The sequence below is a fragment of the Pseudomonas sp. RT6P73 genome, assembly GCF_054897715.1.
Genome location: NZ_JBUBUV010000002.1, coordinates 1 through 56313, shown reverse-complemented (window position 1 = coordinate 56313; position 56313 = coordinate 1). Strand labels below are relative to the sequence as shown.

The following is a 56313-nucleotide window of genomic DNA, read 5'->3' as shown; positions in this document are numbered from 1 at the left end:
CGCCGACCTTCCTGCAACTGGACATCAAGGGTGCGCTGGACATCGGTCTGGTCAGCGTGATTTTCGCCTTCCTGTTCGTCGACCTGTTCGACAACTCCGGCACCCTGATCGGCGTCGCCAAGCGCGCCGGCCTGATGGGCAAAGACGGCCACATGCCGAAAATGGGCCGCGCCCTGATCGCTGACAGCACCGCGGCCATGGCCGGTTCGCTGCTGGGCACCTCGACCACCACCAGCTACATCGAATCCGCCGCCGGCGTGAGTGCCGGTGGCCGCACTGGCCTGACCGCCGTCGTGGTGGCGATTCTGTTCCTGCTGGCTCTGTTCTTCTCGCCATTGGCCGCCAGCGTTCCGGCGTTCGCCACCGCACCGGCGCTGCTGTTCGTCGCGGTATTGATGACATCCGGCCTGGCCGAAATAGACTGGGACGACATCACCGTTGCCGCACCGGTCGTGATCACCGCGCTGGCCATGCCGTTCACGTATTCCATCGCCAACGGCATCGCCTTCGGTTTCATCTCCTGGACCGCGATCAAACTGCTGTCCGGCCGCGGCCGTGAGCTGAACCCGGCGCTGGTGATTCTGTCGATTCTGTTTGTGATCAAGTTGGGTTGGTTCAACGCATGACTTTTGATTCCCAGGCCTACGCCGCTCAGCTCGAAGAAAAGGTCACGCGCCTGCGCGACCTGCTGGCCCCGTTCGATGCGCCAGAACCTGCGGTGTTTGACTCGCCGCTGAAAAATTTCCGCCTGCGTGCCGAATTCCGCCTGTGGCGCGAAGGCGGCGATCGTCATTACGCGATGTTTTCCCAGGAAGACAAACGCACGCCGATCCTGATCGAAGAATTCCCGATTGCCAGCCTGCGCATCAATGAGCTGATGCCGCAGCTCAAGGCCGCATGGAAAGCCAGTGCGGCGCTGAGCCACAAGCTGTTTCAGGTGGAGTTCCTGACCACCCTGGCCGGCGATGCGATGATCACCCTGTGCTATCACCGCCCGCTGGACGAACACTGGCACACAGCGGCATCGAAACTGGCCGCCGACCTGAACATCAGCGTTATCGGTCGCTCGAAAGGCAAACGCGAAGTGATTGGCCATGATTACGTGGTCGAGAAACTGGACGTCGGTGGCCGCACATTCAGCTACCGCCAGCCCGAAGGCGCATTCACTCAGCCTAACGGCACCGTGAACCAGAAGATGCTCAACTGGGCTTACGACGCCCTCGGCGATCGCCCGGACGATTTACTGGAGCTGTATTGCGGCAACGGCAACTTCACCCTGCCGCTGGCGACCCGCGTGCGCAAAGTGCTAGCCACCGAAATCAGCAAGACTTCGGTGAACGCCGCACTGAGCAACCTCAGCGAAAACGCTGTGGATAACGTCACCCTGGTGCGTTTGTCCGCCGAAGAGCTGACCGAAGCATTAAATGAAGTCCGCCCATTCCGGCGCCTGCACGGCATCGAACTGAAGAGTTACGAGTTCGGTAGCGTCTTCGTCGACCCGCCTCGCGCCGGCATGGACCCGGACACCTGCGAACTGACCCGGCGCTTCGACAACATCCTCTACATCTCCTGCAACCCGGAAACCCTGGCGGCCAACATCGCCCAGTTGCACGACACCCATCGCATCACTCAGTGCGCGATGTTCGACCAGTTTCCGTGGACGCACCACATGGAATCCGGGGTGTTGTTGACGCGTCGTTGATTGCAGCCGCCCCATACAAAACAGCCGTCAGTACGACGGCTTTTTTGTGGCTCAATCGGTGACATCTGCCTTGCGCGGACGCCCGCCTTTACGGCCATTAGCCCGCGCTGCCTCGGCTTTGGCGGCGCTGCTTTGGCGACCATTGCGTGAGGCGATGACCGAGGCAGCCATGTTCATCAAAGGCCTGCTCGCCGAAATCATCCCGGCGATGGACACGTGCAGATCCTTGCCTTCATGGCACAGGGCGGTGCCGGAAAAGCCGACTTTCAGGTCCGCGAAATCCTCGACGTCGAAATCATCAAATTCCGAATAGTTCTGCACGGGCAGCAGCACGCCACTGCCATCAATGAAACTGACCGCCAGACAAGGTTCCACAAACCTCACCGAAGTCGCCTGCAATCCGTTTTTTTGGCGCACTTGCCCGCGCTGGATGGCTTCATCCAGTACTGCCTCGGTGACAGGCCGATCGGCCAGCATTCCTGCCTGTATCGTTTTCATAGTTGAATCTCCACACCCTCAGGAACGCCGATCAGCGCCAGCAGGGTCTTGTTCGTCTCGGGTTCATAGCAAGCCGAGCCAATCATCCAGGTCGTACTCGCGATCCTTTTTACCACCACGACTTCGCTGGCCTGCCAGTCCCATTTCTGATGATCGAGACAGACCGTTTGCAGCTTGTCCCACCAAATGGCCCGGGCGCGACGCAAGTGGGCGGGTTGTCTGAGTGCGCGACGCAATCCTTCCAGCACTGCCACAGGTGGCCGATTTGAATGAGGCACCACATCCCACAGCTCGACATTGTTGTGCCAAAAGCAGAATTTGAAGCGTGCACTCCAGCTTCCGGCATCTACATGCGCGTGCGGCGGGCAGTGCTCATCGCGCAACATGATCACCATTGAAAACCCTTTGTAGCTGAATAATCGCATGCTAACCCATCCGTTAGGTTAATGAATCAAAAGACCCGACACTCCCTGTAAAATCCGACAATTGGCTCTGCGCCAAATCGTCTTTACGCCTCTGAGACTAGCGTCAAGCCTCGCGTTGGGCCGGTGGATAACTGCGCAAAACAGTAAGCAATCCTTTCCTCGCTCCCACAAAAAAAGCCGTCACGAAGACGGCTTTCCTGGCTTGTCACACAATCATTTCGGCTGATTTTTTCGGAACTCGGTAGTGGTCACGCCGGCGTACCCCCAGTTATCGGTATCGACTTCCTCGATCACGATGTGGGTCAGTTCCGGTGGCTTGCCGAGAACGCGTTTCAAGGTGTCGGTGATTTCGGCGATGACTTGGGCTTTCTGCTCCCGGGTGACGCCGTCACGGGTGATTCGCACGCTGACGAAAGGCATGATGCTGCTCCTGTCCGGTTATCGAATTAGACGCCGGCCAAGTAAAGCATTGCTTCGGCGATTTCATCTACAGTGACGCACTGTCCCTCATTTGATCCCCGGTGTAATAAATCATGCAGCGAGTATTCGACGATCTTCAGTTGGGCAGCATCGAACTGTTTTGCCTGGCGGCCGAGGCCGGCAGCTTTACGGCGGCCGCATTGGTGGCCGGCGTAACACCGGCCGCCGTGAGTCGTTCGGTGTCGCGCATGGAAGAACGTCTGGGCGTACGGCTGTTTGCGCGTACCACCCGCAGCGTCAAGCTCACCGACAGTGGCCGCCGCTATTACGAGGAATGTCGTCAGGCATTGGCGCAGTTGGTCGAGGCTCAGCGCGAGGTCATGGGCCAGCAACAGCAACCGTCCGGCACACTGCGCATCAGTATTCCAACGACGTATGCGCACCACCGGATCTTGCCGTTGTTGCCGGCGTTTCGGGCACGCTTTCCAGACGTGAAAGTCGAGTCGCACATCAGTAATCGCAACATCGATTTCGTCGGTGAGGGTTATGACATGGCGATCCGCGTGCGGGCGATTCCGGATTCCGGCCTCATCGCCCGTCACCTTGAGGACGCCGCGCTGGTGATGATTGCCAGTCCCAATTACCTGAAGCGCGCGGGTGTCCCGCAAAGCCTCGACGACCTTGCACAGCACGAATGCATTCAGTACGAACTGCCCAGCAGCGGTCGACGCATTGCCTGGCTGTTCAACGACAACGGCGCACCGCGGGAGATTCTGGCCGAGGGCAGCCTGAGTTGTTCTGACGATGTGCTCGGCGGCGTGACCTTGGCCAAAAACGGGGCGGGACTGTTTCAAACCTACCGCTTCATCGTCGAAAACGAACTGGCCGATGGCTCGTTGGTGGAAGTGCTCAAACCTTATGGCGGACGCTCCCGGCCGTTCACCCTGCTCTATCCGCAGAGCCGTCATATGCCGCTGAGGCTGCGGGCATTTATCGATTTTCTGGTCGAGCATCTGCCGCGATAAGCCTCGCGACTGTCCGATCACCGCACACAAAACCTCAATGAAACCTCTCTTCAATTGACCGAACTAACCAGCTAGTACAATTTATCTCCACAGGCTGAACCCCCAGCCCATTCCAAAAATAATATGTGGAGAGACTTTGATGTCCCCTATCGTTCTGGTGCTCAACGGCCCGAGTCTGAACCTGCTCGGCACTCGCGAACCGGCGACTTACGGTCACGAAACTTTGGCAGACATCTCGGCGCTGTGCGGACGTGCCGCCGAAGAGTTCGGCCTGGCGGTGGAGTTTCGCCAGACCAACCATGAAGGCGAATTGCTCGACTGGATTCACGCGGCCCGTGGCCGTTGCGCCGGGATCGTCATCAACCCGGCGGCCTGGACACACACTTCAGTCGCGATCCGCGATGCCTTGATCGCCAGCGAATTGCCGGTAATCGAAGTCCACTTGTCCAACGTTCACGCCCGCGAGCCTTTTCGGCATCACTCCTTCGTTTCAGCCATTGCCACTGCGGTAATGGCCGGTTTCGGCAGCCATGGTTATCGCCTGGCGCTGGATTATTTCAGCCAACGTTTGAAGGGGTAAACGCCGTGACTCAGAACAACGCGGTATTGGCCGGGCTGATCGGCGCCGGCATTCAGGCTTCCCGCACCCCGGCGCTGCACGAGCATGAAGGCGATGCCCAGGGTTTGCGTTATCTCTATCGCTTGATCGACCTCGATCAGTTGAAACTCGACAGCAGCGCCCTGCCCGATCTGTTGATGGCCGCCGAACGCATGAACTTCACCGGCCTGAACATCACCTTCCCGTGCAAGCAGGCGATCATCCCGCTGCTCGACGAATTGTCGGCGGAAGCTCGCGGCATCGGGGCGGTGAACACGGTCGTGCTGAAGGACGGCAAGCGCATCGGCCACAACACCGATTGCCTGGGTTTTGCCGAAGGTTTTCGTCGGGGATTGAAGGACGTTGCCCGCGAGCGTGTGGTCCAGATGGGCGCTGGCGGCGCAGGTGCGGCGGTGGCCCACGCGTTGCTGAGCGAAGGAGTACAGCTGCTGAGTATTTTCGACGTGGAGATCAGCCGCGCGCAGACGCTGGCGGACAATCTCAATCAACACTTCGGCGCGGGCCGGGCCGTCGCGGGGCATGATTTGCCGAGCACGTTGGGCAAGGCGGATGGATTGGTGAACACCACGCCGATGGGCATGAAGAAATTGCCGGGCATGCCGGTGCCGCTGGAGTTGCTTCGGGCTGAATTGTGGGTGGCAGAGATTGTTTATTTTCCGCTGGAAACCGAACTGCTACGCAACGCCCGCGCCCTGGGTTGCCGAACGCTGGATGGCGGCAACATGGCGGTGTTTCAGGCGGTGAAAGCGTTTGAGTTGTTTAGCGGTGTGGTGCCGGATATGCAGCGGATGTTGGAACATTTTCAGCGCATGAATGGCTGAAAAGATGAAAAGCTTCGCGGGCAAGCCTCGCTCCTACAGGAGTGTATTGAACTGTAGGAGCGAGGCTTGCCCGCGAAGGCGTCAAGCCTGCAAATATCGCAAAACCGACTCGCAGATCATCTCCCGATGACGCTGCTTGATGCTCTCGTCCGGCAAGTCGATCTGAAAAATCTCACTGAAGGTATGGCGGTTTGACACGCGATAAAAGCAGAACGAGCTGATCAGCAGATGTACATCCAGCGGCTCAAGCCCAGCGCGGAACACACCTTCTTCGGCACCGCGACGCAAAATCACGCCCAGTGAATCGAGGATGGTGTTGTTCATCGCCTTGATCGCGTCGGAGCGCTTCACGTATTCAGCGTTGTGAATGTTCTCGATGCTGACGATGCGCACGAAATCGACGTTGCGATCGTGGTGATCGAAGGTGAACTCCACCAGCCGCCGAATTGCCTCCACCGGTGCCAGTTCGGCCAGGTGCAGGTGGTTTTCCGTATTGCGGATGTCGCCGTAGAGTTTCTCCAGCACCTCGACGTAGAGCTGTTCCTTACTGCCGAAATAGTAATAGATCATGCGTTTTGAGGTGTGGATGCGCTCGGCGATCGCATCGACGCGAGCACCGGAAAGCCCCTGCTGGACGAACTCGACAATCGCCTCTTGAAGGATGTTTTCGCGGGTCTTTTCCGGGTTGTTCTTGCGACTCTTGCGCGGCACGGCAATGGGTTCGGCGGGCGCTGCGGAGAGTTCTGAAGTTATCGTCATTGCGGGCTCACGGCCATCACTGCACAGGCTGGCGATTATGGGCCGCGCCGCACAGTGAAGGAAGCCGCGCGGCAGCGGTTTGTCGCCGTGTTTACGATTTTCCTACAACTTTGCCTGACGTACGGCACCGCTTCGGGATTTGGCCATGGCCGCCAGGCGCACCGCCACGTTGGCCGCGCCGTAACCGACGTAGCCACTTTTGCGCTGGATGATTTCAAAGAAGAATCGCCCTTCAAACGGCTCGGTGTACACATGGAACAGCTCACCTCCCTGGGCGTCACGGTCATAAAGCACGTTGAAATACGCCAGCTCACTGAGGAATTCGTCGTCGAAGTCGTACCGAGCAGCGAGGTCATCGTAGTAATTGAGCGGGATGTCCAGCAGCGGCACGCCCGCCTCCTTGGCACGACTGACTTCGGCAAAGATGTCATCGCAGTCAAACGCGATGTGATGCACGCCGGAGCCGCGATAACTCGACAGCGCGTGTGAGATCGCGGTGTTGCGGTTCTCGGAAATGTTCAGCGGCAAGCGAATCGAACTGTCACGGCTGCGTAAGGCACGGCTCTTTACCAGGCCATATGGATCGGGCAACACCTCTTCATCGTCGGCTTCAAAATCCAGCAAGCTCTTATAGAACAGCACCCAACTGTCGAGGCTGTCGGCTGGCAGCGCCATCGCCATGTGATCGATGCGTTTGAGGCCGCCACTGGCCGCGGCGGCCGGTTGCAGATTGAAGTCGGTGCCGTAGACGTCGGCTTCCTGATCCACCAGGTAGATCAGACTGCCATCCGGCGCGCGTACTGCAGCGAGTTCCAGCTCGTTGGGGCCAACCAGTCCGCGATACGGCTGACCTTTATAGGCCACGGCCCGAGCCAGCGCACTGGCGCTGTCCTTGACCCGCACGGCGGTGGCGCACAGCGAAGGACCGTGAGCTTCGAAAAAACTGTGGGCAAACGAGTAAGGCTCGGAATTGAGGATCAGGTTGATATCGCCCTGACGCAACAGGCTGACGCTTTTGGAGCGATGTTGCCCGGCCTTGACGAAACCCAGTCGCTCCAGCCAATGGGAGAGCTTGGCGCCCAGGCTTTCGTCCACTGCAAATTCAAGAAACTCGATGCCGTTGTATTCGCTGGCGTTGGGCGTCTCGAACAGAATGTCGAGGTGGGTCGCCGGTGTCGCTTCCTGCGCCAGACGCTGGCGGGTTTTCTCCTCGAGGTACAGCAATGAACGCAAACCATCGGCGGCGTTGGCCCGAGGCGGTGCGGCGCGGAAACCGTCGTTGAAGATTTCCAGCGACAGCGGCCCGGTGTAACCACTCTTGATGATCGGGGCAAGGAAGCCCGGCAAATCGAATTCGCCCTGGCCCGGAAAGCAGCGGAAATGCCGACTCCACTCCAGCACGTCCATCGCCAGAACCGGCGCGTCGGCCATTTGTACGAAGAAGATCTTGTCACCGGGAATCTCGGCGATCGCGCTTGGATCACCCTTGAGCGACAGGGTGTGAAAGCTGTCCAGTAAAACGCCAAGGCTTGGGTGATCGGCCTGACGGACGATGTTCCACACCTGTTGCCAAGTGTTCACATGCCGGCCCCAGGCCAGTGCTTCGTAGCCGATGCGCAAGCCACGCGCACCCGCGTGTTCGGCCAGCAAGCGCAAGTCGTCGACTAAAATCTGTTCATCACCGATGGAGTCGGCGGACGCGTTGCTGCACACCAGCACCAGGTCGGTGCCCAGTTCCTGCATCAGGTCGAACTTGCGCTCGGCCCGTTCCAGATTGCGCGACAACCGGTCGCGACGGCAGCCTTCGAAGTCGCGGAACGGTTGAAACAGCGTGATCGCGATCCCGAGATCGGCGCACATCTGTTTGATTTCCCGCGGGCTGCCGTCGTAGTAGAGAAGGTCGTTTTCGAAAATCTCCACCCCGTCGAAACCGGCGGCGGCAATGGCTTCGAGTTTTTCCGGCAGGGTACCGCTCAAGGACACGGTGGCAATGGAACGCTGCATGTTTCGACTCCCGGGGGGTGGGGACAATCTTGTTATCGACATTGCAGGCTTTCGCTTTTATGTAGCAGCTGGCGAAGCCTGCGTTCGGCTGCGTAGCAGTCGTGAAATCAGGCAATGCGGTCGTACAGGTAAATCGCGTATTCAGGTTTACGACTGCTGCGCAGCCGAACGCAGGCTTCGCCAGCTGCTACAGGGACCGCGTTTTTCTTGGGGGGAATTATTGGCCTGACAAACTCACACAGCAATTCAAAGTGTACTACCCGGTTAGTTTTGCGTGCGATTATCGAACACAATGCCCATTGGTGAATTGACGATTTTTCGTCCACTGCCCAACATCGACGACACATTGAGTCCGGTCACACACATCGGTCTCGGTGACCAAAGACCCAGAACACCACATAAAAATAATCGGTGGCCTACATGACTCCTTCTCAAAGTTCTCCCGTGGAGCGTTCCTCCATGACTCCTGCCTCCGGCGGCATCGGCGACAAGATTCGCGGCGCCATGGCGGTCGGCAAAACCCGTTGGGGCATGTTGGCGCTGGTGTTTTTCGCCACCACGCTTAACTACATCGACCGCGCCGCACTGGGCGTCATGCAGCCCATCCTCGCCAAGGAAATGAGCTGGACGGCGATGGACTACGCCAACATCAATTTCTGGTTCCAGGTCGGCTACGCCATCGGTTTCGTGCTGCAAGGCCGTCTGATCGATCGGGTCGGCGTGAAGCGCGTGTTCTTCTGCGCGGTGTTGCTCTGGAGCCTGGCGACCGGCGCCCACGGCCTGGCCACTTCGGCGGTCGGCTTCATGGTTTGCCGATTTATCCTCGGTCTGACCGAAGCCGCCAACTACCCGGCCTGCGTGAAAACCACGCGGTTGTGGTTCCCGGCCGGCGAACGCGCCGTGGCCACCGGCATCTTCAACGCCGGCACCAACGTCGGCGCGATGTTCACGCCGATGCTGCTGCCGCTGATTCTTCACGTGTGGGGCTGGCAGGCCGCGTTCCTGTGCATGGCGTCACTGGGCGGGATCTGGTTGCTGTTCTGGGGTTTGAAGTACTACAACCCGGAAGATCATCCGAGCGTCAAACAATCGGAACTGGACTACATCCAGAAGGAAGTCGAACCGGAACAGACCCGCGTACCGTTCTCGAAAATCCTGCGCATGCGTGGCACCTGGGCCTTCGCCCTGGCCTACTCCATGACCGCGCCGGTGTTCTGGTTTTACCTGTACTGGCTGCCGCCCTTCCTCAATCAGCAATACAACCTGGGGATCAACGTGACCCAGATGGGTATCCCGCTGATCATCATCTACCTGACTGCCGACTTCGGCAGCGTCGGCGGCGGGATCCTCTCTTCGTTCATGATCGGCCGCGGCATGAACCCGATCAAGGCGCGACTGTTGTCCATGTTCCTGTTCGCCTGCTGCATCGTCGGCGTGATCATGGCAGCGGGTTCCAGCAGTCTGTGGGTAGCGGTGTTCGCCATCTCCCTGGCCATCGGCGCGCACCAGGCCTGGACCGCGAACATCTGGAGCCTGGTGATGGACTACACGCCTAAACACATGATGAGTACGGTGTTCGGCTTCGGCGGCATGTGCGCAGCCATCGGCGGGATGTTCATGACCCAATTGGTCGGCCACATCCTGACCATCACCAACAACAACTACACCGTGCTCTTCACCATGATTCCGGCGATGTACTTCATCGCGCTGATCTGGATGTACTTCATGGCGCCGCGCAAGATTCCTACCGTTACCGAGTAAAATCCCCTCCCTCGGCAGGCCTAATTCCAGGCCTGCCTTTTTGTTTTTCCTACCGACGACTCTGCTGCCACGCCGCCGCCAATCCGCTGCAGCAAATCACCGCGATCCCGATCACCGTGGTCAAGGTCGGTGTGTGGGAAAACAGCAGCCAGCCCAGCAAACCGGCGAAGACAATCTGGCAATAGCCGAACGGCGCCAACAGCGCAGGGGCGGCGTAGCGGAATGCCTGGGTCAGAAACAAGTGCGCCGTCATTCCGCACGCGCCCAGCGCCACCATCATGAAGCCATGCCCAACGCTCGGCACCTGCCAGAAGAACGGCACCAGTGCGCTCATCACCAGGGTGTTGCACAGGCCGGCAAAAAAGTTGCTGGTGGTCGGACTGTCGATGTTGCTGAGCTTGCGAGTGAGCAGCTGATAGAAGCAGAAAAACAGCGCGGAACAGAGCGGCAGCAGCACCGCAGGCGTGAACAGATCGCCACCGGGATGAACGATGATCAACACGCCGATAAATCCGCAAATCACTGCGATCCATTGGCCTCTGGTGACACGCTCACCCAGCAGCGGCACCGACAGCGCCGTCACCAAAACCGGTGCAAGAAAGTTGACCGCCGTGGCCTCGGCCAACGGGATGTACTGTAAGCCGGTGGTAAAAAACAAACTGGTGCCCAGCAGGCACAACGCCCTCACCAGCTGCAGCATCGGCCGTTTGGTCCGTAAGACGCGCAGCCCGGATTGCGGCAGAAAAATCCCGGCCATCAACAAGGTGTGAACCACATAGCGAGCCCAGACCACCATCACGATCGGATAGAACCCCGAGAGGTATTTCGAAAAGGCGTCATGACTGGAAAACAGGAAGGTGGCGACGACGATCAGCAAAATCCCTTTGAAGGGTTGGTTTACGCCGGAAAGCGGGGTGCTTGCTGTCATGGGTATCCCTTGCGAAGTGAAACGTGTCGCTGGCGGCGAATTTCAATAATTTAGAACCTGGTTCCAGATTCCAAAACAAGCATAGGCCGAAAGTGTTCGAATAACGCACGGTTTTATGGTCGACAAAAATCAAATGTGGGAGCGAGCCTGCTCGCGATAGCGGACTTTCAAACAGCTCAGATGTTGAATGTCAGCCCGTCATCGCGAGCAGGCTCGCTCCTACAATGGATCTGTGCTGGATGAGTTAACTGAACAACTCCGATGCCAGACTCGCCGCCGACAATTCCTCGGCATACCTCGACAACAGCGGCGCCAACTCATGCAACCGCGCGCCCGGCATCCGCGCACTCGGCCCGGCGATACTCAGCACACCGATCACCCGCCCCTCGCTCGGGTGCCGCACCACCGCCGCAATCGCCGAAGTGCCCACCGCCGAGCTTTCCTCGACCCAGGCGTAGCCCTGCTCCCGCGCCAGACGCAGGCGTTCCAGCAATTCGATGTTGGAACGCGGTGCATTCGGCCCAAGGTCTTTAGGCCGCTCGCCGCCCTGGCGCTCCACCAGCGACAACGCCTCGGCATCGCTCATGCACGCCAGCCACGCATGGCCCGACGCGGTATAGAACAACGGCGCATCGCGGCCCATTTCCGGGTCATAACGCAGGCCGGAACGGGCCCCCTGGGACTTGGCGATCCAGATCTGCCGCTCGCCTTCAATCACCCCAAGACGCACCAGCTCCCCGGTTTCCTGGGCCAGCCGATCCAGCACAGGCTGAACGATATCGGCGCCGCTGCCGGACAAGTAACGAAACCCCATCGCCACCAGTTTGGTGGATAAGTGATACCGCAGGTTCTCCGGATTCTGCCGCACATAGCCCAGCCGAATCAGCTCCGCGAGCAAACGGTGGGTTGCGCTTTTAGGGATGTCCAGTTGCTCCGCGAGCATCTGCATCGGCAAACCACGAGGGTCACTGGTGAGGCTTTCAAGCACGCTGAAGACACGTTCGATCTGACTGCCGGCCATGGGAGGTTCCACATACAATTTGCCTGATTCTAGAAGATGAACCGTGTAATGCGAAATCTGGAACCCGATGCTCAATTGGCCTACTCGATAAAAACCCCACCCGCTTACGGAATTCGATGGGTGATCCATGTTCCTACAGTCAGCAAGGCTCCCGGCCAGCCGAAAAAGCCGGACAGCCGGACTGGCGCCGCCCCCACACACCAGCAACACTCATCACCACGGATAATCAGAGGATTCCCACATGCTATGGAAAAAAGGCCGACGCAGCGACAACGTGGTCGACGCCCGTGGTGATGGCGGCGGTGGCGGCGGGATGCGCTTTGGTGGTGGCAAAGGCCTGAGCCTGACCGCGATCATCCTGATTGTAGGGATCGGCTGGATCACCGGCCAGGACCCGATGCAAATTCTCGGACAACTGACCGGACAAATGACCGAGCAATCGGCTCCGGCCACCAATGAGAGCCGCAAGGCACCGCCGGCCAATGATGAAGGCGCCGAATTCGTGCGCTCGATCCTCGGCGATACCGAGGACACGTGGGGCCAGATTTTCCAGCAGGCGGGTCGACAATATAAGAACCCGACGCTGGTGCTGTTCAGCAACCAGGTGAACTCGGCGTGCGGCCTGGCGACATCGGCGACCGGGCCGTTCTATTGCCCGGCCGACCAGAAGGTCTACCTGGACACGGCTTTTTTCCAAGAAATGTCGCAACGCTTTTCCGCCGCAGGCGACTTCGCTCAGGCCTACGTCATCGCGCACGAAGTCGGACACCACGTTCAGACGTTGCTCGGCGTCTCAGCGAAAATTCAGGCAGCCCGCCAGCAAGGCCGGCAGATGGAAGGTGACGGCGGATTGTTGGTGCGCCAAGAGTTGCAGGCCGATTGCCTGGCCGGTGTCTGGGCCAACAATGCGCAGCAGCGTCTGAACTGGCTGGAGCCGGGTGACATCGAAGAAGCCTTGAACGCGGCCAACGCCATTGGCGACGACCGTTTGCAACAGAAAGGTCAGGGCCGCGTGGTACCGGACTCGTTTACCCATGGCACATCGGCGCAAAGGGTGCGCTGGTTCAAAACCGGATTTGCGCAAGGCCAGGTGGGCCAGTGCGATACCTTTGCGGCGAAAACTCTGTAAATGAAAATTTGGTTGTTGATTGTGTTGTTCGCGTGCGCAAGCACCCAGGCTGCGGAGCATGGCGTCAAGGAGCTCAGCCCCGGGCGATTGTTGTTGAAAGAAGGCGAGATGGCGGTGAGCCTCGGCTCGGCGCCAGCAAAAATCGAACGAGTGCTGATCATCATCCATGGTCGTCTACGCAACGCTGAAACCTATCGCCAGAGCGCCGAGCACTCGGCGGAGCTGGCCGGGCAAAGTGCAAGCACCCTGGTGATCGCCCCGCAGTTCCTCAACGAAACCGATATCGCGCTGCATCCGGTGGCTGACACGGTGTTGCGCTGGCAGGGCAATGACTGGATGGCAGGAGGCTTATCCACCGCTCCTTTTGCGCTGAGCTCCTACGCAGCGCTCGATCAAATCATCGAGAGAATCAGCGACCGTCGGCAGTTTCCGGATGTGAAGCAAATCATCATCGCCGGGCACTCCGGTGGCGCTCAGGTGGTTCAGCGCTATGCGCTGCTGGCGCGTGAGCAACCGGCCCTGAAGGCCACCGGCGTGAAGCTTCGCTACGTCGTCGCCAACCCTTCATCCTACGCGTACTTCAATGAGCAGCGGCCGGTGGCGTTCAACCATGCGGCGTGTCCCGGTTTCAATCGCTGGAAGTACGGGCTGGCGGATTTACCCGTTTACGCCAGTGGGCAAACGGCACCGCAAATTGAAGGCAGTTACGTCAAACGGGACGTGACTTATCTGCTTGGGCAGCAAGACACCGACCCGAAGCATCCGGCACTGGACAAAGGTTGCGAGGCCGAAGCACAAGGTGCTTATCGTCTGGTTCGCGGACGCAATTATTTCAATTACCTGCTGCGTCGCAACCCCAAAGGGGTCAATCAGCGACTGGTCGAAGTGCCGGGGGTCGGGCATAACGGGGCTGAGATGTTGACGTCGCCGGAGGGGCAGAAGGTGTTGTTTGGTCAGTAAGTTTTGTATCGCCTGATCTGACGCCTTCGCGGGCAAGCCTCGCTCCTACAGTTGGGCGCGTTGCCCTTGTAGGAGCGAGGCTTGCCCGCGAAGGGGCCCTCAAGCCGAAAGCATTTCCCGCAACACCCCACAATCCGCCGCATGCCAATCCGTCAGCTCCGGCCACGGGTTATCCGGCAAATTCACCAACACCGTCCGCGCCCCCGCCGCTCGACCGCAATCCAGATCAAAGCGGTAATCCCCGACCATCACCATCTCGCTCGCCGGCACGTTCCAGGCCTCGGCCAACTTCAGCAAACCACCGGGATGCGGTTTAGGCGGCGCTTCATCACGCCCCAGCACATCCTCCACGGCAAAGCAGTCAGCCAGGCCGATCGCCTCCAGTGTGACGTGCGCCAGCTCCCGGGCATTGCGCGTGAGAATGCCCAGGCGATAACCGCGCCCGGCCAACTCACGCACCAGCTCCACCGCGCCCGGTGCCGCTTTCGAACCCAGCGCCAGGTCCCGTTCGTGCTCCAGCAGCCACGCATGTTTGGCGGCCGCTTCATCGGCCGGCAGCGCGGCGAGGTGGGTCAGGATGTCGTCTTCGGCCGGGATCGCCAACGCCACGCGGATCGCCGCGAAGTCATGCACGGCCACCGTCAGGGTGCCGTCCATGTCGAACACCCAGTGCCGCACCTCGGCCAGGCTCATGCCCAATCCTTGCGGTGGCGAATCAAGCCTTCCTGAGTCACCGAAGCCACCAGTTGCCCGGCACGATTGAACACGCTGCCGCGGGTGAACCCGCGAGAATTGCCGGCCCACGGGCTGTCCATCGCGTACAGCAACCAGTCATCGGCGCGCAGATCCGCATGGAACCACAGCGCGTGATCGAGGCTCGCGACCTGCATGTCTTTCTGCCAGACCGATTTGCCATGGGGCTGCATCGAGGTAGTCAGCAGACCAAAGTCCGAGGCGTAGGCCAGCAGGTATTTGTGCAACGCCGGAGAATCGGCCAAGGCACCGTCGGCACGAAACCAGACGTACTTGACCGGATCGGACGGTTGCGGGTTGTAGGGATCTTTCTCGGTGATCGGTCGGAACTCGATCGGTTTGGGGCACAGAAATTTTTCGCGCATGTGCTCGGGAATCAGGTGCGCACGCTGTTGCGTGAGCTCGAGTTCCGAGGGCAGGTTTTCCGGGCCGACCACGATCGGCATCTCGGCCTGGTGCTCGAAGCCTTCTTCGTCGTACTGGAACGAGGCGCTGCAGGTGAAGATCGGGTTGCCCTTCTGGATCGCCGTCACTCGACGGGTGCTGAAACTGCCGCCATCACGCACCCGGTCAACCTGATACACCACGGGCAACGCGGAATCGCCCGGACGCAGGAAATAGCCGTGCATCGAATGCACATGGCGCGCTTCTTCGACCGTCTGACTGGCCGCCGACAAGGACTGACCGATCACCTGACCGCCGAACAACTGACGAAAACCCAAGTCCTGACTGCGGCCACGGAACAGGTTTTCTTCGATCGGTTCCAGGGTCAGCAGGTCAACCAGATCATCCAACACTTGGCTCATTCAGACTCTCCTCACACAAAGCATGCCGCGCAGTCTTGGCTGCGACGGTCGATTCAGTTTATGGCCAGGGCCCATGGGTGCCATTGTAAACGTCCGTGCCTGCTTATCCATGCAAGGTTTGCAGCCATTGTTCACGGGTGATGCGATACAACACATGGTGACGCAGGGGATGATCGACCGCGAGCTTGGGATGTTCAAAATCATCGGCTGAATCATGGTGCATGCCGATTGCCTGCATGACTTTCTGCGACGGCATGTTGGTTTCGGTGGTGAAGGACACGACTTCTTTCAGCGGCATCCGGTCAAACCCGCAGCGCAGAGCGGTCCACGCCGCTTCACTGGCATAACCCAGCCCCCAATGCTCGCGCGCCAGGCGCCAGCCGATTTCTGTGGCCGGGGTAAACGGTGCATCGAAACCGACCACGCCGAGTCCGGTAAAACCGATGAATGCCCCGGTGTCCTTACGCTCCAGCGCCCAGAGGCCAAAGCCATGCTCGGCAAAATGCCCGCGGACCCGTCCGATCAGCGAAGCACTTTCGAGACGACTCAAGGGTGCCGGAAAATAGCGCATGACCTGTGGATCGGCGCACATCGCCGCAAACTCCGGCAAATCCTCATCGCGCCACTGCCGTAGCAGCAGTCGCGCGCTCTCGAGTTCCAGTATCGGCTCCATCGTGTCCTCCCCTTTCCATGCCGCAAGTCTACAACGCTGGTAGGATCCTTCACTCATTCCTGCCTGAATTCGTTATGCCGCTGCCGCTGATCTACCACGAAGACTACAGCCCCGAGTTCCCGGCGGATCACCGCTTCCCCATGGACAAGTTTCGCCTGCTGCGCGATCACCTGGTGGACAGCGGCCTGACCCGGGACGCTGACCTGCTGCGCCCGGAACTCTGCCCCCTGGAGATTCTTGCCCTCGCGCATGACGCTGCCTATATCGAACGCTACATGAGTGGCGAGTTGTCCCGCGAAGACCAGCGGCGTCTCGGCCTGCCGTGGAGCGAAGCGCTGGCCCAGCGCACGGTGCGGGCGGTCGGCGGGTCGTTACTGGCGGCGGAACAGGCGCTGGAACACGGACTGGCCTGTCATTTGGCCGGTGGCACCCATCACGCGCATTACGACTATCCGGCGGGGTTCTGCATCTTCAATGACCTGGCAGTGATCAGCCATTTCCTGCTGGAAAGCGGCCGTGTGAATCGGGTGCTGATCTTCGATTGCGACGTGCACCAGGGCGACGGGACTGCACGGATTCTGCACAACACCCCGGACGCGATAACCGTTTCCCTGCACTGCGAGAAGAATTTTCCTGCACGCAAGGCCGAAAGTGACTGGGACATCCCGTTGCCCAAAGGCATGGGCGATGCCGATTACCTGAAGGTGGTGGACGACGCGCTGAATTATTTGCTGCCGCTCTACCAACCGGACCTGGTGTTGTATGACGCCGGCGTCGATGTGCATAAGGACGACGCACTCGGTTACCTGAAACTGACAGACGAAGGCGTTGCCGCTCGCGATGAAAGCGTGATGCGTCATTGCCTGGGGCGGGATATCCCGGTGGTCGGGTTGATTGGCGGCGGCTACAGCAAAGACCGTAAGGCCTTGGCGCGCCGCCACGGCATCCTGCATCACAGCGCGCAGCGGGTCTGGCAGTCATCAGGTTGTCATTGAGGTGTGAGTCTTTACCCACAATGCCTGTGGAACTGCCTGTGGATAACCTGAGTGAAAGGCCCTGCTGCCCATACGGCGTATGGCCTACAACTCGGCGGTTGTTTTTTAACCACCTGTTTTGAAACCACGAAAATCAAATGTAGGAGTGAGCCTGCTCGCGATGAGGCCTTCACATCCAACATCGATGTCGACTGACCTGACGCCATCGCGAGCAGGCTCGCTCCTACAGGGATCTGTGCTGATAGAATGCCCGGCTTATTCCGCCATACCGCAGCGCATTCCATGACTCAGCCCTCGATATCCTCCCCTTCTCACGTCGCCATCATCGGCGGCGGCCCCGCCGGTCTGATGGCGGCCGAAGTGTTGAGCCAGGCCGGGCTAAATGTCGACCTGTACGACGGTATGCCATCAGTGGGGCGAAAATTCCTGTTGGCCGGTGTCGGCGGCATGAACATCACCCATTCCGAAGCCTACCCGGCGTTTCTCTCACGCTACGGCGAACGCGCCCCGCAGATTGCACCGCTTCTTCGCTCATTCGGCGCTGATGCGTTGTGCCAATGGATTCATGACCTGGGCATCGAAACCTTTGTCGGCAGCTCCGGCCGGGTGTTTCCGACCGACATGAAAGCCGCGCCTCTGTTGCGGGCCTGGCTCAAACGCCTGCGAGAGGCCAGCGTGGTTATCCACACCCGCCACCGTTGGCTCGGTTGGGATGACAACGGTGGATTGCGCATCGACAGCCCCGAGGGCGAAAAGATCGTCACGCCCGACGCCACCTTGCTGGCCCTCGGCGGCGGCAGTTGGTCACGCCTCGGTTCGGACGGCGCGTGGAGGCTGCCACTGGAACAGCGCGGCGTAGGACTGATGCCGCTGCAACCGAGTAATTGCGGCTTCGAGGTGCAGGCCTGGAGCGAATTGATGGTCAGCAAATTCGCCGGTGCGCCGCTGAAAAATATCGCCATCGGCCTCAATGACGACGTGCCGCGCTTGGGCGAATGTGTGATCACCGCGACCGGGATTGAAGGCAGTCTGATCTACGCCCTCTCGGCGCCGATCCGCGAAGCCATCAACCAGCACGGCTCGGCGACCATTCACCTCGACCTGCTGCCGGGCCGACCTGTGGATAAAATTCAGGCTGCGTTGAGCAAACCGCGTGGGTCGCGCTCCATGTCCAAACACCTGCACAGCCAGCTCGGGATTGATGGCGTGAAAGCCGCGTTGCTGCGCGAACTCACGCCGGCCGAATGCTTCGCTGATCCGGTGTTGCTGGCCAAGGCGATCAAGGCGTTGCCCCTGACGTTGGTGAAAGCCCGTCCGCTGGACGAGGCCATCAGCAGCGCCGGCGGCGTGATGTTCGAGTCGATGGATGAACGACTGATGCTCAAGCAAATGCCTGGCGTGTTCTGCGCGGGAGAAATGCTCGATTGGGAAGCGCCGACTGGCGGCTATCTGCTGACCGCGTGTTTCGCCAGTGGGCGTGCGGCGGGGCTGGGGATGGTGGAGTGGTTGAAACAGAAGGACTGAAGACCGAAGCGCGCCCTTCGCGGGCAGCCTCGCTCCTACGGATTGGTGGTGCTCTTGTAGGAGCGAGGCTTGCCCGCGAAGGCGTCCTGACAGACGCCGAAGCTTTTTAAGGCTTACGTTTACGCGGCCCAGTGTTAAACACTGGCACCTTGCGCACAGGCTTGATCGAAGGCTCCGGCGCCGAAGCATCCCCGCTCTCAACCCACTTGCCCAGGTTGCGTTTACCGCCACCGGACGTCTTCGGCTTCTTCGGTTTTTTCGGCTTCTTCACCACCTGACCGCTGGCATCGGTATCCGGCACCCGATGCTCAGGCTCGAAGTCATGTTCCATCTGCCGAGGCAACGTCTGTCGGGTCAACGTCTCGATGGCCGACAGCAAATTCACTTCATCGGCGCACACCAGCGAAATGGCCTGCCCGGTTGCACCCGCACGGCCGGTACGACCGATCCGGTGGATGTAGTCCTCTGCCACGATCGGCAGGTCGAAGTTGACCACCAATGGCAAATCTTCAATATCCAGACCACGGGCCGCAACATCGGTGGCGACAAGAATCTGCACTTCACTGGCCTTGAATCGGTCCAGGGCCCGCTGGCGAGTCGCCTGCGGTTTGTCGCCGTGGATGCCGTCGGCGTTGACGCCCAGGCCCTGGAGTTTTTCCACCAGCGCGTCCACGCCATTGCGGGTCTTGGCGAACACCAGCACCTGCTTCCACTTGCCCTTGCGCAGCAAATGGATGAACAGCTCCGGCTTGCGCTTCTTGTCCACCACCACAACCCATTGCTTGACGGTGCTGGCGGCGACGTTGCGCGGGCTGACCTCGATGCTCAGTGGATCGTTGAGCATTTGCCCGGCCAGCAAACGGATCGCGTCGGAGAAAGTCGCGGAGAACAACAGCGTCTGACGCTGCTTTGGCAGCACGCGGTAAATGTTCCCCAGCTCCTCGGAAAAACCGAGGTCGAGCATGCGATCAGCTTCGTCAAGAATCAGGGTTTGCAGCTGATTGAACTTGAGGGCCTTCTGGCGATACAGGTCGAGCAAACGACCCGGAGTCGCCACCAGCACGTCGACACCTTTGCGCAGCTTCATCATTTGCGGGTTGATGCTGACGCCGCCGTACACCGCATAAGTGCTCAGCGGCAGGTTCTCGGCGTACTGACGCACGGCTTCGTGAACCTGTTCGGCCAGTTCGCGAGTCGGTACCAGGATCAGTGCGCGCACCGAGTTGGAGGCAACTTTCGGCCCTTCCATGGCCAGCAACTGCAACAGCGGCAGCGCGAAACCGGCGGTCTTGCCGGTTCCGGTCTGGGCGGCGGCCATCAGGTCGCGACCGGCCAGCACCGCCGGAATGGCTTGCGCCTGAACCGGCGTCGGGGTCTGGTAGCCGAGCGTCTCAAGAGAGCGCAGCAAGGGTTCGATCAGGCCAAGGGTGGCGAAAGTCATGGGATTACCGTAGGAAAATTCAGCGCGGGTGTGCAATGGCGCGCAGTTTACCCTAATTCACGCTCGATTCTGTCTGCACCACGGCAGCCGGTCGAACCGGCGCACGTCGCCACTGCGGCAAACCGATCAGCACCACGGCGCTGATGATCACCAGCATCGCCAGCGCTTCTTCGATGCCGATGGTTTCGCCGACGAACACGATCCCCAACAACACCGCCACCGCCGGGTTGACGTAGGCATAACTGGTCGCCGCCGCTGGACGCACGTTTTTCAACAGGTACATGTAGGCGTTGAAGGCGATGATCGAACCGAAGACAGTCAGGTAGGCCAAGGCTGCCCAGCCTTCAATCGGCGGCATGCTTTGCAGATGCTCACCACTCACGGCGCTGCCGATCAACAACGCCACGCCGCCCACCAGCATTTCCACGGCACTGGCCATCGCCCCCTGGGGCAACGGCAAGTGTTTGCTCCAGACTGAACCGAAGGCCCAGGAAGCTGCCGCGAATATCAGCAATGCGGCGCCCAGCGGACTCGATTGCAGGTTGGAACCGAGGTTGAGCATGGCAATGCCGATCAGCCCGAGCATAATCCCGGCCCATTCGAGACGGGTATTACGCGCACCCCAGAAATATCCGCAGAGCAAGGTAAACAGCGGCACTGTCGCCACCGCCAACGCAGCCACACCCGAAGCGACGCCCGTGTGTTCAGCCACACTGACCGCACCGTTACCGCACGTCAGCAGCAAGATCCCGATGATCCCGGCGGCCTTCCACTGCGCCCAGGTCGGGGCCGGTGCTCCGCGCCAGCGCAGGAAGGCGTACATCAACGTCCCGGCGATCACGAAACGGATACCGGCGAGCAGCAACGGCGGCCAGTACTCCACGCCGATGCGGATCACCAAGTAGGTCGAACCCCAAATCACATACAACGCAAAAAAGGCGGCGATCAACGGTAAGGGAAAACGACGTAAGCCAGGCATGGGCAGCTCGATGACAGGACAATGTGAACAGCTATTCTAGAAAGGCCAGCGGCGTAAAATAAGTTACAAAACCTGTTTATAGCGCCGGTACACTTTTCAAAACACGGAGATCGGCGCTATAAACCGTGCTTTCGAAAGTCAGTCATTTTTCAGGAATACGACCATGGATAAATACGACCGCATGCTCCTCAGCGCCCTGCTGGAAAACGGTCGTGCGTCCTACGCCGACCTGGCGCGCAAGGTGAACCTGTCCGCCCCGGCCGTGGCCGAGCGCGTGGCCAAACTCGAGGCTTGCGGGGTAATCACTGGTTACCAGGCGAAAGTAGACATGGCCAAACTCGGGTTGCCAATCCAGTGCGTGATCGAACTGCGCCTGAACCAGCACGGCAACCAGAAGGCCTACGACGACCTGATCAAAATCCCACAACTGACGGAGTGCCACCGGGTGACGGGTGATCCGTGCGTGATCATGCAAGCGGCGGTGGGTTCGATGCCGGAGTTGGAGGAGTTGATCAATCGGATTGCCAAGTTCGGGTTCAGCAAGACCTCGATCGTGCTGTCGAGCGCCATCGAGAAGCGCGTGCCGTTGGGGCAGTTGGAAGGGAATGGTAAGTAGCGATGCGGATGACGCCTTCGCGAGCAAGCCTCGCACCTGCAGGGTTTACGCCGGCCGAATGAACACTGCAAAAACTGTAGGAGCGAGGCTTGCCCGCGAAGAGGCCCGCCAGAACACCACAAATCCTAGAACCCGCGATGGCGCTTGAGATGCTCATTGATCTTCGCCGCCGGTACTTTCTGCAAGCTGACCAGCAGATCATGGGACAACTCGCGCAGCCCGTGTTTCTGCCGCAGCTCTTGCGCCAAATGCGCCGTCAGGTTGGCCGCCATTTCGGCATCGGCCATGGCCCGGTGAGCCTTGCCGGTGTTGGGCAGGCTGGCGAAGGTGGTGAGGGTGCCGAGTTTGTGGTTCGGTGCGGCGGGCATCAGGCGGCGGGCGAGTAGCAGCGAGCAGGCGAAGTTCTGCAAGCGGGTGCGTTTGATGCGGCCGAGTTCAAAGTCCCAGAACTTCTGGTCGAACGCGGCGTTGTGCGCCAGTAACGGCGTGATGCCGACGAATTCGTTGACCTCGTTCATCACCTGCTCGGCCGACGGCGCGGTGCGCAGCATGGCGTTGCTGATGCCGGTGAGTTGTTCGATGAAGGCCGGAACGCGCACGCCGGCGTTCATCAGGCTCTGGTAACGCTCGACGATGCGCCCCTGTTCTAGGATCACCACGGCAATTTCCGTGGCCCGGCAGCTGCTGCTCGGGGAGATCCCGGTGGTTTCAAAGTCGATGACTGCTATGCGTTCCAAACCTGTTTCAACTCCGTAAAAATCAATTCTTGAGCAGCAACGCGCCTTCGATCGGCACGTAGCGGCTGGCCGCGCGGATCAGCGAGTTGGCCGTCAGGCCCGGCACGCCGTAGGCCACGGCTTGCACGCCGTGTTTGGTGATGATGCGCTCCAGCAGCATGTCGAAGTCACCGTCGCCGGAGGCCAGCACCACTTCGTCGACATGATCGGCGGCGTCCATGATATCGAGGGTGATGCCCACGTCCCAGTCGCCCTTGGCCGAGCCGTCGCTGCGCTGGATATAGGGTTTTAGCTTCACGATGAAGCCAAGGTTGCGCAGGATCTGCTGGAATTGCTGCTGCTTGCTGTCGCCGCGATCGATCGCGTAGGCATAGGCCTCGACGATCTCGCCCTGTTTGCTGATGTCAGCCCACAGCGCGGCGTAGTTGAAGTGGCAACCGTAGGCCTGACGCACGGTGTAATAGAGGTTCTGGACATCGGCGAACACTGCGATTTTTTTCACCGTGCATCCTCTTTGGCGCTGACGCGCGTAAGCTGGGTCAGGCACTAGGCCCGAAAAGTGGCCCAGTATGCCAGCCTGAAGGATTGTTCCGCGAATAATCGGCCCTGTGGCGAGGGAGCTTGCTCCCTCACCACAGGAGAATCAGACGAAGGAGTCGTCGTCGCCGCCAAAGAACGATGAACTGTCATCGCTGTAGTCGGCGTCGGTAAAGCCGCCCTGATCGTTGGCGTTGTTGTCCGCCACACGCTGGTCATCCCCCCAGCCGTTGCCGCTGTCGCCCTGATCGTTGACCTGAGCAGGCTCTTCCTTGATGACTTCCACCACTTCCGGCTGCTGATTGTGCTGGAACAGGCTGCTGATGCCCTGCGCCAGCATCACGCCACCGGCCACGCCAGCCGCGGTTTTCAGCGCACCACCGAGGAAGCCGTTGCCAACAGGTTGTTGTTGCGGCGCGTAATTCTGCTGAGGCGGCGCTGCACCAAAGTTTTGCTGTGGCGGCTGCGAGTTGAACGACGGCCGCCCCGACTCACGCCATCCGCCATTGGAGGGCGGTGCGTTTTGTGTCGGTGCAGGCTGCGGATCACGGGAACCGCCACCGAAGATGCTCGACAGGAAACCACCGCTGGCGGGTGCCGGCGCCTGAGTCTTGGCCGATTGCAACTCGGCCTGCAATTGCTGCACTTGCTGAGCGAGTGTCTTGTTCTGTTCGTCGAGGCTTTTGATGGCGGCTTCCTGGACTAGAATCGCCTGGGTCATGAAATAGCCTGCCGCGGGTTGGCGAGTCAGGTGTTCCTTGATCCGCGCCTCAGCCTGGGCGTCGCGCGGGGCTGAGTCCGATTCGGCCTGTTGCAGCCGGGAAAACAGTCCATCGATCAGGGTTTGTTCTTCGCTGTTCATGGCGACCTCGTAGATTGCCGGGAATATCGTCGTCCTCGTCCACTGCGGATGAGGTACACCTCCCTAATGGAGGTTGATGCAGGATGTTTCAATGGTCTTTACCGAACGTTTACGTTTGCGCCCCAAAGGGCTTCATCGGTTAAAGTGGGCCACTGCTTTCAACCTGCGATACCGACTGATGAATTCGTTAGATGTACTGCGTGACTCTCTGTATTTCTTCAAACGCAATCTGGGCCAGATCGTGCGGCTGTGCCTGCCGCTGGTGATTTTCGAAGCGCTGCTGCAACAAGTGGTCGATCGCTCCACCGAGCCGGACAGTTTTCCCGGTATCAGCGTGATGGTCGGCTTGCTGGTGTATCCGCTGTACACCGCCGCGCTGATTCTGTTTCTCGATGCCCGCAGCCGTGGCGAATCGCCGAGCAATCGCGAGCTGCTGTCGAGGTCGGCCTACCTGTGGCCGCGCTTCGCCCTGCTCACCGCCCTCAACACCTTGCTGATCCTGATCGGCCTGTCGCTGTATTTCCTGCCGGGCATCTGGCTGATGGTGACCCTGGCGTTTGGCGAGTACCTGCTGGTGCTGCGCGGCCTGGCCCCGTTGGCGGCGATGAAGGAAAGCCTGCGCCTGACCCGCGGCCATTTCCTGCGCATCCTGGTGTGCATCCTGTGTGTGATGGGCCCATTGTGGGTGCTCAAGGGCGCAACTCTGGCGATTTACCCGGAGCCGCAAAACCCGGTGATTTCGCTGCTGATCGACAGCGCGCACAGCTTTTTGCAACTGTTCACCAGCGTGGTGTTGTTCCGGTTGTTCATGCTGATTGCCGATGCGCCGGAAAAGATTGATCGACCTCTTTAAAGAACAACACGATCCCTTTGTAGCAGCTGGCGAAGCCTGCGTCCGGCTGCGAAGCAGTCGTAAAATCAGTGCTCGCGGTGTATCAGGTAAACCGTGTGCACCGGTTTTACGACTGCTGCGCAGCCGAACGTCCGAACGCGGCCCGAGGCTTCGCCAGCTGCTACAGGGTCATGTGGTATGGCTTATTGATGGGCATGCCGTTTATGCTCGGGCTCATCTTTTGTAACGCCATAAGCCGAGCCATGACCCGTCTACTGCGCTACACCCTGCTGGGCCTGCTGATCGCCGCAGGCCTGATTGCCTTGTTGATCTACAACCTGACCTGGCGCCCCGGAGCCAAGGAAGCATTGCCGGTCAGTTGCAGCACTCAGGCACCCACGCTGGTACCCGGTCAGGCGCTGAAAGTGATGACCTGGAACGTTCAGTACCTCGCAGGCAAACGCTACGTGTTCTGGAATGACCAGGCCGAAGGCGACGACGAAAGCCCCACCCCCGAAGACATGGCCTTCAGCCTCGATGAAGTGGCGCGGGTGATTCGCGACGAGCAACCGGACGTTGTGCTGTTGCAGGAACTGGATGACGGCGCCAAGGCCAGCGATTACCAGAACCAGTTCAAGTTGCTCCAGGAACGGCTCGCCGACCTTTATCCGTGCAACGCTCACGCCTTCGACTGGAAAGCCGATTTCGTACCGCTGCCGCACATCTTCGGCAGCGTTGGCCGGCAACTGGCCACCCTCAGCCGTTTCCAGATCGAACACGCCGAACGCCTGCAATTGCCGGTCGCGTCGGCCAACCTCATCAGCCGTCAGTTCAAACCGAAAAACGCTTTGCTGGTGACGTACCTGCCGTTGAGTGACGGTGGGCAGATCGCCGTGCTCAATACCCATCTGGACCGCGTCATCCAGCCCGACGAGACCCTGCAAGCCCAGGTGACCGCCGTGGCCAAAGTGCTCGACAAGCTTGAAAGCCGTGGCACCCCGTGGTTGATCGGTGGCGACTTCAACCTGTTGCCGCTGGGCCAGTATCGACGCCTGCCCGACGAACAACGCACGCCCTACTCCGTCGACAGCGCATTGCATGTGCTGTGGGACAAATACCCGATGATCCCGACCAACAACGAAGCCAGCGGGGTCGATCGGGCACGGTGGCTGACCCACTACCCGAATGATCCAGGCTTGAACGGCCCGGACCGGACGGTGGATTACATCTTTTACAGCCCGCGGATAAAACGGGTCGAGGCCATGGTGAGGCAGGACGATACCTTGCGGATCTCCGATCATTTGCCGGTGATTGCGCGGTTCCTGCTGCCTGCGGTGCCCTAACGGCAAATCAGCACAAAACCTGTGGGAGCGGGCTTGCCCGCGATAGCGGTGTGTCAGGCTGCATTTATATCGACTGACAGAATGCAATCGCGGGCAAGCCCGCTCCCACAGGGATTGCGGTGTACTCAATGTTCCTCCAGCTCGTCATGTAACAGCCCGAAAATCCTGCGCTTCATCTCGATAAACGAGCGCTCCATGACCATGTCCAGCGTCCGGGGTCGTTCGATCGGCACGTCCAGAATCTGCTTGATCCGTCCCGGCCGCGCACCCATCACGTAGACCCGATCCCCCAACAGAATCGCCTCGTCGATATCGTGGGTCACGAACAGCACGGTCTTCTTGCTGTTGCCCCAGACCCGCAACAGCAGCTGCTGCATTTGCAGACGCGTCTGGCTGTCGAGCGCGCCGAAGGGTTCGTCCATCAGCAGGATTTGCGGGTCATTCGCCAGTGCCCGGGCAATCGCCACACGCTGCATCATGCCGCCGGACAACTGCTTGGCGTAGTTGTCGGCGAACCCGGTGAGGCCCACTTCATTGACGTAGTAGTCGACGATTTCCTTGCGCTGTGCGGCGGCCATGCCGCGCCGCTTGAGGCCGAACTCGACGTTCTGCCTCACAGTCAGCCACGGAAAAAGCGTATAGCTCTGGAACACCATGCCGCGGTCCGCGCCCGGCCCTTGCACTTGCTGGCCGCCGACGTAGATTTCGCCTTCCGTGGGCTCATTCAGACCGGCCGTGAGGTACAGCAAACTCGACTTGCCGCAGCCCGACGGCCCGACCAGCACGGCGAATTGTTGATCCGGCACGTCGAACGACACCTGCTCGAGCGCTGTGAACATGCCGCCGTCAGGTTTCTGATAGCGCAGGCTGACCTTGTCCACTTGCAGCCGTGGCGCGGCCTGCACCGGGGCGGCCGTAGATGTGACGAAACGAGGGTTGACGGTGCTTACTGAGCCCATGCGGCGATCCTCAGACGGAGAAAACGGAACAGTTGATCGGTGGCCAGGCCCAGCAGGCCGATGATCGCGATGGCCAGGAAAATCACATCCACTTGAAAGCCGCGCATGGCTTTAAGGCTCAAGTAACCCAGGCCACTGGAAGCGGCGACCAGCTCGGCGACTACGAGGTAGGTCCAGGCCCAGCCCATGGTCACGCGCAAGGTGTCGAGCACACCCGGCAACGACGCCGGGGCGATGACATGCAGCACCGCATCGCGGCGTGTCGAACCCAAGGTGTAGGACGCGTTGATCAGGTCCTTGGAGATGCCTTTGGACACGTCCGCGATCATCACCAGTTGCTGGAAGAACACACCGAAGATGATCACCGACACCCGCTGCTCCAGACCGATGCCGATCCACAGAATGAACAACGGCACGAACGAGGTCACCGGCAGGTAGCGGATGAAATTGACCATCGGCTCAAGGAACGCCTGGACGATGCGAAAGCTGCCCATCAGCAACCCCAGCGGCACCGCCACCAACGACGAGATGATGAACCCGACCATCACCACTTCGAGACTGGCCCACACGTGCAAACCGAGGGTGCCGTCGCGGCTCAGGCGCACGGCGGCCTCGACCACCGCGCCCGGTGTCGGCAGGAACATGCCCGGCACCACGCCACCGTAAGACAACCCGGCCCACAGGCCGATCAACAACACCCAGGCCAGGCCGCTCGCGCTCCAGATCACCTGCACGGGCAGTCCGGTTTTGGGCGTGATGCAGCGGCTCAGCCATGAATTGCGCTTGAACATGCGGACCTCCTACAGTGGGCTGACGAAGCGGTTGTCGATCAGGTCGTCATTGCTGACGTTGTAGGGTTTGCCCTGCAATTCGCTGGCGGTTTCGTTGGCCAGTTTGATCAGCCGTTCGCTGTCGCCCGGTTTGCCCGGCGAGCCGAGGAGTTTTTCGCTCATGGCCTGATCGTAGAAGCGCACGCCTTGCGCGGCGGCAGCCAGTTCCTTCGGATCGGCGAGGTAACCGCCGACACCTTTGGCCATGATTTTGTAGGCCTCTTGCGGATGGTCCTTGGTGTACTGCACCGCTTTGTAGAGACCGGCGACCAACGCCTTGACGTCTTCCGGTTGCTTCTCGATAACCGTGCAGTTGAGCGCGACCACGTCGACAATCACTCCCGGCGTACTGCTGCTGTCGATCAGCACTTTGCCTTGCTGCTTGTTGCGAACCATCGACAGGTGCGGCTCCCAGGTCACGGCGGCCGGCACACGACCGGCGATGAACGCGGTGGCGGCATCGTCAGCCGTCATGTTCTGCACGGTGATGTCGCTCATGGTCATGCCGTGTTTTTTCAGCAGATAAGAGAGCCAGAACTGCGACGTCGACCCTTCGTTCACCGCCACCGCTTTACCTTTCAGCTCCTGCAGACTCTTGACGTCCTTGCCCACCAGCACGCCATCGCCACCATGGCTGTCATCGAGTGCGGCGACGGCTTTGAAGCAGAATTGCGGCCGGTACTTGAGCACTTCGTCGATGGTCGACGCCGAGCCCGACAACTCGCCCGAGGCCTGGGCGGCCATGTACATCGAGGCTTCTTCGACGACGGGCAATTCGACAGTCAGACCGTTTTCCTTGAAGTAGCCCAGATCCCGGGCCAGGTAGAGCGTGCCATATCCGACCCACGTGGTGTGGCCGATGGACAGGGTGCCGGCCTGGGCGCTGGTGGCGACCGTGGCGGCGATGGCGGTGACCGCCAGTGGATGAGCGACGCGGTTAAGCAAGGACTTGATCATGGAGCACTCCCAAAGCTGTTGATTTAGTTTTGTCATGGGCAGTACGGCCAGCGGCCTTGGAGAAGAGCTGCCACGGGTGGCCTCTGATGGACCTTTTTGTGGGCAGCGTTCGGCTGACTGGCGAAGTCGATGTTGGACCAGGGGCGGGATTAGGAAAATTAGGAAATATGTCGAGGCGAGCGATGAAAAAACTGGGTAGCGTGCGCCGTAAAAGGGCGGGGTTGCAGGGTGTGCACGGGGTGGGTGCAAAAGCCGAGAGGTGTGCTGGTTGGGCGAAAGCAATCGCGGGCAAGCCCGCTCCCACAGGTTATGTGTCGTGCCTGAATCTTGAGGTCGACACAAATCCCTGTGGGAGCGGGCTTGCCCGCGATTAAGGTCCGAAGGACCTTCTGGCAATGTCAGAGCCGGCCGTATTCCTGAGCTGTACGATCGACCGCTTTCAAGGTTTTGCCAACCAACTCATCAACCTCCTCCCGACTGGCAATCAACGCCGGAGCCATAATCATCCGCCCCAGCGTCGAGCGAATAATCACCCCTTCCTCAAACCCAATCGTGCGGCAACGCCAGGCGATGTCGTTCTCATTGGCAAAACGCTTGCGGCTGGTTCTGTCCTCCGCCAATTGCAACGCCGCCACCATGCCCACACCCTGAATATCGCCCACCAACGGGTGATTGCCGAACACCTCGCGCAAGCACTGTTGCAGGTACGGCCCGATGTCATCCTTAACCCGCGTCACCACACCTTCATCACGCAACGCCGTGAGGTTGGCGATGGCCACCGCCGCGGCCACCGGGTGCCCGGAATACGTCAGGCCGTGGGCAAATACGCCGCCCTGCTCCACCAATACCTGAGCCATTTTCTTCGACAGGATCAGCCCACCCATGGGGATGTAACCGGAGGTCAGCCCCTTGGCGATCGACAGTGTGTCCGGCTCGAATCCGAAGTGCTCGTGGGCGAACCATTCGCCGGTGCGACCGAAGCCGCCGATCACTTCGTCGGCGCACAGCAGCACATCGTACTTGCGGCAGATCCGCTGAATTTCCGGCCAGTAACTCTCTGGCGGGAAGATCATCCCGCCCGCGCCCTGGAACGGCTCGGCGATAAACCCGGCGACCTTGTCCGCGCCCAGTTCGAGAATCTTCGCTTCCAGTTGCTGCGCCGCCCGCAAACCGAATTCGGCCGGGGTCAGGTTGCCCTCGTGGGCGAAAAAGTACGGCTCATCGATGTGTTCGATGTCGGGGATCATGCCGCCCATTTCGTGCATGAACTTCATGCCACCGAGCGCCGTCGCCGCCAGGGTCGAGCCGTGGTAACCGTTCCAGCGACCGATCATGATTTTCTTCTCGGGCTTGTCGAGGATCGTCCAGTAACGCCGCACGGTGCGGATCAGCACCTCGTTGGCTTCGGAGCCGGAGTTGGTGTAGATCGCGTGGCTGTAGTGGCCCGGCAACAGGCTGAACAGCAGCTCCGAGAGCTCGATCACTTGCGGGTGAGTGGTGTGGAAAAACATGTTGTAGTACGGCAATTGCTCCAGCTGCCGGGTCGCTGCAGCGGCCAGGTCCTTGCGCCCGTAACCGAGGTTGGTGCACCACAGCCCGGACATGCCGTCGAGGTAACGCCGACCATCGTTGTCCCACAGGTGCAGGCGCTCGCCACGAACCATCACCCGGGGTCCTTCATCGTTAAGCGCTTTTTGATCGACGAATGCATGGATGTGGTGCGCAGCGTCGGCGGCCTGGTAGTCGCGGGTTTCACGTGGTGTGGTCATCGCCATTCTCCGTTTTGTTATGAGCGGCTGTTATGTGCGCAGCTGAAACCAAGTGGTCTTCAACTGGGTGTATTTATCGAATGAATGCAGCGACAGGTCGCGGCCGAAACCGGACTGCTTGCCACCGCCGAAAGGCACGGTCACGTCCAGTGCATCGACGCTGTTGACCGACACCGTGCCCGCTCGCAATTGTCGCGCCACCCGGTGGGCGCGATTGAGGTCGTCGGTCCACAGCGAGGCCGCCAATCCGTAGACGCTGTCGTTGGCCAGTTGCAAGGCGTAGGCCTCGTCGTCGAACGCTGTGACCGCCAGCACAGGCCCGAATACCTCATCGCGAAACAGCGGCATGTCCGGGCTTACGCCAGTAAAAATCGTCGGCTGAATGAAATTATCGGAACCGTTGAAAATCGACTGCCGACCACCACACACCTTGGTTGCGCCCAGTTGTTCGGCCTGCTGGATGAACTTCATGATGCGCGCGGTCTGGCGGCTGTCGACAATCGCCCCGGCGCTGCTCGACGGGTCCAGCGGATCCCCCGGTTGCCAGCGCTCGGCCTGCTCTTTGAGGCGCTCGACGAATTCATCATGGATCGAACGCTGCACCAGCAACCGTGAGTTGGCCGAGCACACTTCGCCCTGATTGAAAAAGATGCCGAACGCCGCTTTCTCGGCGGCCAGGTCCAGGTCCTGACAGTCGGCGAACACCAGATTGGCGCTCTTGCCGCCGCACTCCAGCCACACCTGTTTCAGGTTCGATTGCGCCGAATACTGCATGAAATATTTGCCGACTTCAGTTGAGCCGGTGAACACCAGACAATCGACGTCCGGGTGCAAACCAAGGGCTTTTCCGGTCTGCTCGCCGAGGCCCGGCAGCACGTTCAGCACGCCTGGCGGCAACCCGGCTTCCAGCGCCAGCTCGGCCAGACGCAACGCGGAGAAAGGTGATTGCTCGGCGGGCTTGAGGATCACCGAATTGCCGGCCGCCAACGCGGGTGCGAGTTTCCACGCGGCCATGTCCAACGGGAAATTCCACGGCACCACGGCCGCGACCACGCCCAGCGCTTCGCGGGTAATGGTCGCCAGCACGTTTTGCGCACTGGGAGCGATCTGGTCGTAGAGTTTGTCGAGGCTTTCGGCGTACCAGCGAAACACTCCGGCGGCGCCCGGCACGTCGATGTTGTAGGCGTCCATCACCGGTTTGCCCATGTTCAGCGAGTCGAGCAGCGCCAGCTCTTCGCGATGGGTCATGATCAGATCAGCCAGACGCAGCAGCACTTGCTTGCGCTCGCTCGGCGAACGCGCCGACCAAGTGCCGGCCTCGAACACTTGCCGTGCATTGCGTACCGCCGCGTCTACTTCTTCATCACCGCAAGCGGTCACGTTAGCCAGACGCTGGCCAGTGGCGGGGTTGATCGCTGTGAAGGTCTGCCCCGACTGCGCCGAACGGGGTTTGCCGTCGATCACGGCCAGATCGGGAAACCGCAGCGCGGCTGCTTTGTTTTGCCAATATGCAAGCTCGAACACGTTCAGATGCTCCATGGGCTTTTCTTGTGTTTTGGATGGTGGCCCAGGCCCGAGTCCAGTAAAAATAGTAAAAATGTCTTCGCAGACCATGAAAAAACTGGGCAGCCAATCTCCCCGGTTGTGCTGGATGTGGTTATTGTTCAAACACAACAACACCGTCGTCAGAACGGATGCAGTCGGCGCAAAAATTGCCTGGATGTCGAGTCCATCCACCCCGAGGTTTGCCGTGGCTGCCTACAACCTGCGTCAATTGAAGTACTTCATCACCACCGTCGAATGCGGCAGCGTCGCCGAGGCGTCGCGCAAGCTGTACATCGCACAACCAGCGATCTCCACGGCGATCAAAGGCCTGGAAGACAGCTTCGGCGTGCAACTGCTGATCCGTCATCACGCCCAAGGCGTGTCCCTGACGCCGAGCGGCGCGCGCTTTTATCGCAAGGCCCAGGAACTGCTGCGCATGGCCAAGGAGTTCGAACAGAACGCCCTGGCCGACAATGACGTGGTGGCCGGGCAAATCGATATCGGCTGCTTCGAAACGGTCGCGCCGCTGTACCTGCCGCAGTTGATTGCCGGGTTCTCGGCGCTGTACCCGGGGGTGAAAATCCGCATCCGCGACGGCGAGCAGCAAGAGCTGGTGCAAGGCCTGACGTCGGGCACTTTCGACCTGGCGATCCTCTATGAGCATGATCTCGATGCCACCATCGAAACCGAACCGCTGATGCCGGCGCAGCGTCCGTATGCGTTGCTGCCGGCGGATCATCGCTTCGCCCAGCTCAAGCAGGTGTCACTGCGCGATCTGTGTCTGGAGCCGATGATTCTGCTGGACGTGCAACCGAGCCGGACTTACTTCGTCAGCCTGTTCGAAGAACTGGGCCTGTCGCCAAACATTGCCTTCAGCTCACCGTCGATCGAGATGGTGCGGGGGATGGTTGGACAAGGGTTTGGCTTCTCGATTCTGGTCACGCGGCCGCATTCGGAATGCACCTACGATGGGAAGAAAGTGGTGTGTGTGGACATCATCGAAGACGTCACCGGATCCGGGTTGGTGGCGGCGTGGCTCAAGCGTGGGCAACTGACCAAGCCGGCGCAGTTGTTTGCTGATTATTGTCGGGAGCAACTCACCGCCAAGGCCCAGACAAAACCTTGATGCCGAGTGAGGTCTGCAAACCACAGCAGATCAACTGTGGGAGCTGGCTTGCCTGCGATGACTTCGGCACATAAAACATTGATGTTGCCTGACACTCCGCTATCGCAGGCAAGCCAGCTCCCACAGGGTTCTTCGTTGTTTTAGGAAGATCATTTTCGGGGTTTGATCCGCGCAGTCGCCTCAGCCACCAACGGATCATCCGGCCAGTAATGCTTTGGATACCGCCCTTTCAAATCCTTCTTCACCTCGGCATACGTGCTGCGCCAGAAGTTCGCCAGGTCCTGGGTCACCTGGACCGGCCGCCGCGCCGGTGACAGCAGATGCAACTTCACCACTTGCCGGCCCCCGGCGATACGCGGCGTTTCGGCCAGGCCGAACAGCTCCTGCAAACGTACCGCCAGAATCGGCGGCTGTTCACTGTAATCCAGACGAATCGAGGAACCCGACGGCACGTTCAGATGATGCGGCGCCAGTTCATCCAGCCGCTGCGGCAGCGGCCATGGCAGCAGGTTGTGAACGATGCTCGACAGGTCCAGATTGGCAAAATGACTCAGCCGCGAGACTTTACCCAGATACGGCATCAACCAGTGCTCGAGGCTTTTTAGCAACGCGGCGTCGCTGACATCCGGCCACTCACTTTCGCCCTTGCTGCCAAGGTCCAACTGACGCAACAACGCCACCCGCGCCTGCCACTGACGTAGCTCCGGAGTCCACGGCAACAGCTCCAGCCCCTTGCGGCGTACCAGATTGACCAGTGCCTGACTGCGAGCGGTTTCATCAAGTCCGGTCAGCGGTTCACGGCTGAGGATCAATTCACCAACCTTGCGCTGCCGCTCGGCGCGCAACACGCCTTCGCGCTCGTCCCAATCCAGTTGATCGACCACGCGAACCTGCTCGGCCAGCACCGAGTCGAACAACGCCGGATCGAAATCCGTCGCCAGGTAAATCCGTTCCTCACGCTGGCCCTGACGGCTGCCCAGATCCGCAATCACCAACCACGGTTGCTTCATCAAACTGTCCGCTTCAGCGAACAACGCCGCACGGCCGTTGGCCAGGCGATATTCAGCGCCACCCGCCCGACGTTGCTGGGCGACGCGGTCGGGATAGGCCAACGCCAACAAGGCGCCGAGCCAGCGCGGATGATCGGGATCGCTGACCGGCTCCGACGCTTTGCCGCGCAGGTAACCGCGATACTGCCGCGCCAGTTGCCGGGCGCGCTGCACGCCACCCTGAGCACCACGAGCGGCGCGTTCTTCGCCGGACAACAACACCAATCGGCTGTGCAGATCCGCTCCGGCGCCACGCAAAATATCCCGCTCGCCAAGCAATGCCGCGACATCGCAAGCCATGTCGGCCAAACCGAGCGCCTGCCCGCGCAACAACAAATGCGCGATGCGCGGATGCGCCGGCAATTCGGCCATGGCCTGGCCGTGACGGGTCAGTGCTTCGCCGTCCAATGCGCCCAAGCGATCAAGCAAGTCCTGAGCCTGTGCATAAGCGGCGGCGGGCGGCACGTCGAGCCACACCAATTGCGTCGGTGTCACGCCCCAGCGCCCAAGCTGCAAGGCCAGACCGGCGAGGTCAGCCGAGAGAATTTCCGCGCTGGCATAGGCCGCCAGTTGCTCGTGCTGATCCTGTGACCACAACCGATAACACACGCCAGGCTCCAGACGCCCGGCCCGACCCGCGCGTTGAGTGGCACTGGCTTTGGAAATTCGCTGGGTGTCGAGCCGGGTCATGCCGCTGCCGGGATCGAAACGCGGCACCCGCGCCAGCCCGGCATCGATCACCACGCGCACGCCGTTGATGGTCAGGCTGGTCTCGGCGATGTTGGTCGCCAGCACCACTTTGCGTTTGCCCGCCGGGGCCGGATCGATGGCGGCGCGTTGGGCAGACAGGTCCAGTTCACCGTGCAACGGGCAAAGCAAAACCTGTGTGCTCTCGCCCAGTGCATCCGCCAACTGCTGATGAACACGCCGGATTTCCGCCTGCCCCGGCAGGAACACCAGCACGCTGCCAGTCTCATCATTCAACGCTTCAAGAATCGTCTGCACCAGACGTGGCTCAATGAACTCACCGGGCTGGAACGGCCGCCCCCAGCGCATTGCCACCGGGTACATGCGGCCTTCACTGCGCAGGATCGGCGCGTCATCCAGCAAACCGGCCAGGCGTTCGCCTTCCAGCGTGGCCGACATCAACAGGATTTTCAGCGGTTGATCGTCGCGAAACAGCTCGCGGCCATTCAGGCTCAGGGCCAATGCCAAATCCGCGTCGAGGCTGCGCTCGTGGAATTCGTCGAAGATCAGCAGGCCAACGCCTTCAAGTGCAGGGTCATCCTGCAAGCGGCGAGTGAGAATGCCTTCGGTGACCACTTCGATACGGGTCTTGGGGCCGACTTTGCTGTCGAGACGAATGCGATAGCCGACAGTCTCACCGACCTTCTCCCCCAGCTCACTGGCCAGCCGCTCCGCCGCCGCCCGCGCCGCCAAACGGCGCGGTTCAAGCATCAGAATGGTCTGCCCGGCCAGCCACGGCTCGTTGAGCAAGGCCAGCGGAACACGGGTGGTTTTACCGGCACCGGGCGGTGCTTCGAGCACGGCTTCGTGGCGTGTCGCCAAGGCTTCACGCAGGGCGGGTAAAACTTCATCAATCGGCAAAGAAATCATGCTGGCTCCCAAACAGAGGGGCGAGTATAACGGCGAACTGCTCGGCGTTCGTCGCGGTCCTAATTCATATAGACGACGCTTCGTTTACCAGATGACCCAGGAGATTTCCTATGCGTATTCCCTTTCGCCTGATTGGCGGTGTTTTGGTCGCCACCCTGCTCACCCAGGTAACCGCTTGCGGATCGATTTTCTACCCCGATCGCCGTGGGCAGATTGACGGCAAGATTGACCCGGCCATTGCGGCGCTGGATGCCGTGGGTCTGCTGTTCTACATCATCCCCGGCCTGATCGCTTTTGCGGTCGACTTCGCCACTGGCGCGATTTACTTCGAGCCTGGCCACACGGCCCAGGTGGCCCCGGAAAAACTCAAGGAAGCGATCGGCGCCGACGGCAAGGTCGATAACCACAAGTTGCAGACCATTCTCGAAACTGAACTGGGCCGCAGCTTCCCGCTGGACGACCCGCGTCTGATCCAGCACAAGGGCAGCGCCCAGCAACTGGCCATGTTCGGCCTGCAACCCGCCGCGTAACCCGTGCACTTGAAGGAATAGCCGCACCTATGATTTCCAGCTCCGAACACGCCCGCCTGCTGCGGCTGGCGACCCGGGCCTCGGTGGCGGTGGCGTGTACGCTGATCGTCGCCAAAGCCATCGCCTGGTGGTTGAGCGGTTCGGTGAGCATGCTTGCCGGGCTGACCGACTCGGTGCTCGACGGCGTCACCTCCTTGCTCAACTTGCTGGCGGTGCATTACGCCTTGCGCCCGGCCGATGACGATCACCGTTACGGGCATGGCAAGGCCGAGTCCCTGGCGGGCATGGCTCAAGCGCTGTTCATTGGTGGCAGTGCGGTGCTGATTGCCTTGCAGGCGATCGAGCGGCTGAAACATCCGGAACCGGTGGGAGCGCCGTGGATCAGCATCGGGGTGATTGTGTTCTCGCTGGCGCTGACCCTGGCGTTGCTGATGTTGCAACATCGGGTGGTCAAGGCCACCGGCTCGAATGCGGTGCGCGCCGACTCTCTGCACTACCGCTCGGACATGCTGCTCAATGGCAGCATTCTGGTGGCGCTGGTGTTGGCCGGGTTTGGTTGGCATCAGGTCGACCCCTGGTTCGGCCTAGGCATCGCTGCGTACATTTTCTGGAGCGCGATTCAGATCGCCCGGGAAAGTTTTACGGTGCTGATGGATGAAGAGCTGCCGCCGGACGTGAGCAAGCACATGCTCGAACTCGCCTGCGGCGTACCGGGGGTTTTGGGGGCGCATGACCTGCGCACGCGGATTTCCGGCAGCCAGTGGTTCGTGCAGTTGCATCTGGAATTGCCGGGGGACCTGACCCTTTCAGTCGCTCACGGCATCAGCGATCAAGCCGCCGATGCGATTCACGCCGCTTACCCGCGAGCCGAAGTGCTGGTGCACGCCGACCCGCAGGAAGTGGTGTTGGCGGCAAGGGCTCAGAAAGAAACCTGATAACCGCGACTGCTCAGGCAATTGCCTTGGGCCTGTCGGTAAGCTTGCACCACCGAGGGGTCTGGCTGGTAGGTGGCCGTCCGAGGATTGAAGCCACTCTGCTGCACCGCATATTGATAGCACTCGTAACCGTCCTGGTTGACCTGTTCCGGCGACTGGCCGTTGGCCGGATAGGCCTCCACGTCGTAACTGTTGCTGACCGGCTGCGCTTGCACCGGCGGCTCGACCACCACGTAATCCTGCGTGTTTTCCTGATAGGCGTAATACGAGCCGGCCGCCAGGAACAGCAACGCCCCGCCGATCCAAACCTCACGCGCGTAGTCAGGCAAGTAGCTGACCCGAATCCCGCGAGGCGGTTGAACCACCACATACCGCGGGCCTTGCGGGCGGTACCAGTAGCCGCCGGAATAGAAATAATCCCGACCACCATAAGGCACGCGGTAGTCACGGTCCGGGAAGCGGTCGATCACATGACCCGGGCGATACTGCGGGCCGGGGCCCCAGCCATTACCGTGCCCGTCCGGGCGACCGGCCCAACGGCGATCATCGGGACGTGGACCGTTGTTCTGCCAGTGCTGGTTGTAATCGTTGCGTCGCGGAACGTCCTGATAATAGCCACGTTGCGGCTGCTGGGTCTGGCGCACGGTGTCGGGGCGACCCTGGATCGGCAGGTCATTGGCCGGTAGCTGCGGCGGTGGCGGCGGTGAGCGAACAGGGTTGTTGTAGTTCGGCTGCTGACGGTTCTGCCACTGGCCGTTGTTCTGATTCTGGTTGTTCTGATTCTGGCCGTTGTGCTCGAACTGGCGGCTGTTGTCGCCACGAATGATGTCGTTGTTCTGCGGGCGCGGCTGATTATTGCTGCCATGCCCCTGATTGTTGCCCTGATGGCCGTCCGATCCACGCTGCCCGTCTTCGGGGCCACGGTTTTGCTGATCATCAGCCAGCGATTGCGCAGTGACACTGACACACAGCAAACCAACACCGGCCAAACGCCAGATGCGCGACTTCATGCTTTTCCTCACTGCGGGTTAGGGCCTGTACGTAAGACTGGGAAAGTACAGGGCGGTTCTGCAACAGGTTATCAGTCGCGCAACTTATTTATTGAGGGCTAAATTGCGGGCAAAAGAAAAGGGAGACCCGTCGGCCTCCCTTTGAGAACTTCGTCCGTGCTCGACGCTTATGACGTCGGCTCACCTCACGCCGTCTTCTGGACAGTGTGTAGCTCGGGGGCCGGCACATCCCCGGTGAGGGTGGCGGCCGCCGCTGGCCTGATTCGGCGAGCGGCTGTGGACTGTTTGTCCGAGCAGTGATTCTGGTGATAAGAATAGGCCGCAGGCGCCGGCAGAGGATTGCGAAGATTGCTCAATTAAACATCACTTGCGCAATTTTTAACCCTGGATAGATAATCTACCGCAATAGTTATGACAAAGGCCTGATTGATGAGCAAACTCGACCGATACGACTTGAGCATTTTGGCGGAATTGCAGCGTGACGCGCGCATCTCCAACCAGGAGCTGGCCGAACGCATCGGCCTGTCGCCTTCGCCTTGCTCACGCCGGGTCAAGCAACTGGAAGACGACGGCTACATCACCCGCCAGGTGGCGCTGCTGGACCGCAAGATGCTCGGCTTGAGCCTCACGGCTTACGTGCTGATCGGCATGGACCGACATACGCCGGAGCGTTTCGAGAATTTTGAAGCCGCGATTAGAACGTTGCCGCAGGTGCTGGAATGCAGTTTGGTCACGGGGATGGATGCGGATTATCAGCTGAAAGTCGTCGTGCCGGACATGGATCACTATCAGAAATTGCTGCTGGGGCATTTGACCCGGATTGAAGGGGTGACCAGCGTTCGTTCGAGTTTTGTGTTGAATCAGGTTTTGAACAGTACTGAGTTACCGCTGACTCATCTGCGTAGCTGAGGACGCCTTCGCGGGCAAGCCTCGCTCCTACAGAGATCTCACACGCACTAAAGATCCCTGTAGGAGCGAGGCTTGCCCGCGAAGGGGCCGGCACAGGCGATGAATAGCTGCGACACACTGCCGCAGGTCAATCCTCCAGCACTCCCCCATGCCGTATACTCCAGCGCCTTTTAGCCCCGCCCGCGCTGGAGATATTCAATGGATCCTGCAGTATTCGAAGAGTGGATGATGACTGGACTGGTCAGCATCCTGATCATTTTCATGGGTTTCATTGTCTGGGATCTGGCGAAGAAATCCAAAGCCGGACGCTTTGGCTCGGTCATCCTGTTCTCCGTACTGGGTCTGGGCGTGGCCGCGTTCGTGATCAAAAGTGTGGTGATCGGCCTGATCGAATCCGGCGCGTTATAAGCGCGCCGGCACTTCCTTCCACTGGCCCTGATCGAGCCCTTCGATCGTCCAGTCGCCGATCCTGACCCGTACCAGACGCAACGTCGGCAAGCCGACCGCCGCCGTCATGCGCCGCACCTGACGGTTGCGACCCTCGCGAATCACCAATTCCAGCCAACGGGTCGGCACGCTTTTGCGAAAGCGCACAGGCGGATTGCGTGGCCACAGCTCGGGTTCTTCAAGCTGCCGCGCCTCGGCGGGCAAGGTCATGCCGTCATTGAGCTCGACGCCGTCACGCAAACGCTGCAACTGCTCAGCGCTCGGCTCGCCCTCCACTTGCACCCAATAGGTCTTCGCCAGTTTGTGTTTCGGGTCGGCGATTCGCGCTTGGAGCTGGCCATCGTTGGTCAGCAGCAGCAAGCCTTCGCTGTCCCGGTCCAGCCGGCCCGCCGGGTAAATCCCCGGAATCTCGATGTAATCCTTGAGCGTCGCCCGCCCTTCTCCGTCACTGAACTGCGTCAGCACATCGAATGGTTTGTTGAACAGAATCAGCTTCGGCTCGGCCGGTGGCGCTTTGGCAACACGGCGCGGGGCTGAGGAGGATGGCGCAGGTTTCGCGCCAGGGCGGCGGGAAACGGGACGTTGGGGACGAGACATGGGAGAAGGAACATCTAACGGTCAGGGCTGCTAATGCTAGTGCCCCGACCGCCAAATGACCATGACAAACCGTTACCGGAACGGCGGCTCGTCGAAGCTGCGCAGTTTGCGCGAGTGCAGCGAGTTGAGTTCGGTGCGCAACAGATCCACCGCCTCGATACCGATCTTCAAGTGCTGGCTGACCGCACGCTCATAGAAAGCGTTGGCAGAACCCGGCAACTTGATTTCGCTGTGCAGCGGTTTGTCCGACACACAGAGCAACGTGCCGTACGGCACCCGCAAGCGATAGCCTTGGGCCGCAATAGTGCCGCTTTCCATGTCCACCGCCACGGCGCGGGACAAGTTGATCAGCGGACGTTCCTGAGCCCAGCGCAATTCCCAGTTACGGTCGTCGTAGGTCAGTACGGTGCCGGTGCGCAGGCGCTTTTTCAGCTCGTCACCCTTCTCACCGGTGATGTTGGCTGCCGCTTGCTGCAAGGCCATCTGCACTTCGGCGAGGGCCGGAATCGGAATGTTCGGCGGTACCACGCGATCGAGAATCCCGTCACGGCGCATGTAGGCGTGAGCCAATACGTAGTCGCCAATGGTCTGCGACTGACGCAAACCACCGCAGTGGCCGATCATCAGCCAGCAATGTGGACGTAGCACCGCCAAATGGTCGGTGATGTTCTTGGCGTTGGACGGACCGACGCCGATATTCACCAGGGTCACGCCATGGCCATCGGTGGCGATCAGGTGATAGGCCGGCATTTGATAGCGGTGCCAAACCACACCGGCAGCAATCGCCGAGGCTTCACCGTGGTCCATGCTCTTTTCGATGATTACGTTGCCCGGCAAGACCATGCGCACGAAACGCGGATCGCTGCGCAGCTGTTCCAGGCCATGGACGATGAACTGGTCGACGTAGCGGTGGTAGTTGGTCAGCAGAATCCACGGCTGCACATGACGCCAGTCGCTGCCGGTGTAATGCACCAGACGGCGCAGCGAGAAATCCACCCGCGCGGCATCGAACAGGGCCAGTGGCAGCGGATCGGTGTTTTCCCAATCGTATAAACCATCGGCGATGCCGTCGGTCGCGGCCGACAGGTCGGTACTCGGGAACACCCGCGCCAGCACGGCAGCGGTGACGCCGGAGCCGGCCAGCTCATCGCCCTGCTCGACCACGTATGGATAAGGAATGTTTTGCTGGCTGATGCCGACTTCCACGGTCACGGTGAAGTCGTGCATCAACGGCACGAGTTGTTCCAGCAGGTATTTACGGAAGGCCGCCGGATGGGTGACGGTGACGCTGTAGGTTCCGGGGAGCTGAACCTTGGCATAGGCGCGCGTGGTCTGTGGGACTTCGCCCTGGCAGTGGTAGGTCAGACGCAGTTCGGGATAACGAAACATCGCACGCTGTTCAGCGTCCGGTTCAACTCGATCCTTGAGATAACGCTTGAGCGCCTGGTTCAGCGCGGTGGTTGCACGGTTGTGCAAGAGCGCAAGCCGATCCACGGCTTGCTCGGCGGTTTGAACGACAATAAAAGCTTCGGTCACGATCAGCATCCTGTGTTCTGACTTGCAGAGCTTCATCTTGCCTGCATCATCGCTTCACGGGAACAGCGGTTACTACACAAATACCAAGTCCAGCGCAGATCCAATGTGGGAGCGAGCCTGCTCGCGATAGCGGTGGTTCAAACACATTAATGTTGAATGTCCCGCCGCATTCGCGAGCAGGCTCGCTCCTACAGTGGATCTGTGTCGCTCTTGCAATCGTGCTCAGAATCCTTGCGGGGTCGAGCGGGCGACGATCGCTTCCACATCCAACCCTCGCGGCAGAGCGCCATACACTCGGCCGGCCGAACCGAGGCGACTGGCGATGAACGCATCGCTGACCGCCGAGTTCCCGGCCTCCAGCAGCAGCCTGGCCTGAAGCCCCAGCGCAATATCTTCGGTGAGCTGCCGCGCGCGGTACTGAATATCGCTGGTGTCCTTGAACGCCGACTGCAATTGGCTGATGTGCGCGGCCAGACGTTTATCGCCGTGACCATCGCCCAACTCGCTGAACAACACATCGAGCACACCCGGCTCCTTCGACAGCGCCCGCAGCACGTCCAGGCATTGCACGTTGCCGGAACCTTCCCACGTCGAATTGACCGGCGCCTCACGGTACAGACGCGGCAGGATACTTTCTTCGACATAACCGGCTCCGCCCATGCACTCGGCGGCTTCGTTGATCATTGCCGGTGCGCGTTTGCAGATCCAATACTTGCCCACCGCCGTCACCAGGCGGGCGAATTTCGCTTCATGGCTGTCATCCAGATGATCCAGCGCCTTGCCCATGCGCAGGCTCAAGGCCAGGGCCGCTTCGCTTTCCAGCGCCAGGTCGGCCAGTACGTTCTGCATCAACGGCTGTTCGCTGAGCAATTTGCCGCCAACCATCCGGTGGGCGCAGTGATGGCTGGCCTGGGTCAGCGCCTGACGCATCAAGGCGCTTGAACCGACCATGCAATCGAAGCGAGTCATGGCGACCATTTCAATGATGGTCGGAACGCCGCGCCCTTCTTCGCCGACCATCCACGCCAGCGCACCGCGGAACTCCACCTCGCTGGAGGCATTGGAGCAATTGCCGAGCTTGTTCTTCAGGCGCTGGATGTAGAACTGATTGCGCGTGTCGTCCGGGCGATGGCGCGGCAACAGGAAACAGGTCAAACCCTTGTCGGTCTGCGCCAACGTCAGGAAGGCATCGCACATCGGCGCGGAACAGAACCACTTGTGACCCACCAACTCATAGGCTTGACCCGGGCCACTGGCGCCAACCGGATACGCCTTGGTGGTGTTGGCCCGCACGTCGGTGCCGCCCTGTTTCTCGGTCATCGCCATGCCGATGGTGACACCGGCCTTGTGGGCCATGCCGACATTGCGCGGGTCGTATTCGGTCGAGAGGATTTTCGGCAACCACTGCCGGGCCAGATCCGGTTGTAGGCGCATCGCCGGGACGCTGGCAAAGGTCATGGTCAGCGGGCAGCCACTGCCGGCTTCGGCCTGGCTGTGCAGATACGTCATGGACGCGCGAGCCACATGAGCGCCGGGTTGCGGATCCGCCCAGGGCAACGAGGTCAGACCGTGCTCGACCGCCGTGCGCATCAACTCGTGATACGCCGGGTGAAACTCCACCAGGTCGATGCGATGGCCGTAACGGTCATGGCTGACGAACACCGGTTTGTTCTGATTGGCCAGAAACCCTGCTTCCATCAGCGGCCCGCCGGCCAATGCGCCATACGCGTCGATCCGCGACTCGGCCCAACCGGCACCAAAACGCCGCGACCACTCCTGCAAGGGCAGGTCAATGCGATAGAGGTTGGTGCCGTCCAGCGACGGTGGCTGGTTGGTGACTTCGTGGGTTTCGGCGAACTGATGCAGGTTCATGACGGGGCTCCTTTGATCAGCCAAGGCATTCAGTTAAGCACCGCCCCCTGACCGAACAAAGTGTCATACCCGCCTAAATGTCGGCGCTTTCGCCTTGCCCCGAACACAGTACCCGCCGATAGAGCGCCGCTTGCAGATCCTCGAATTTCACCGGTTTGCTCAGGTAATCGATCAAGGCGCCCGTCGGGCAGCGCTCCCGATCGGCGCTGATGGCAACCACGAACACCGGCAACTCGGCACAACCCGGCAAGGCGCGGATCTGGCAGCACAGGGAGGTGCCATCCAGCGTCGGCATCTGACTATCGAGCAAGACCGCATCGAAGGTTTCACGCTGCAAGAGATCGAGCGCGGCAGCACCGCTGTCGGTGGCGCGCACCCGGAAGCCGAGCTTGAGCAACATGCCACGCATTACCAATTGATTGATGCTGTTGTCATCCACCAGCAGCACCGTGCAGTCCTGGGGCAATCGAAGACGCGCAAACTCGCGGGTCATCAAGGGCACCGCCGGCCGCTCGACCACGGGCAGTTCGAACTCGACGTCCAGCTGGAAACGGCTACCTCTGCCGGGTTCGGAACGATGGGTCAGGCGCCCGCCGAGCAATTCGACTAATTGCCGGCAGATCGCCAGGCCAACCCCCAGACCACCGTATTCGCGGGTCATGGAACCGTCGAGCTGGAAGAAGCGCTGATACATCGTCGCCTCCCCCAGATCGGTGAAACCGATCCCGGTGTCGATCACCGCAAACGACAACGACACCCGACCGTTTTCCACCGGTTTGCCCGTCACGCGCAGTGCCAGCCCACCGACCCGGGTGAACTTGATGGCGTTGTCCAGCAGGCATTCCAGGCATTGCGCCAGCTTGGCGCTGTCGCCGTTCAAGCGATCCGGCAAACCCGGCGTCACTTCGACTTTGAAGTCCAGCGACTTGCTGGAAGCATTGCCCTCGAACTGCGCGCGCAAGGTTTCGACCACGCCACGCAAACTGAAGGTTGCCGGACTGACCTTGAGCTTGCCGGCCTGCAATTCGGTCAGGGTCAGGATACCGTTGACCATGCGCATCATGTCCCGCGCGGAACCGGCGGCGGTTTGCTGGTATTGCTCCAGTTCCGGGTCCATCTCGACGGTCTGCATCAATTCAAGTGAACCGATCACACCGTTCATGGGCGTGCGCAATTCGTGGGTCAGGGTGGCGAGGAATTCGTCCTTGAGCTTGTTACTGTGGGCCAATTGCTGGTTCAGCACTTCGAGCTTTTGACCGGCATCGAACAGCGTCTGCGCCTGCTGCTCGCGCATGGCGTTGATGCGGTCGGCCAGGGCCAGGGACAGCAACGCCACTTCGATGGCCGAACCGATCTGGCTGGAATACATCGTCAGGAACACGTTCGGCAGGTAACCCAGCACCATCATCGTGTTGACGACGCCGCCGAGCAGGAACGCCGACCAGGCGATGATGAAATACCGCGCCACCCGCAGGCCACGCAACCAGGCGCACAGCCCGGCGATGAAAATCACCACGGTGAAGACCAGCGCCAAGGCTGTCGCCAGACGCAAGGCCAGGGCGTAGCTGGCCATCAATGACAAACCGATCACCACTGCACTGAACGCAATTAACGCCAGCAGTAAACGGTCGAGCCAGCGACCGTGGCTGGCCGTCTGCAAGAAGCTGCGGGCGAACTGGCTGCCGAACAGTCCTGCGCAACCAATGAAAAACGGCGTCGCGGCGTTGGCCCACCATGGATTGTCGGGCCAGAAATATTCCACCGCTGCGCCGTTCACCGACAGCTGATACAGGCCGAATGAAGCGATGTAGAAAATGTAATAGAGGTAGCTGGTGTCGCGCACGCTGAGGTAGATGAACAGGTTGTAGACCAGCATCCCCAACAACACGCCATAGATCAGCCCCAGCACATAAAGGCGGACCGGCTGTTCTTCGAGGTAAGCGGTGCTCGACCACAAGGTGACTGGCGCCTGGACCGACCCTTCGCTTTGCAGGCGCAGGTACACCGTTTGCGCCTGGTCAGGCGTGAAATTCAGATCGAACAGGTAGTTGTTCTGGCGCAGTTCGCGACTGGCGAACGGTAATGCATCGCCTGTTTGCCGGACCAATTGAAAGTCACCGCCAGCATCGGGCAAATAGAGATCGAGGTGATCAAGGGGCGGATAGGCCAGCTCCAGCAGCCAGGTCCGTTGCGCCGCCGGGTTGGTCGGACGGTAATGCAGATCGATTTTCAGCCAGAACGCCGAACGTGAATAACCGGCATTGAGGGTGGCTTTATCGTGGGGCTTGAAGTTTCCGGCCGCGGCCTGCGCACGAACATCGGCGATGGTCGCTTGACCGCCCGCGTCTTCGTACACCTGCAGGGCCCGGCCCAACGGAAGGCTCTGGGTGAACTCATCGAATTCGACGGCGCTCGCCATGAGGGGCAAGCACAACAGCAACATTAGCAAATAGCGCATTTAAGCCCCAGCGTGGCCTGTCCGGTTATCTCAGGAAGCCCCTCATTCCCTTTGAGTAGACGTAAAACCGGTATTACCTGTTATTGGTTTGGATCCACTCTAGCATAGCCGTTGATGGCCATTGAGCACCATTGAAACTTTTCCTACAAAGGCTCTAGTACGGGCGTTCCAGCGGCAGGAATGGAGCAGATCTGTTTATACGGTCAGGTTGTGACAATGCATCGGCCGTTTCACCCATTCCTGTAGCAGCTGGCGAAGCCTGCGTTCGGCTGCGCAGCAGTCGTGAGTTCAGAAGATATGGTGTATCAGACAGACCGCGAGTTCAGGTTTCACGACTGCTGCGCAGCCGAACGCAGGCTTCGCCAGCTGCTACCAGTCCCTCTCATGACTCGCTGGTCGACTGGTGGTAAGCTCGCGCACCATGAATATCTACAGCTCTCGCCCCGTTGTCCTCTGTCTCTCCGGCCACGACCCAAGTGGTGGCGCCGGCTTGCAGGCAGATATCGAAGCCCTGCTCGCCCAGGGTTGTCATGCGGCCCCGGCCGTCACCGCCCTGACCGTGCAAGACACGGTCAACGTCACTGACTTTCGCGTGCTCGACCGCGAGTGGGTGTTGGCCCAGGCCAATGCCGTGCTCAACGACTCCGAAGTCGCTGCCGTGAAACTGGGCATGCTCGGTTCCCTGGAGATGGTCGACACCGTGGTCGAACTGCTCTCGGCGCACCCGCATTTGCCAGTGGTCTGCGACCCGGTGCTGCGCGCCGGTGGCGGCGGACGACTGGGCAAAGATGAAGTCGGCTACGCCATGCGCGAACGGCTGCTGCCCCTGTCCATCATCGCCACCCCTAACCTTCCCGAAGCCCGCATCCTCGCCGAACTGCCGGAAGGCACCGCGGACGAGTGCGCTGAAAAACTCCTGCCGTTCGTCAAACACCTGCTGATCACGGGCGGTCATGGCGACGAACACGAAATTCACAACCGCCTGTACAGCCGCGACGGCCACCGCGAAACCTTTACCTGCCAACGCCTGCCCGGCAGTTATCACGGTTCCGGTTGCACCTTGGCCAGCGCCCTCGCCGGCCGCCTGGCTCAGGGTGAAAACCTCGCCAGCGCCGTTCAGACCGCGCTTAACTACACTTGGCGTACCCTGCGTGATGCAGAGCAATTGGGCAAAGGCCAGTTCGTGCCGCGTCGCTTGCCGCTGGATTTCTGTTCGTAACTTTCTATTCGCACTGCGGTGAGGCTTGTCCGATGAAACTACGTGGCCTATACGCCATTACCGACAGCCAGTTGCTGGCCGGTAAATTTCTTTCGTACGTGGAGGCGGCGCTGGAAGGCGGCGTCACCCTGCTGCAATACCGCGACAAGAGCAGCGACGAGGCCCGCCGTTTGCGAGAGGCAGAAGCCCTGCGCGATCTGTGCGACCGCTACAAGACTCATCTGATCATCAACGACGACGCCGAACTGGCCGCTCGTTTGAACGTTGGCGTACACCTGGGCCAGACCGATGGCCCGTTGTCTCCGACCCGCGCCCTGCTCGGCTCCAAGGCGATCATCGGTTCGACCTGTCATGCGCAGCTTGAACTGGCCGAGCAAGCGGCCAAAGAGGGCGCGAGCTATGTCGCCTTCGGACGCTTCTTCAACTCCAATACCAAACCCGGCGCACCGACTTGCAGCCTCGATCTGCTCGACCAGGCCCGCAGCAAACTGCACCTGCCGATCTGCGCGATTGGCGGCATCACCCTGGACAACGCCGCGCCGCTGGTGGCCCACGGGGTCGACTTGCTGGCGGTGGTGCATGGCCTGTTTGGCGCCGACAGCACGGCTGAAGTGACCCGCCGCGCCCGCGCCTTTAATGAATTACTGAAAATCTGATTTGAGAGCCCGATCATGTCTCGTTCCGAAACCCTGTTTGCCAATGCCCAGAAACACATCCCCGGTGGCGTGAACTCGCCTGTTCGCGCATTCAAAAGCGTGGGCGGCACGCCGTTGTTCTTCAAACACGCGGAAGGCGCCTACGTCACCGACGAAGACGACAAGCGTTACGTTGACTACGTCGGTTCCTGGGGCCCGATGATTCTCGGCCACAGCCACCCGGACGTGCTGGACGCGGTGCGTAAACAGCTGGAACACGGTTTGTCCTATGGCGCCCCGACCGCGATGGAAACCGAGATGGCCGATCTGGTCTGCTCGATCGTGCCGTCGATGGAAATGGTGCGCATGGTCAGCTCCGGTACCGAAGCGACCATGAGCGCTATCCGTCTGGCCCGTGGTTTCACCGGTCGCGACAACATCATCAAGTTTGAAGGCTGCTACCACGGTCACTCCGACAGCCTGCTGGTCAAGGCCGGTTCCGGCGCCCTGACCCAAGGCGTGCCGAGCTCGGCCGGTGTGCCGGCGGATTTCGCCAAGCACACCCTGACCCTGCCGTTCAACGACATCGACGCGGTCGAAACCATGCTCGCCGACGTCGGCCAGGACGTGGCCTGCATCATCGTCGAGCCGGTGGCGGGCAACATGAACTGCGTACCCCCGGCGCCAGGTTTCCTCGAAGGCCTGCGGACCCTGTGCGACAAGCACGGCGTGGTGCTGATTTTCGACGAAGTGATGACCGGTTTCCGTGTCGCCCTCGGCGGTGCACAAGCGCACTTCGGCGTGACGCCGGACCTGAGCACCTTCGGCAAGATCATCGGTGGTGGCATGCCGGTCGGTTGCTTCGGCGGCAAGCGCGAAATCATGTCGCACATCGCGCCACTGGGTCCGGTCTATCAGGCTGGCACCTTATCCGGTAACCCGCTGGCGATGGCTGCAGGCCTGACGACGCTTCGTCTGATCAGCCGTCCTGGTTTCCACGACGAACTGAGCGACTACACCAGCCGCCTGCTCGATGGCCTGCAACAGCGCGCCGATGCCGCGGGCATTCCGTTCGTGACCACTCAGGCCGGCGGTATGTTTGGTCTGTACTTCAGCGGTGCCGACGACATCGTGACCTTCGATGACGTGATGGCCAGCGACGCAGCACTGTTCGGTCGTTTCTTCCACTTGATGCTCGAAGGCGGCGTTTACCTGGCGCCAAGTGCTTTCGAAGCCGGTTTCACTTCGATCGCTCATGGCGACACCGAGCTGAAACTGACGCTGGATGCCGCCGAGCGTGCATTCGCTGCATTGAAATAACGTTGTGCCGCTGACGTTGGCGACTGCCAGCGTCAGCTTTCACCTGGATTTGCACTCTTATTCCTGTGCTTCTGTTAATAATCTCCCGCAAATGGGGCGATATATTCCCCGCGCAGCAGAAAAACGAGTAAAGACTTTGTAAGGTTGGCCCTGCTTATTTCATAATGCGCGCTTATTGGATCCCCTCGATGGGTCCGCGCGCCCTTCAGAGGTAAGTCGATTCCCATGAACCGCACCGGCCGCGCCCTTGCACTGGGCTGCCTGTTGCTCCTTCAGCCCCTGCTCGCGCTCGCACAAGCAGGCGGCAACTCGTTGTTAATCCCAGCGATGGGTCGCTGCACCCTCAATACTCAGCCGCAAGACCTGACGCAAGCGCTCGCCGCCTGCCAGAAAGCGTCGGATGAAGGGGATGCGCAAGCACAATACGAGTTGGGTGAGTTCTACTACGACGGCAAAAACACCCCGCGAGACCTCAAGATAGCTCTGGGCTACTTCGAAAAGGCCTCGCTGCAAGGCCACGCCCAGGCGCAATTCAAACTCGGCACCATGTTCTTTCACGGCGAAGGCGTGCCGGCCAATAACGTTCAGGCATATATCGTGCTGAAAATGGCCGCGGTCAACGGCGCTGAAGATGCGCTGGATACGGCTGACGAAGTGGCCGAGAAGATGCCTCGCGAAGATCTTGAGGTGGCGACTCAGGTGCTCGGACAGATCTTTCGCAAATACCTGATGGAATTGCAGAGCGCCGATGGGCGTACACCGTTTTCGCCACTTCCCTGATTTCTGTGCCGATCTTTTTGGCGCCTTCGCGGGCAAGCCTCGCTCCTACAAGGGCAGCGTCAGTCCTGTAGGAGCGAGGCTTGCCCGCGAAGGGTGCGACTCGGTCTTACTTCTCAGGCATCGGCATCGGAAACGGCATGACGTTGCCGACCGCGCCGCGGGCTTCGCTGATTTTCGGTGTGCCGAGGCGTTCCACTTCGTCGATGCGCACAATCGAATGCATCGGCACGAAACTGCGCACCACGCCCTCGAACTGAGCTTTCAACTTCTCTTCGCTCGGGTCGACGACCACTTGTGTGCGCTCGCCAAAGACGAACTCTTCCACTTCCAGGAAGCCCCACAGATCACTTTGATAGATCTGCTTGGCATACATTTCGTACACCTGGCCCTGGTTGAGGAAAATCACCTTGTAGATTGGGGCTTCACGTTTGGTCATGGTGGGCGGGCAACACATCGGGGATAAAAATGAGGGCGCGAACTATAGCATAGCCACCGGACGCACAGCGGTAGGAACCTGGGGACATGTTCCCTATAATGCGCGGTTCTTTGAATCACGTGATGACTGTATCCATGGCCAAGAAGCTTTACATCGAAACCCACGGTTGCCAGATGAACGAGTACGACAGCTCGCGCATGGTCGATCTGCTGGGTGAACATCAGGCCCTGGAAGTTACCGCTCGCGCTGAAGACGCCGACGTGATCCTGCTCAACACCTGCTCCATTCGTGAACGCGCCCAGGACCGGGTGTATTCCCAACTCGGCCGCTGGCGCGAACTGAAACTGGCCAACCCGGACATGGTGATCGCCGTCGGCGGTTGCGTGGCCAGCCAGGAAGGCGCGGCCATCCGCGACCGCGCTCCTTATGTCGACGTGGTCTTCGGCCCGCAGACCCTTCACCGCTTGCCGGAAATGATCGATGCCGCGCGCGCCACCAAGCTGCCGCAAGTCGATGTCTCGTTCCCGGAAATCGAAAAATTCGACCACTTGCCCGAGCCGCGCATCGACGGCCCGAGCGCGTATGTGTCGGTCATGGAAGGCTGCAGCAAGTACTGCACGTTCTGCGTGGTGCCTTATACCCGCGGCGAAGAAGTCAGCCGACCATTTGATGACGTGATTGCCGAGATCATTCACCTGGCCGAAAACGGCGTGCGGGAAGTGACACTGCTGGGCCAGAACGTTAACGGCTATCGCGGGAAGACTCACGACGGACGCCTGGCGGATCTCGCCGAGCTGATCCGCGTGGTGGCCGCTGTCGATGGCATCGACCGGATTCGCTATACCACCTCGCACCCGCTGGAATTCTCCGACAGCCTGATCCAGGCCCACGCCGATGTGCCGGAACTGGTGAAACACCTGCACTTGCCGGTGCAATCGGGTTCGGACCGCATACTCTCGGCGATGAAACGCAACCACACCGCGCTGGAATACAAATCCAAACTGCGCAAACTGCGCGCCGCGGTGCCGGGAATCTGCATCAGCTCGGACTTCATCGTCGGCTTCCCGGGCGAGACCGAGAAAGACTTCGAACAAACCATGAAGCTGATCGAAGACGTCGGCTTCGACTTCTCCTACTCGTTCGTCTATAGCCAACGCCCGGGCACCCCGGCAGCAGACTTGGCTGACGAAACGCCGGAAGAACTGAAAAAAGAACGCCTGAACGCGCTGCAACATCGCCTGAATCAGCAAGGCTTCGAGATCAGCCGACAAATGGTCGGTTCGATCCAGCGGATCCTGGTGACTGATTACTCGAAAAAAGACCCCGGCGAGCTGCAAGGCCGGACCGAGAATAATCGTATCGTCAACTTCCGCTGCGACACTCCGACCTTGATTGGCCAGTTCGCCGACGTGCACATCGACGCCGCACAGCCGCACTCGCTGCGGGGCTCGTTGATCCAATAACCGCCGCCTGCCCTGTAGGAGCGAAGCTTGCTCGCGAAGACGGACTGACATTCACCACATGAGTCGTCTGACATACCGCCTTCGCGAGCAAGCTTCGCTCCTACAGGGATCGTGTTTGGCCTTGGGTTATTTAAGAGCTTTCGCACCCAGCCCACTGGCGTTATCCTTGATTTCATCTTAATTGCCCCAGGGCGGCTAAATACGACCTTGAACGCACCCATAGAACCACATCGTTTTATCCTCGAGCCCTTTGAGGCCCGTCGCTTCGCCAATCTGTGCGGGATGTTCGACGAGCATCTGCGCCTGATCGAGCAACGCCTGACCATCGAGATCCGCAACCGCGGAAACCAGTTCGAGCTGATCGGCGATCCAAAACACACCACCTCCGCGGAAAACCTCCTGCGCCGCCTGTACCGGGAAACCAAGGGTACCGAGCTGTCGCCGGACATGGTTCACCTGTTCCTGCAGGAATCGGCCGTCGAAGAGCTGGACAACGTCTCCCCGTCTGAACCCTCCGTCGCCCTGCGCACCAAAAAAGGCATGATTCGCCCTCGCGGCTTGAATCAGCTGCGCTACGTGAAGGAAATCCTCGGTAACGACATCAATTTCGGCATCGGCCCGGCCGGTACCGGCAAGACCTATCTGGCCGTTGCCTGCGCGGTAGACGCGCTGGAACGCGAGCAGATTCGCCGCATTCTGCTGGTCCGTCCGGCGGTTGAAGCGGGCGAAAAGCTCGGCTTCCTGCCGGGCGACCTGTCGCAGAAGATCGACCCGTACCTGCGCCCGCTCTACGACGCACTCTACGAGATGCTCGGCTTCGAACACGTGGCCAAACTGATCGAGCGTCAGGTGATTGAAGTGGCGCCACTGGCCTACATGCGCGGTCGCACGCTGAACAACAGTTTCATCATCCTCGACGAAAGCCAGAACACCACCGTCGAACAGATGAAGATGTTCCTGACCCGTATCGGCTTCGGCTCCACGGCCGTCATCACCGGTGACATCACCCAGGTGGACCTGCCGAAAGGCACCAAATCCGGGCTGCACCATGTGATTGAAGTGCTCAAAGACGTACCGGGCATCAGCTTCACCCATTTCGAATCCAAGGACGTTGTGCGCCATCCACTGGTGCAACGCATCGTCGAAGCCTACGAGCGCTTCGAGAACCGCGTGGCAGACGAAACGCCAAAGGACAGTCGCCGCGATGCTTGAGCTTGATCTGCAACTGGCTACCCAAACGCCTGCCCCCAGCGAAGCCGAGTTCCGCCAATGGTGTGAACTGGCCCTGCGCCAGCGCACCGCCGACTCTGAAATGACCATCCGTTTGGTCGATGAAGAAGAGGCCCGCGAACTGAACCACACCTGGCGGCAGAAGGATTACGCCACCAACGTCCTGTCGTTTCCGGCCGATGTGCCTGACGAGTTTCTCGACATCCCGCTGCTGGGCGATCTGGTGATCTGCGTGGCAGTGGTCGAGCGCGAAGCTGCCGAACAAGGCAAGGAACTAAAGGCCCATTGGGCGCATCTGGTGATTCACGGCTGCTTGCATCTGCTGGGTTACGACCATATAGATGACGACGAAGCCGAAGAAATGGAAGCACTGGAACGAACGTTGCTTGCCGAGTTGGGCTATCCCGACCCTTATGCGGACGACGAAACAGACACACCCCCTATCGTTACAACAAAGGATTCAGAGTAATCGCTATGAGCGAAGATCGATCGAGCAACGGGCAAAAGTCTTGGCTGGGTAAGCTCACCCAGGCTTTTGCCCACGAGCCGAAGAACCGCCAGGAGCTGCTGGAGCTGCTGCGCGATGCACATCAGAACAAGTTGCTGGACAGCGAAGCGCTGGCCATCGTCGAAGGCGCCATCCAGGTTGCAGACCTGCAAGTACGGGACATCATGGTCCCGCGCTCGCAGATGATCAGCATCAAGGCGACCCAGACACCTCGCGAGTTCCTGCCTGCCGTGGTCGACTCGGCCCACTCCCGCTACCCGGTCATCGGCGAAAGCCACGATGACGTGATGGGCGTGTTGCTGGCCAAGGACTTGCTGCCGTTGATCCTCAAGGAGAACGGCGACAGCTTCAATATCAAGGATCTGCTGCGCCCGGCCACCTTTGTGCCGGAGTCCAAGCGCCTGAATGTGCTGTTGCGCGAGTTCCGCGCCAACCACAACCACATGGCCATCGTCATTGACGAATACGGCGGCGTGGCGGGCCTGGTGACCATCGAAGACGTGCTGGAACAAATCGTCGGCGACATCGAAGACGAGCATGACGTTGAAGAAGACAGCTACATCAAGCCGCTGCCCAGCGGAGACTTCCTGATCAAGGCCCTGACGCCGATCGAGAACTTCAACGAGTTCTTCGACAGCGAATTCTCCAACGACGAGTTCGACACCGTCGGCGGTCTGGTGATGAGCGCGTTCGGGCACCTGCCAAAACGCAACGAAATCACTGAAATCGGCCCTTATCGCTTCCGCATCCTCAATGCGGACAGTCGTCGAATCCACCTTTTGCGCCTGACTCCAATTGCCCGTTAAGGATTGACATGCTCCGCGTAACCCGCCCCGGCTGGCCCGGTAATCTGCTGGCCGTGGCGGCCGGTGCACTCACCACCCTGGCCCTGGCGCCGTTCGATATCTGGCCGTTGGCGTTGCTCGCGGTCGGGTTCTTTTATGCCGGTTTGCGCGAGCTGAGCCCCCGTCAGGCCCTGGGCCGTGGCTGGTGTTTCGGTTTCGGCCTGTTTGGCGCCGGCACCAGCTGGATCTATTACAGCATCCACCACTTCGGCGGCGCTTCGGTGTTGCTGGCCGGTTTCCTGATGCTGATCTTCACGGCGGCGATTGCCTGGTTCTTCGCCCTGCCCGCCTGGATCTGGGCGCGCTGGCTGCGTCGCAACGAAGCGCCACTGGCGGATGCCATGGCGTTCGCGGCGCTGTGGGTCGGCCAAGAGGCTTTTCGTGGCTGGTTTCTCACCGGTTTCCCTTGGCTTTACTCCGGTTACAGTCAGCTCGACGGCCCGTTGGCCGGGCTCGCGCCCGTCGGCGGGATGTGGCTGATTTCTTTCACCCTGGCCCTGACGGCTGCGTTGATCTATAACGCGATGCGTCTGGTACGCACGGGGCGAAAAGGTTTCATCGCCGCAGGCGTGTTGCTGCTGGTCGGCCCTTGGGTGGCCGGCATGGCGCTGAAAGAACACGCCTGGACCAGCCCGGCGGGCCCGGCGCTGAGCGTCGCCGCCATTCAGGGCAACATCGAACAAAGCATGAAGTGGGACCCGGCGCAGCTCAACGCGCAGCTGGCGCTGTACCGCGACATGAGCTTCAGCTCCAAACCAGTCGACCTGCTGATATGGCCGGAAACGGCCGTCCCGGTGCTCAAGGAGTCCGCCGAGGGCTACCTGAACATGATGGGGAATTTCGCCGCAGAGCGTAAGTCTGCGCTGATTACCGGCGTCCCGATCCGCCAGGAAGTCCGCCACGAGAAACGCTTCTTCAACGGCATTACCGTCCTTGGTGAAGGCGATGGCACCTATCTCAAGCAGAAGCTGGTGCCGTTTGGCGAATACGTTCCGTTGCAGGACGTGCTGCGCGGGCTGATCGCGTTTTTCGACCTGCCGATGTCTGACTTTGCCCGTGGCCCGGCTGACCAGCCCATGCTGCAAGCCAAGGGTTATCAGATCGCGCCGTTCATCTGCTACGAAGTGGTCTACCCGGAATTCGCCGCCAGCCTGGCGGCGCGCAGTGATTTGCTGCTGACCATCAGCAACGACACCTGGTTCGGCACCTCCATCGGCCCGCTGCAACATTTGCAAATGGCACAGATGCGCGCGCTTGAGGCGGGCCGCTGGATGATCCGCGCCACCAACAACGGCGTGACCGGCCTGATCAACCCGTTCGGTCAGATCACGGTGCAGATTCCGCAGTTCGAACGCGGCATCCTGTACGGCGAAGTCGTGCCAATGCACAACCTCACGCCTTATCTGGAATGGCGTTCGTGGCCGTTGATCATACTTTGCGTGTTGTTGTTTGGCTGGGCGCTGGTGGCCAACCGGATGGCCAAGACCGTTTGAGGATTTGAGGTGCCAGTAAAAGATCGCAGCCTCGTTTCACTCGACAGCTGCTACAGGGTGCGCAATCT

At 60.3% G+C, this 56313-nt stretch carries 54 protein-coding genes (1 of these 54 only partly in view); 27 read left to right on the top strand and 27 right to left on the bottom strand.

Annotated features, from left to right (window positions below):
- On the top strand, positions 1 to 626 hold the final stretch of the coding sequence (locus ACYZT6_RS00480) for an NCS2 family permease (protein ID WP_403102479.1). It extends 670 nt beyond the left edge of the window; the window shows 626 of its 1296 coding nt (coding positions 671-1296); the start codon falls outside the window, past its left edge; it ends in the stop codon at positions 624 to 626.
- Positions 623 to 1702, top strand: coding sequence for a tRNA (uridine(54)-C5)-methyltransferase TrmA (trmA, locus tag ACYZT6_RS00475; RefSeq protein WP_462025295.1), 1080 nt, complete (start codon positions 623 to 625; stop codon positions 1700 to 1702). The genes ACYZT6_RS00480 and trmA overlap by 4 nt, the downstream gene beginning before the upstream one ends.
- Before the next feature lie 51 nt (positions 1703 to 1753).
- On the opposite strand, the gene ACYZT6_RS00470 is transcribed toward trmA, so the two are convergent.
- From ACYZT6_RS00470 to ACYZT6_RS00460, 3 genes are all read right to left on the bottom strand, one after another.
- A complete protein-coding gene (locus ACYZT6_RS00470) occupies positions 1754 to 2200 on the bottom strand; it encodes a DUF2442 domain-containing protein (RefSeq protein ID WP_462025294.1) in 447 nt (148 codons plus the stop codon).
- Complete coding sequence (locus tag ACYZT6_RS00465; protein ID WP_462025293.1) at positions 2197 to 2625, bottom strand: DUF4160 domain-containing protein; 429 nt, start codon at positions 2623 to 2625, stop codon at positions 2197 to 2199. Before ACYZT6_RS00465 ends, ACYZT6_RS00470 begins: the two co-directional genes overlap by 4 nt.
- A 213-nt stretch (positions 2626 to 2838) precedes the next feature.
- Positions 2839 to 3045, bottom strand: a complete 207-nt coding sequence (locus ACYZT6_RS00460; protein ID WP_462025292.1) for a tautomerase family protein — start codon at positions 3043 to 3045, stop codon at positions 2839 to 2841.
- Positions 3046 to 3158: 113 nt separating this feature from the next.
- Here ACYZT6_RS00460 and ACYZT6_RS00455 point away from each other — a divergent pair, with 113 nt between their 5' ends.
- The 3 genes from ACYZT6_RS00455 to ACYZT6_RS00445 all read left to right on the top strand — a co-directional run bounded on the left by ACYZT6_RS00455 (position 3159) and on the right by ACYZT6_RS00445 (position 5510).
- Positions 3159 to 4070, top strand: coding sequence for a LysR family transcriptional regulator (locus ACYZT6_RS00455; RefSeq protein WP_462025291.1), 912 nt, complete (start codon positions 3159 to 3161; stop codon positions 4068 to 4070).
- A gap of 139 nt (positions 4071 to 4209) precedes the next feature.
- Entirely contained in the window at positions 4210 to 4650 is a 441-nt protein-coding gene (gene aroQ, locus ACYZT6_RS00450; RefSeq protein WP_462025290.1) for a type II 3-dehydroquinate dehydratase, read from the top strand.
- Between the two features lie 5 nt (positions 4651 to 4655).
- The gene (locus ACYZT6_RS00445) at positions 4656 to 5510 is read left to right on the top strand and encodes a shikimate dehydrogenase (protein WP_462025289.1); all 855 of its coding nucleotides are present in this window, start codon (positions 4656 to 4658) and stop codon (positions 5508 to 5510) included.
- Positions 5511 to 5591: 81 nt separating this feature from the next.
- On the opposite strand, the gene ACYZT6_RS00440 is transcribed toward ACYZT6_RS00445, so the two are convergent.
- Together ACYZT6_RS00440 and quiC are read right to left on the bottom strand one after the other, a co-directional pair.
- A complete protein-coding gene (locus ACYZT6_RS00440; protein ID WP_462025288.1) occupies positions 5592 to 6269 on the bottom strand; it encodes a TetR/AcrR family transcriptional regulator in 678 nt (225 codons plus the stop codon).
- Positions 6270 to 6371: 102 nt separating this feature from the next.
- Positions 6372 to 8273 carry a 3-dehydroshikimate dehydratase QuiC gene (gene quiC / locus ACYZT6_RS00435; protein ID WP_462025287.1) on the bottom strand — a complete coding sequence of 634 codons (1902 nt, stop codon included), beginning with the start codon at positions 8271 to 8273 and terminating at the stop codon, positions 6372 to 6374.
- Positions 8274 to 8732: 459 nt separating this feature from the next.
- Between quiC and ACYZT6_RS00430 the strand changes: the two genes are divergently transcribed.
- A complete protein-coding gene (locus ACYZT6_RS00430) occupies positions 8733 to 10034 on the top strand; it encodes an MFS transporter (protein WP_462025286.1) in 1302 nt (433 codons plus the stop codon).
- A 49-nt stretch (positions 10035 to 10083) separates the two neighbouring features.
- Here the strand turns inward: ACYZT6_RS00430 and ACYZT6_RS00425 are convergent, their stop codons facing one another.
- A complete protein-coding gene (locus ACYZT6_RS00425; protein WP_462025285.1) occupies positions 10084 to 10962 on the bottom strand; it encodes a DMT family transporter in 879 nt (292 codons plus the stop codon).
- A gap of 244 nt (positions 10963 to 11206) precedes the next feature.
- Positions 11207 to 11983, bottom strand: coding sequence for an IclR family transcriptional regulator (locus tag ACYZT6_RS00420; RefSeq protein WP_462025284.1), 777 nt, complete (start codon positions 11981 to 11983; stop codon positions 11207 to 11209).
- 241 nt (positions 11984 to 12224) lie between these two features.
- Here ACYZT6_RS00420 and ypfJ point away from each other — a divergent pair, with 241 nt between their 5' ends.
- Positions 12225 to 13112: a KPN_02809 family neutral zinc metallopeptidase gene (ypfJ, locus tag ACYZT6_RS00415; RefSeq protein WP_462025283.1), complete on the top strand. Its 888-nt coding sequence runs from the start codon at positions 12225 to 12227 to the stop codon at positions 13110 to 13112.
- Positions 13113 to 14072, top strand: coding sequence for an alpha/beta fold hydrolase (locus ACYZT6_RS00410; RefSeq protein WP_462025282.1), 960 nt, complete (start codon positions 13113 to 13115; stop codon positions 14070 to 14072).
- A 99-nt stretch (positions 14073 to 14171) separates the two neighbouring features.
- On the opposite strand, the gene ACYZT6_RS00405 is transcribed toward ACYZT6_RS00410, so the two are convergent.
- The 3 genes from ACYZT6_RS00405 to ACYZT6_RS00395 all read right to left on the bottom strand — a co-directional run bounded on the left by ACYZT6_RS00405 (position 14172) and on the right by ACYZT6_RS00395 (position 16304).
- Positions 14172 to 14765 (bottom strand): HAD family hydrolase, encoded by a 594-nt coding sequence (locus tag ACYZT6_RS00405; protein WP_403102508.1) that lies wholly within the window; start codon positions 14763 to 14765, stop codon positions 14172 to 14174.
- Positions 14762 to 15631, bottom strand: coding sequence for an acyl-CoA thioesterase II (gene tesB / locus ACYZT6_RS00400; protein ID WP_462025281.1), 870 nt, complete (start codon positions 15629 to 15631; stop codon positions 14762 to 14764). The genes ACYZT6_RS00405 and tesB overlap by 4 nt, the downstream gene beginning before the upstream one ends.
- 103 nt (positions 15632 to 15734) lie before the next feature.
- Entirely contained in the window at positions 15735 to 16304 is a 570-nt protein-coding gene (locus ACYZT6_RS00395; RefSeq protein WP_462025280.1) for a GNAT family N-acetyltransferase, read from the bottom strand.
- Positions 16305 to 16378: 74 nt separating this feature from the next.
- On the opposite strand from ACYZT6_RS00395, the gene ACYZT6_RS00390 reads away from it, so the two are divergent.
- Both ACYZT6_RS00390 and ACYZT6_RS00385 read left to right on the top strand, forming a co-directional pair.
- Positions 16379 to 17299, top strand: coding sequence for a histone deacetylase family protein (locus ACYZT6_RS00390; RefSeq protein WP_462025279.1), 921 nt, complete (start codon positions 16379 to 16381; stop codon positions 17297 to 17299).
- Between the two features lie 282 nt (positions 17300 to 17581).
- Positions 17582 to 18823, top strand: coding sequence for a TIGR03862 family flavoprotein (locus tag ACYZT6_RS00385; protein WP_462025278.1), 1242 nt, complete (start codon positions 17582 to 17584; stop codon positions 18821 to 18823).
- A 106-nt stretch (positions 18824 to 18929) separates the two neighbouring features.
- On the opposite strand, the gene ACYZT6_RS00380 is transcribed toward ACYZT6_RS00385, so the two are convergent.
- Positions 18930 to 20264, bottom strand: coding sequence for a DEAD/DEAH box helicase (locus ACYZT6_RS00380; protein WP_461955828.1), 1335 nt, complete (start codon positions 20262 to 20264; stop codon positions 18930 to 18932).
- A gap of 52 nt (positions 20265 to 20316) precedes the next feature.
- The gene (yedA, locus tag ACYZT6_RS00375; RefSeq protein ID WP_462025277.1) at positions 20317 to 21243 is read right to left on the bottom strand and encodes a drug/metabolite exporter YedA; all 927 of its coding nucleotides are present in this window, start codon (positions 21241 to 21243) and stop codon (positions 20317 to 20319) included.
- Between the two features lie 163 nt (positions 21244 to 21406).
- On the opposite strand from yedA, the gene ACYZT6_RS00370 reads away from it, so the two are divergent.
- A complete protein-coding gene (locus ACYZT6_RS00370) occupies positions 21407 to 21859 on the top strand; it encodes an Lrp/AsnC family transcriptional regulator (RefSeq protein WP_008149219.1) in 453 nt (150 codons plus the stop codon).
- A gap of 125 nt (positions 21860 to 21984) precedes the next feature.
- Here the strand turns inward: ACYZT6_RS00370 and ACYZT6_RS00365 are convergent, their stop codons facing one another.
- The 3 genes from ACYZT6_RS00365 to ACYZT6_RS00355 form a co-directional block, all read right to left on the bottom strand.
- A complete protein-coding gene (locus ACYZT6_RS00365; protein ID WP_017340916.1) occupies positions 21985 to 22596 on the bottom strand; it encodes a 3'-5' exonuclease in 612 nt (203 codons plus the stop codon).
- Between the two features lie 22 nt (positions 22597 to 22618).
- Positions 22619 to 23098: a LabA-like NYN domain-containing protein gene (locus tag ACYZT6_RS00360; RefSeq protein WP_010467410.1), complete on the bottom strand. Its 480-nt coding sequence runs from the start codon at positions 23096 to 23098 to the stop codon at positions 22619 to 22621.
- A gap of 141 nt (positions 23099 to 23239) precedes the next feature.
- Positions 23240 to 23995, bottom strand: coding sequence for a DUF2076 domain-containing protein (locus tag ACYZT6_RS00355; RefSeq protein WP_462025276.1), 756 nt, complete (start codon positions 23993 to 23995; stop codon positions 23240 to 23242).
- A gap of 178 nt (positions 23996 to 24173) precedes the next feature.
- Between ACYZT6_RS00355 and ACYZT6_RS00350 the strand changes: the two genes are divergently transcribed.
- Together ACYZT6_RS00350 and ACYZT6_RS00345 are read left to right on the top strand one after the other, a co-directional pair.
- The gene (locus tag ACYZT6_RS00350; RefSeq protein ID WP_462025275.1) at positions 24174 to 24848 is read left to right on the top strand and encodes a YciC family protein; all 675 of its coding nucleotides are present in this window, start codon (positions 24174 to 24176) and stop codon (positions 24846 to 24848) included.
- A 242-nt stretch (positions 24849 to 25090) separates the two neighbouring features.
- The gene (locus ACYZT6_RS00345) at positions 25091 to 26170 is read left to right on the top strand and encodes an endonuclease/exonuclease/phosphatase family protein (protein WP_462025274.1); all 1080 of its coding nucleotides are present in this window, start codon (positions 25091 to 25093) and stop codon (positions 26168 to 26170) included.
- Positions 26171 to 26295: 125 nt separating this feature from the next.
- Here ACYZT6_RS00345 and ACYZT6_RS00340 read toward each other — a convergent pair whose 3' ends face one another.
- The 5 genes from ACYZT6_RS00340 to ACYZT6_RS00320 form a co-directional block, all read right to left on the bottom strand.
- Entirely contained in the window at positions 26296 to 27129 is an 834-nt protein-coding gene (locus ACYZT6_RS00340) for an ABC transporter ATP-binding protein (RefSeq protein ID WP_462025273.1), read from the bottom strand.
- Positions 27117 to 27920, bottom strand: coding sequence for an ABC transporter permease (locus tag ACYZT6_RS00335; protein ID WP_462025272.1), 804 nt, complete (start codon positions 27918 to 27920; stop codon positions 27117 to 27119). Before ACYZT6_RS00335 ends, ACYZT6_RS00340 begins: the two co-directional genes overlap by 13 nt.
- A 9-nt stretch (positions 27921 to 27929) precedes the next feature.
- A complete protein-coding gene (locus tag ACYZT6_RS00330) occupies positions 27930 to 28916 on the bottom strand; it encodes an ABC transporter substrate-binding protein (protein ID WP_462025271.1) in 987 nt (328 codons plus the stop codon).
- Between the two features lie 398 nt (positions 28917 to 29314).
- Positions 29315 to 30685 (bottom strand): aspartate aminotransferase family protein, encoded by a 1371-nt coding sequence (locus ACYZT6_RS00325; protein ID WP_462025270.1) that lies wholly within the window; start codon positions 30683 to 30685, stop codon positions 29315 to 29317.
- A 30-nt stretch (positions 30686 to 30715) separates the two neighbouring features.
- Positions 30716 to 32209 carry an aldehyde dehydrogenase gene (locus tag ACYZT6_RS00320; RefSeq protein WP_462029888.1) on the bottom strand — a complete coding sequence of 498 codons (1494 nt, stop codon included), beginning with the start codon at positions 32207 to 32209 and terminating at the stop codon, positions 30716 to 30718.
- A gap of 226 nt (positions 32210 to 32435) precedes the next feature.
- Between ACYZT6_RS00320 and ACYZT6_RS00315 the strand changes: the two genes are divergently transcribed.
- A complete protein-coding gene (locus ACYZT6_RS00315) occupies positions 32436 to 33356 on the top strand; it encodes a LysR substrate-binding domain-containing protein (protein ID WP_462029887.1) in 921 nt (306 codons plus the stop codon).
- Positions 33357 to 33505: 149 nt separating this feature from the next.
- On the opposite strand, the gene hrpB is transcribed toward ACYZT6_RS00315, so the two are convergent.
- The gene (hrpB, locus tag ACYZT6_RS00310; protein WP_462025269.1) at positions 33506 to 36022 is read right to left on the bottom strand and encodes an ATP-dependent helicase HrpB; all 2517 of its coding nucleotides are present in this window, start codon (positions 36020 to 36022) and stop codon (positions 33506 to 33508) included.
- Positions 36023 to 36132: 110 nt separating this feature from the next.
- On the opposite strand from hrpB, the gene ACYZT6_RS00305 reads away from it, so the two are divergent.
- Positions 36133 to 36552, top strand: a complete 420-nt coding sequence (locus ACYZT6_RS00305; RefSeq protein ID WP_462025268.1) for a polyribonucleotide nucleotidyltransferase — start codon at positions 36133 to 36135, stop codon at positions 36550 to 36552.
- 29 nt (positions 36553 to 36581) lie between these two features.
- On the top strand, positions 36582 to 37487 hold the full coding sequence (locus ACYZT6_RS00300) for a cation diffusion facilitator family transporter (protein WP_462025267.1): 906 nt from the start codon (positions 36582 to 36584) through the stop codon (positions 37485 to 37487).
- Here the strand turns inward: ACYZT6_RS00300 and ACYZT6_RS00295 are convergent.
- Positions 37472 to 38497 carry a DUF6515 family protein gene (locus ACYZT6_RS00295; RefSeq protein ID WP_462025266.1) on the bottom strand — a complete coding sequence of 342 codons (1026 nt, stop codon included), beginning with the start codon at positions 38495 to 38497 and terminating at the stop codon, positions 37472 to 37474. The genes ACYZT6_RS00300 and ACYZT6_RS00295 overlap by 16 nt on opposite strands.
- Before the next feature lie 429 nt (positions 38498 to 38926).
- Between ACYZT6_RS00295 and ACYZT6_RS00290 the strand changes: the two genes are divergently transcribed.
- Both ACYZT6_RS00290 and ACYZT6_RS00285 read left to right on the top strand, forming a co-directional pair.
- Positions 38927 to 39406 (top strand): Lrp/AsnC family transcriptional regulator, encoded by a 480-nt coding sequence (locus tag ACYZT6_RS00290; RefSeq protein ID WP_007894448.1) that lies wholly within the window; start codon positions 38927 to 38929, stop codon positions 39404 to 39406.
- A gap of 198 nt (positions 39407 to 39604) precedes the next feature.
- Positions 39605 to 39814, top strand: coding sequence for a DUF2788 domain-containing protein (locus tag ACYZT6_RS00285; protein WP_109635094.1), 210 nt, complete (start codon positions 39605 to 39607; stop codon positions 39812 to 39814).
- On the opposite strand, the gene ACYZT6_RS00280 is transcribed toward ACYZT6_RS00285, so the two are convergent.
- The 4 genes from ACYZT6_RS00280 to ACYZT6_RS00265 all read right to left on the bottom strand — a co-directional run bounded on the left by ACYZT6_RS00280 (position 39809) and on the right by ACYZT6_RS00265 (position 46316).
- Positions 39809 to 40450, bottom strand: a complete 642-nt coding sequence (locus ACYZT6_RS00280; RefSeq protein ID WP_462025265.1) for a pseudouridine synthase — start codon at positions 40448 to 40450, stop codon at positions 39809 to 39811. The genes ACYZT6_RS00285 and ACYZT6_RS00280 overlap by 6 nt on opposite strands.
- 72 nt (positions 40451 to 40522) lie before the next feature.
- Positions 40523 to 42022 (bottom strand): AMP nucleosidase, encoded by a 1500-nt coding sequence (amn, locus tag ACYZT6_RS00275; RefSeq protein ID WP_461955841.1) that lies wholly within the window; start codon positions 42020 to 42022, stop codon positions 40523 to 40525.
- Between the two features lie 186 nt (positions 42023 to 42208).
- The gene (locus ACYZT6_RS00270; RefSeq protein WP_462025264.1) at positions 42209 to 43858 is read right to left on the bottom strand and encodes an acyl-CoA dehydrogenase family protein; all 1650 of its coding nucleotides are present in this window, start codon (positions 43856 to 43858) and stop codon (positions 42209 to 42211) included.
- A 73-nt stretch (positions 43859 to 43931) separates the two neighbouring features.
- Positions 43932 to 46316, bottom strand: coding sequence for a hybrid sensor histidine kinase/response regulator (locus tag ACYZT6_RS00265; protein WP_462025263.1), 2385 nt, complete (start codon positions 46314 to 46316; stop codon positions 43932 to 43934).
- 421 nt (positions 46317 to 46737) lie between these two features.
- Here ACYZT6_RS00265 and ACYZT6_RS00260 point away from each other — a divergent pair, with 421 nt between their 5' ends.
- The 4 genes from ACYZT6_RS00260 to ACYZT6_RS00245 all read left to right on the top strand — a co-directional run bounded on the left by ACYZT6_RS00260 (position 46738) and on the right by ACYZT6_RS00245 (position 50270).
- Complete coding sequence (locus tag ACYZT6_RS00260; RefSeq protein ID WP_403102581.1) at positions 46738 to 47535, top strand: hydroxymethylpyrimidine/phosphomethylpyrimidine kinase; 798 nt, start codon at positions 46738 to 46740, stop codon at positions 47533 to 47535.
- Positions 47536 to 47567: 32 nt separating this feature from the next.
- The gene (thiE, locus tag ACYZT6_RS00255) at positions 47568 to 48191 is read left to right on the top strand and encodes a thiamine phosphate synthase (protein WP_462025262.1); all 624 of its coding nucleotides are present in this window, start codon (positions 47568 to 47570) and stop codon (positions 48189 to 48191) included.
- Positions 48192 to 48206: 15 nt separating this feature from the next.
- Entirely contained in the window at positions 48207 to 49490 is a 1284-nt protein-coding gene (gene hemL / locus ACYZT6_RS00250; RefSeq protein WP_462025261.1) for a glutamate-1-semialdehyde 2,1-aminomutase, read from the top strand.
- A gap of 225 nt (positions 49491 to 49715) precedes the next feature.
- Positions 49716 to 50270 carry a tetratricopeptide repeat protein gene (locus tag ACYZT6_RS00245; protein ID WP_109635106.1) on the top strand — a complete coding sequence of 185 codons (555 nt, stop codon included), beginning with the start codon at positions 49716 to 49718 and terminating at the stop codon, positions 50268 to 50270.
- Positions 50271 to 50376: 106 nt separating this feature from the next.
- Here ACYZT6_RS00245 and ACYZT6_RS00240 read toward each other — a convergent pair whose 3' ends face one another.
- Positions 50377 to 50706, bottom strand: a complete 330-nt coding sequence (locus ACYZT6_RS00240) for a DUF1820 family protein (RefSeq protein ID WP_007894425.1) — start codon at positions 50704 to 50706, stop codon at positions 50377 to 50379.
- Between the two features lie 134 nt (positions 50707 to 50840).
- Here ACYZT6_RS00240 and miaB point away from each other — a divergent pair, with 134 nt between their 5' ends.
- From miaB to lnt, 5 genes are all read left to right on the top strand, one after another.
- Positions 50841 to 52169, top strand: coding sequence for a tRNA (N6-isopentenyl adenosine(37)-C2)-methylthiotransferase MiaB (gene miaB / locus ACYZT6_RS00235; protein ID WP_462025260.1), 1329 nt, complete (start codon positions 50841 to 50843; stop codon positions 52167 to 52169).
- A 207-nt stretch (positions 52170 to 52376) separates the two neighbouring features.
- Positions 52377 to 53381, top strand: coding sequence for a PhoH family protein (locus ACYZT6_RS00230; RefSeq protein WP_461977015.1), 1005 nt, complete (start codon positions 52377 to 52379; stop codon positions 53379 to 53381).
- Positions 53374 to 53868 carry an rRNA maturation RNase YbeY gene (ybeY, locus tag ACYZT6_RS00225; protein ID WP_462025259.1) on the top strand — a complete coding sequence of 165 codons (495 nt, stop codon included), beginning with the start codon at positions 53374 to 53376 and terminating at the stop codon, positions 53866 to 53868. Before ACYZT6_RS00230 ends, ybeY begins: the two co-directional genes overlap by 8 nt.
- A 5-nt stretch (positions 53869 to 53873) precedes the next feature.
- Positions 53874 to 54713 (top strand): HlyC/CorC family transporter, encoded by an 840-nt coding sequence (locus ACYZT6_RS00220; RefSeq protein ID WP_109635113.1) that lies wholly within the window; start codon positions 53874 to 53876, stop codon positions 54711 to 54713.
- 8 nt (positions 54714 to 54721) lie between these two features.
- Entirely contained in the window at positions 54722 to 56245 is a 1524-nt protein-coding gene (lnt, locus tag ACYZT6_RS00215) for an apolipoprotein N-acyltransferase (RefSeq protein WP_462025258.1), read from the top strand.
- Positions 56246 to 56313 lie beyond the last annotated feature (68 nt).

Excerpts from the sequence above, each read along its gene's own strand:
- trmA (WP_462025295.1), top strand. The coding sequence starts at position 623 with ATGACTTTTGATTCCCAGGCCTACGCCGCTCAGCTCGAAGAAAAGGTC.
- ACYZT6_RS00470 (WP_462025294.1), bottom strand. The coding sequence starts at position 2,200 with ATGAAAACGATACAGGCAGGAATGCTGGCCGATCGGCCTGTCACCGAG.
- ACYZT6_RS00465 (WP_462025293.1), bottom strand. The coding sequence starts at position 2,625 with ATGCGATTATTCAGCTACAAAGGGTTTTCAATGGTGATCATGTTGCGC.
- ACYZT6_RS00460 (WP_462025292.1), bottom strand. The coding sequence starts at position 3,045 with ATGCCTTTCGTCAGCGTGCGAATCACCCGTGACGGCGTCACCCGGGAG.
- ACYZT6_RS00455 (WP_462025291.1), top strand. The coding sequence starts at position 3,159 with ATGCAGCGAGTATTCGACGATCTTCAGTTGGGCAGCATCGAACTGTTT.
- aroQ (WP_462025290.1), top strand. The coding sequence starts at position 4,210 with ATGTCCCCTATCGTTCTGGTGCTCAACGGCCCGAGTCTGAACCTGCTC.
- ACYZT6_RS00440 (WP_462025288.1), bottom strand. The coding sequence starts at position 6,269 with ATGACGATAACTTCAGAACTCTCCGCAGCGCCCGCCGAACCCATTGCC.
- quiC (WP_462025287.1), bottom strand. The coding sequence starts at position 8,273 with ATGCAGCGTTCCATTGCCACCGTGTCCTTGAGCGGTACCCTGCCGGAA.
- ACYZT6_RS00430 (WP_462025286.1), top strand. The coding sequence starts at position 8,733 with ATGACTCCTGCCTCCGGCGGCATCGGCGACAAGATTCGCGGCGCCATG.
- ACYZT6_RS00425 (WP_462025285.1), bottom strand. The coding sequence starts at position 10,962 with ATGACAGCAAGCACCCCGCTTTCCGGCGTAAACCAACCCTTCAAAGGG.
- ACYZT6_RS00420 (WP_462025284.1), bottom strand. The coding sequence starts at position 11,983 with ATGGCCGGCAGTCAGATCGAACGTGTCTTCAGCGTGCTTGAAAGCCTC.
- ypfJ (WP_462025283.1), top strand. The coding sequence starts at position 12,225 with ATGCTATGGAAAAAAGGCCGACGCAGCGACAACGTGGTCGACGCCCGT.
- ACYZT6_RS00410 (WP_462025282.1), top strand. The coding sequence starts at position 13,113 with ATGAAAATTTGGTTGTTGATTGTGTTGTTCGCGTGCGCAAGCACCCAG.
- ACYZT6_RS00405 (WP_403102508.1), bottom strand. The coding sequence starts at position 14,765 with ATGAGCCTGGCCGAGGTGCGGCACTGGGTGTTCGACATGGACGGCACC.
- tesB (WP_462025281.1), bottom strand. The coding sequence starts at position 15,631 with ATGAGCCAAGTGTTGGATGATCTGGTTGACCTGCTGACCCTGGAACCG.
- ACYZT6_RS00395 (WP_462025280.1), bottom strand. The coding sequence starts at position 16,304 with ATGGAGCCGATACTGGAACTCGAGAGCGCGCGACTGCTGCTACGGCAG.
- ACYZT6_RS00390 (WP_462025279.1), top strand. The coding sequence starts at position 16,379 with ATGCCGCTGCCGCTGATCTACCACGAAGACTACAGCCCCGAGTTCCCG.
- ACYZT6_RS00385 (WP_462025278.1), top strand. The coding sequence starts at position 17,582 with ATGACTCAGCCCTCGATATCCTCCCCTTCTCACGTCGCCATCATCGGC.
- ACYZT6_RS00380 (WP_461955828.1), bottom strand. The coding sequence starts at position 20,264 with ATGACTTTCGCCACCCTTGGCCTGATCGAACCCTTGCTGCGCTCTCTT.
- yedA (WP_462025277.1), bottom strand. The coding sequence starts at position 21,243 with ATGCCTGGCTTACGTCGTTTTCCCTTACCGTTGATCGCCGCCTTTTTT.
- ACYZT6_RS00370 (WP_008149219.1), top strand. The coding sequence starts at position 21,407 with ATGGATAAATACGACCGCATGCTCCTCAGCGCCCTGCTGGAAAACGGT.
- ACYZT6_RS00355 (WP_462025276.1), bottom strand. The coding sequence starts at position 23,995 with ATGAACAGCGAAGAACAAACCCTGATCGATGGACTGTTTTCCCGGCTG.
- ACYZT6_RS00350 (WP_462025275.1), top strand. The coding sequence starts at position 24,174 with ATGAATTCGTTAGATGTACTGCGTGACTCTCTGTATTTCTTCAAACGC.
- ACYZT6_RS00345 (WP_462025274.1), top strand. The coding sequence starts at position 25,091 with ATGACCCGTCTACTGCGCTACACCCTGCTGGGCCTGCTGATCGCCGCA.
- ACYZT6_RS00340 (WP_462025273.1), bottom strand. The coding sequence starts at position 27,129 with ATGGGCTCAGTAAGCACCGTCAACCCTCGTTTCGTCACATCTACGGCC.
- ACYZT6_RS00335 (WP_462025272.1), bottom strand. The coding sequence starts at position 27,920 with ATGTTCAAGCGCAATTCATGGCTGAGCCGCTGCATCACGCCCAAAACC.
- ACYZT6_RS00330 (WP_462025271.1), bottom strand. The coding sequence starts at position 28,916 with ATGATCAAGTCCTTGCTTAACCGCGTCGCTCATCCACTGGCGGTCACC.
- ACYZT6_RS00325 (WP_462025270.1), bottom strand. The coding sequence starts at position 30,685 with ATGACCACACCACGTGAAACCCGCGACTACCAGGCCGCCGACGCTGCG.
- hrpB (WP_462025269.1), bottom strand. The coding sequence starts at position 36,022 with ATGATTTCTTTGCCGATTGATGAAGTTTTACCCGCCCTGCGTGAAGCC.
- ACYZT6_RS00305 (WP_462025268.1), top strand. The coding sequence starts at position 36,133 with ATGCGTATTCCCTTTCGCCTGATTGGCGGTGTTTTGGTCGCCACCCTG.
- ACYZT6_RS00300 (WP_462025267.1), top strand. The coding sequence starts at position 36,582 with ATGATTTCCAGCTCCGAACACGCCCGCCTGCTGCGGCTGGCGACCCGG.
- ACYZT6_RS00295 (WP_462025266.1), bottom strand. The coding sequence starts at position 38,497 with ATGAAGTCGCGCATCTGGCGTTTGGCCGGTGTTGGTTTGCTGTGTGTC.
- ACYZT6_RS00290 (WP_007894448.1), top strand. The coding sequence starts at position 38,927 with ATGAGCAAACTCGACCGATACGACTTGAGCATTTTGGCGGAATTGCAG.
- ACYZT6_RS00285 (WP_109635094.1), top strand. The coding sequence starts at position 39,605 with ATGGATCCTGCAGTATTCGAAGAGTGGATGATGACTGGACTGGTCAGC.
- ACYZT6_RS00280 (WP_462025265.1), bottom strand. The coding sequence starts at position 40,450 with ATGTCTCGTCCCCAACGTCCCGTTTCCCGCCGCCCTGGCGCGAAACCT.
- amn (WP_461955841.1), bottom strand. The coding sequence starts at position 42,022 with ATGAAGCTCTGCAAGTCAGAACACAGGATGCTGATCGTGACCGAAGCT.
- ACYZT6_RS00270 (WP_462025264.1), bottom strand. The coding sequence starts at position 43,858 with ATGAACCTGCATCAGTTCGCCGAAACCCACGAAGTCACCAACCAGCCA.
- ACYZT6_RS00265 (WP_462025263.1), bottom strand. The coding sequence starts at position 46,316 with ATGCGCTATTTGCTAATGTTGCTGTTGTGCTTGCCCCTCATGGCGAGC.
- ACYZT6_RS00260 (WP_403102581.1), top strand. The coding sequence starts at position 46,738 with ATGAATATCTACAGCTCTCGCCCCGTTGTCCTCTGTCTCTCCGGCCAC.
- thiE (WP_462025262.1), top strand. The coding sequence starts at position 47,568 with ATGAAACTACGTGGCCTATACGCCATTACCGACAGCCAGTTGCTGGCC.
- hemL (WP_462025261.1), top strand. The coding sequence starts at position 48,207 with ATGTCTCGTTCCGAAACCCTGTTTGCCAATGCCCAGAAACACATCCCC.
- ACYZT6_RS00245 (WP_109635106.1), top strand. The coding sequence starts at position 49,716 with ATGAACCGCACCGGCCGCGCCCTTGCACTGGGCTGCCTGTTGCTCCTT.
- ACYZT6_RS00240 (WP_007894425.1), bottom strand. The coding sequence starts at position 50,706 with ATGACCAAACGTGAAGCCCCAATCTACAAGGTGATTTTCCTCAACCAG.
- miaB (WP_462025260.1), top strand. The coding sequence starts at position 50,841 with ATGGCCAAGAAGCTTTACATCGAAACCCACGGTTGCCAGATGAACGAG.
- ybeY (WP_462025259.1), top strand. The coding sequence starts at position 53,374 with ATGCTTGAGCTTGATCTGCAACTGGCTACCCAAACGCCTGCCCCCAGC.
- ACYZT6_RS00220 (WP_109635113.1), top strand. The coding sequence starts at position 53,874 with ATGAGCGAAGATCGATCGAGCAACGGGCAAAAGTCTTGGCTGGGTAAG.
- lnt (WP_462025258.1), top strand. The coding sequence starts at position 54,722 with ATGCTCCGCGTAACCCGCCCCGGCTGGCCCGGTAATCTGCTGGCCGTG.